This is a genomic window from Paucibacter sediminis (genome assembly GCF_030254645.1).
GTDB classification, from domain to species: domain Bacteria; phylum Pseudomonadota; class Gammaproteobacteria; order Burkholderiales; family Burkholderiaceae_C; genus Paucibacter_B; species Paucibacter_B sediminis.
Genome location: NZ_CP116346.1, coordinates 2909986 through 2966013 on the forward strand (window position 1 = coordinate 2909986; position 56028 = coordinate 2966013).

56 protein-coding genes (2 of these 56 cut by a window edge) are annotated in these 56028 nt (G+C 67.6%); 48 read left to right on the forward strand and 8 right to left on the reverse strand.

What is annotated here, in order from left to right; all coding sequences use genetic code 11:
- From PFX98_RS13490 to PFX98_RS13505, 4 genes are all read left to right on the forward strand, one after another.
- Positions 1-564: the 3' portion of an enoyl-CoA hydratase gene (locus tag PFX98_RS13490; protein ID WP_285231019.1), read on the forward strand. It extends 225 nt beyond the left edge of the window; only the last 564 of its 789 coding nucleotides appear in the window; its start codon lies beyond the left edge, outside the window; its stop codon occupies positions 562-564.
- Positions 565-730: 166 nt separating this feature from the next.
- Positions 731-1138, forward strand: coding sequence for a DUF4148 domain-containing protein (locus PFX98_RS13495; RefSeq protein WP_285231020.1), 408 nt, complete (start codon positions 731-733; stop codon positions 1136-1138).
- Between the two features lie 130 nt (positions 1139-1268).
- On the forward strand, positions 1269-1769 hold the full coding sequence (locus tag PFX98_RS13500; RefSeq protein ID WP_285231021.1) for a response regulator: 501 nt from the start codon (positions 1269-1271) through the stop codon (positions 1767-1769).
- Positions 1770-1791: 22 nt separating this feature from the next.
- Positions 1792-3144 carry a sensor histidine kinase gene (locus PFX98_RS13505; RefSeq protein ID WP_285231022.1) on the forward strand — a complete coding sequence of 451 codons (1353 nt, stop codon included), beginning with the start codon at positions 1792-1794 and terminating at the stop codon, positions 3142-3144.
- Here PFX98_RS13505 and lysS read toward each other — a convergent pair.
- Positions 3139-4662, reverse strand: a complete 1524-nt coding sequence (gene lysS, locus PFX98_RS13510; RefSeq protein ID WP_285231023.1) for a lysine--tRNA ligase — start codon at positions 4660-4662, stop codon at positions 3139-3141. The two genes, PFX98_RS13505 and lysS, sit on opposite strands and share 6 nt — an antisense overlap.
- Before the next feature lie 100 nt (positions 4663-4762).
- On the opposite strand from lysS, the gene PFX98_RS13515 reads away from it, so the two are divergent.
- Genes PFX98_RS13515 through PFX98_RS13560 form a run of 10 tightly spaced genes read left to right on the forward strand, consistent with a single transcriptional unit; the run spans position 4763 to position 14150 of the window.
- Entirely contained in the window at positions 4763-5821 is a 1059-nt protein-coding gene (locus tag PFX98_RS13515) for a Gfo/Idh/MocA family protein (RefSeq protein WP_285231024.1), read from the forward strand.
- Positions 5822-5829: 8 nt separating this feature from the next.
- Positions 5830-6423: an acyltransferase gene (locus tag PFX98_RS13520; protein WP_285231025.1), complete on the forward strand. Its 594-nt coding sequence runs from the start codon at positions 5830-5832 to the stop codon at positions 6421-6423.
- 5 nt (positions 6424-6428) lie between these two features.
- On the forward strand, positions 6429-7553 hold the full coding sequence (locus PFX98_RS13525; RefSeq protein ID WP_285235591.1) for a DegT/DnrJ/EryC1/StrS family aminotransferase: 1125 nt from the start codon (positions 6429-6431) through the stop codon (positions 7551-7553).
- Positions 7554-7557: 4 nt separating this feature from the next.
- Positions 7558-8793, forward strand: coding sequence for a lipopolysaccharide biosynthesis protein (locus tag PFX98_RS13530; protein ID WP_285231026.1), 1236 nt, complete (start codon positions 7558-7560; stop codon positions 8791-8793).
- Positions 8777-9385: an acyltransferase gene (locus PFX98_RS13535; protein ID WP_285231027.1), complete on the forward strand. Its 609-nt coding sequence runs from the start codon at positions 8777-8779 to the stop codon at positions 9383-9385. The genes PFX98_RS13530 and PFX98_RS13535 overlap by 17 nt, the downstream gene beginning before the upstream one ends.
- Complete coding sequence (locus PFX98_RS13540) at positions 9382-10452, forward strand: glycosyltransferase (protein ID WP_285231028.1); 1071 nt, start codon at positions 9382-9384, stop codon at positions 10450-10452. Before PFX98_RS13535 ends, PFX98_RS13540 begins: the two co-directional genes overlap by 4 nt.
- Positions 10449-11675, forward strand: coding sequence for a glycosyltransferase family 4 protein (locus tag PFX98_RS13545; protein WP_285231029.1), 1227 nt, complete (start codon positions 10449-10451; stop codon positions 11673-11675). Before PFX98_RS13540 ends, PFX98_RS13545 begins: the two co-directional genes overlap by 4 nt.
- Entirely contained in the window at positions 11672-12367 is a 696-nt protein-coding gene (locus tag PFX98_RS13550) for a class I SAM-dependent methyltransferase (protein WP_285231030.1), read from the forward strand. Before PFX98_RS13545 ends, PFX98_RS13550 begins: the two co-directional genes overlap by 4 nt.
- An 8-nt stretch (positions 12368-12375) precedes the next feature.
- Positions 12376-13551, forward strand: coding sequence for a DegT/DnrJ/EryC1/StrS family aminotransferase (locus tag PFX98_RS13555; RefSeq protein WP_285231031.1), 1176 nt, complete (start codon positions 12376-12378; stop codon positions 13549-13551).
- Positions 13551-14150, forward strand: coding sequence for a sugar transferase (locus PFX98_RS13560; protein WP_285231032.1), 600 nt, complete (start codon positions 13551-13553; stop codon positions 14148-14150). Before PFX98_RS13555 ends, PFX98_RS13560 begins: the two co-directional genes overlap by 1 nt.
- A 32-nt stretch (positions 14151-14182) precedes the next feature.
- Here the strand turns inward: PFX98_RS13560 and PFX98_RS13565 are convergent, their stop codons facing one another.
- Both PFX98_RS13565 and PFX98_RS13570 read right to left on the reverse strand, forming a co-directional pair.
- Positions 14183-14761 carry a GNAT family N-acetyltransferase gene (locus PFX98_RS13565; RefSeq protein ID WP_285231033.1) on the reverse strand — a complete coding sequence of 193 codons (579 nt, stop codon included), beginning with the start codon at positions 14759-14761 and terminating at the stop codon, positions 14183-14185.
- A gap of 139 nt (positions 14762-14900) precedes the next feature.
- Positions 14901-15563, reverse strand: coding sequence for a substrate-binding periplasmic protein (locus PFX98_RS13570; protein ID WP_285231034.1), 663 nt, complete (start codon positions 15561-15563; stop codon positions 14901-14903).
- A gap of 346 nt (positions 15564-15909) precedes the next feature.
- On the opposite strand from PFX98_RS13570, the gene PFX98_RS13575 reads away from it, so the two are divergent.
- The 13 genes from PFX98_RS13575 (at position 15910) to PFX98_RS13635 (ending at position 30035) form a co-directional block, all read left to right on the forward strand.
- Positions 15910-17742 carry a polysaccharide biosynthesis protein gene (locus tag PFX98_RS13575; RefSeq protein WP_285231035.1) on the forward strand — a complete coding sequence of 611 codons (1833 nt, stop codon included), beginning with the start codon at positions 15910-15912 and terminating at the stop codon, positions 17740-17742.
- A gap of 383 nt (positions 17743-18125) precedes the next feature.
- Positions 18126-19541, forward strand: coding sequence for a hypothetical protein (locus PFX98_RS13580; RefSeq protein WP_285231036.1), 1416 nt, complete (start codon positions 18126-18128; stop codon positions 19539-19541).
- A 198-nt stretch (positions 19542-19739) separates the two neighbouring features.
- On the forward strand, positions 19740-20165 hold the full coding sequence (gene gspG / locus PFX98_RS13585; RefSeq protein WP_285231037.1) for a type II secretion system major pseudopilin GspG: 426 nt from the start codon (positions 19740-19742) through the stop codon (positions 20163-20165).
- Positions 20125-20553, forward strand: a complete 429-nt coding sequence (locus tag PFX98_RS13590) for a pilus assembly FimT family protein (protein WP_285231038.1) — start codon at positions 20125-20127, stop codon at positions 20551-20553. Before gspG ends, PFX98_RS13590 begins: the two co-directional genes overlap by 41 nt.
- A gap of 59 nt (positions 20554-20612) precedes the next feature.
- Positions 20613-21020 (forward strand): hypothetical protein, encoded by a 408-nt coding sequence (locus tag PFX98_RS13595; RefSeq protein WP_285231039.1) that lies wholly within the window; start codon positions 20613-20615, stop codon positions 21018-21020.
- Complete coding sequence (locus PFX98_RS13600; RefSeq protein ID WP_285231040.1) at positions 21017-21658, forward strand: type II secretion system protein; 642 nt, start codon at positions 21017-21019, stop codon at positions 21656-21658. Before PFX98_RS13595 ends, PFX98_RS13600 begins: the two co-directional genes overlap by 4 nt.
- Positions 21655-22680 (forward strand): type II secretion system minor pseudopilin, encoded by a 1026-nt coding sequence (locus PFX98_RS13605; protein ID WP_285231041.1) that lies wholly within the window; start codon positions 21655-21657, stop codon positions 22678-22680. The genes PFX98_RS13600 and PFX98_RS13605 overlap by 4 nt, the downstream gene beginning before the upstream one ends.
- Entirely contained in the window at positions 22613-23812 is a 1200-nt protein-coding gene (locus tag PFX98_RS13610; RefSeq protein ID WP_285231042.1) for a hypothetical protein, read from the forward strand. The genes PFX98_RS13605 and PFX98_RS13610 overlap by 68 nt, the downstream gene beginning before the upstream one ends.
- A complete protein-coding gene (locus PFX98_RS13615; RefSeq protein WP_285231043.1) occupies positions 23809-24438 on the forward strand; it encodes a GspMb/PilO family protein in 630 nt (209 codons plus the stop codon). Before PFX98_RS13610 ends, PFX98_RS13615 begins: the two co-directional genes overlap by 4 nt.
- Positions 24435-24890, forward strand: a complete 456-nt coding sequence (locus PFX98_RS13620) for a type II secretion system protein N (RefSeq protein WP_285231044.1) — start codon at positions 24435-24437, stop codon at positions 24888-24890. The genes PFX98_RS13615 and PFX98_RS13620 overlap by 4 nt, the downstream gene beginning before the upstream one ends.
- Before the next feature lie 13 nt (positions 24891-24903).
- The gene (locus tag PFX98_RS13625; RefSeq protein ID WP_285231045.1) at positions 24904-27120 is read left to right on the forward strand and encodes a secretin N-terminal domain-containing protein; all 2217 of its coding nucleotides are present in this window, start codon (positions 24904-24906) and stop codon (positions 27118-27120) included.
- A gap of 19 nt (positions 27121-27139) precedes the next feature.
- Positions 27140-28813, forward strand: a complete 1674-nt coding sequence (locus PFX98_RS13630; RefSeq protein WP_285231046.1) for a GspE/PulE family protein — start codon at positions 27140-27142, stop codon at positions 28811-28813.
- 10 nt (positions 28814-28823) lie between these two features.
- Complete coding sequence (locus PFX98_RS13635; RefSeq protein ID WP_285231047.1) at positions 28824-30035, forward strand: type II secretion system F family protein; 1212 nt, start codon at positions 28824-28826, stop codon at positions 30033-30035.
- Here PFX98_RS13635 and PFX98_RS13640 read toward each other — a convergent pair.
- From PFX98_RS13640 to PFX98_RS13650, 3 genes are read right to left on the reverse strand one after another with little or no spacing between them, the layout of a single operon-like run.
- Positions 29991-31562, reverse strand: coding sequence for a sulfatase-like hydrolase/transferase (locus tag PFX98_RS13640; RefSeq protein WP_285231048.1), 1572 nt, complete (start codon positions 31560-31562; stop codon positions 29991-29993). The two genes, PFX98_RS13635 and PFX98_RS13640, sit on opposite strands and share 45 nt — an antisense overlap.
- A complete protein-coding gene (locus PFX98_RS13645; RefSeq protein WP_285231049.1) occupies positions 31559-32932 on the reverse strand; it encodes a class I SAM-dependent methyltransferase in 1374 nt (457 codons plus the stop codon). The genes PFX98_RS13640 and PFX98_RS13645 overlap by 4 nt, the downstream gene beginning before the upstream one ends.
- Complete coding sequence (locus tag PFX98_RS13650; RefSeq protein ID WP_285231050.1) at positions 32932-33135, reverse strand: hypothetical protein; 204 nt, start codon at positions 33133-33135, stop codon at positions 32932-32934. The genes PFX98_RS13645 and PFX98_RS13650 overlap by 1 nt, the downstream gene beginning before the upstream one ends.
- A 192-nt stretch (positions 33136-33327) precedes the next feature.
- Here PFX98_RS13650 and PFX98_RS13655 point away from each other — a divergent pair, with 192 nt between their 5' ends.
- From PFX98_RS13655 to PFX98_RS13715, 13 genes are all read left to right on the forward strand, one after another.
- Positions 33328-34767, forward strand: coding sequence for a flippase (locus tag PFX98_RS13655; RefSeq protein WP_285231051.1), 1440 nt, complete (start codon positions 33328-33330; stop codon positions 34765-34767).
- A gap of 11 nt (positions 34768-34778) precedes the next feature.
- Positions 34779-35699, forward strand: coding sequence for a glycosyltransferase family 2 protein (locus tag PFX98_RS13660; protein WP_285231052.1), 921 nt, complete (start codon positions 34779-34781; stop codon positions 35697-35699).
- 69 nt (positions 35700-35768) lie between these two features.
- The gene (locus PFX98_RS13665; RefSeq protein ID WP_285231053.1) at positions 35769-36866 is read left to right on the forward strand and encodes an EpsG family protein; all 1098 of its coding nucleotides are present in this window, start codon (positions 35769-35771) and stop codon (positions 36864-36866) included.
- Positions 36867-36905: 39 nt separating this feature from the next.
- Positions 36906-37724: a 2OG-Fe(II) oxygenase gene (locus tag PFX98_RS13670; protein WP_285231054.1), complete on the forward strand. Its 819-nt coding sequence runs from the start codon at positions 36906-36908 to the stop codon at positions 37722-37724.
- Complete coding sequence (locus PFX98_RS13675; protein WP_285231055.1) at positions 37721-38782, forward strand: glycosyltransferase; 1062 nt, start codon at positions 37721-37723, stop codon at positions 38780-38782. Before PFX98_RS13670 ends, PFX98_RS13675 begins: the two co-directional genes overlap by 4 nt.
- Positions 38779-40005: a glycosyltransferase family 4 protein gene (locus tag PFX98_RS13680; RefSeq protein WP_285231056.1), complete on the forward strand. Its 1227-nt coding sequence runs from the start codon at positions 38779-38781 to the stop codon at positions 40003-40005. The genes PFX98_RS13675 and PFX98_RS13680 overlap by 4 nt, the downstream gene beginning before the upstream one ends.
- Positions 40002-40895, forward strand: a complete 894-nt coding sequence (locus PFX98_RS13685; protein ID WP_285231057.1) for a dTDP-4-dehydrorhamnose reductase family protein — start codon at positions 40002-40004, stop codon at positions 40893-40895. Before PFX98_RS13680 ends, PFX98_RS13685 begins: the two co-directional genes overlap by 4 nt.
- A gap of 30 nt (positions 40896-40925) precedes the next feature.
- Positions 40926-41936 (forward strand): SDR family NAD(P)-dependent oxidoreductase, encoded by a 1011-nt coding sequence (locus PFX98_RS13690; RefSeq protein WP_285231058.1) that lies wholly within the window; start codon positions 40926-40928, stop codon positions 41934-41936.
- Positions 41929-43065, forward strand: a complete 1137-nt coding sequence (gene wecB, locus PFX98_RS13695; RefSeq protein ID WP_285231059.1) for a non-hydrolyzing UDP-N-acetylglucosamine 2-epimerase — start codon at positions 41929-41931, stop codon at positions 43063-43065. Before PFX98_RS13690 ends, wecB begins: the two co-directional genes overlap by 8 nt.
- 110 nt (positions 43066-43175) lie before the next feature.
- Positions 43176-45125 (forward strand): SLBB domain-containing protein, encoded by a 1950-nt coding sequence (locus tag PFX98_RS13700; RefSeq protein WP_285231060.1) that lies wholly within the window; start codon positions 43176-43178, stop codon positions 45123-45125.
- A gap of 41 nt (positions 45126-45166) precedes the next feature.
- Positions 45167-46315 (forward strand): GNVR domain-containing protein, encoded by a 1149-nt coding sequence (locus PFX98_RS13705; protein ID WP_285231061.1) that lies wholly within the window; start codon positions 45167-45169, stop codon positions 46313-46315.
- 38 nt (positions 46316-46353) lie between these two features.
- On the forward strand, positions 46354-47448 hold the full coding sequence (locus PFX98_RS13710; RefSeq protein ID WP_285231062.1) for an MraY family glycosyltransferase: 1095 nt from the start codon (positions 46354-46356) through the stop codon (positions 47446-47448).
- 48 nt (positions 47449-47496) lie between these two features.
- Entirely contained in the window at positions 47497-48978 is a 1482-nt protein-coding gene (locus PFX98_RS13715) for a DEAD/DEAH box helicase (protein WP_285231063.1), read from the forward strand.
- Here PFX98_RS13715 and PFX98_RS13720 read toward each other — a convergent pair whose 3' ends face one another.
- Positions 48979-49767, reverse strand: a complete 789-nt coding sequence (locus PFX98_RS13720; RefSeq protein ID WP_285231064.1) for an SAM-dependent methyltransferase — start codon at positions 49765-49767, stop codon at positions 48979-48981. It abuts the gene before it with no gap.
- Entirely contained in the window at positions 49764-50375 is a 612-nt protein-coding gene (locus PFX98_RS13725) for a Maf family nucleotide pyrophosphatase (RefSeq protein WP_285231065.1), read from the reverse strand. Before PFX98_RS13725 ends, PFX98_RS13720 begins: the two co-directional genes overlap by 4 nt.
- Before the next feature lie 38 nt (positions 50376-50413).
- Between PFX98_RS13725 and PFX98_RS13730 the strand changes: the two genes are divergently transcribed.
- The 8 genes from PFX98_RS13730 to fabF all read left to right on the forward strand — a co-directional run.
- Positions 50414-50977 carry a YceD family protein gene (locus PFX98_RS13730; RefSeq protein ID WP_285231066.1) on the forward strand — a complete coding sequence of 188 codons (564 nt, stop codon included), beginning with the start codon at positions 50414-50416 and terminating at the stop codon, positions 50975-50977.
- A gap of 201 nt (positions 50978-51178) precedes the next feature.
- A complete protein-coding gene (gene rpmF / locus PFX98_RS13735) occupies positions 51179-51364 on the forward strand; it encodes a 50S ribosomal protein L32 (protein WP_285231067.1) in 186 nt (61 codons plus the stop codon).
- Between the two features lie 225 nt (positions 51365-51589).
- Entirely contained in the window at positions 51590-52714 is a 1125-nt protein-coding gene (gene plsX, locus PFX98_RS13740) for a phosphate acyltransferase PlsX (RefSeq protein WP_285231068.1), read from the forward strand.
- Positions 52711-53724 (forward strand): beta-ketoacyl-ACP synthase III, encoded by a 1014-nt coding sequence (locus tag PFX98_RS13745; RefSeq protein ID WP_285231069.1) that lies wholly within the window; start codon positions 52711-52713, stop codon positions 53722-53724. Before plsX ends, PFX98_RS13745 begins: the two co-directional genes overlap by 4 nt.
- 25 nt (positions 53725-53749) lie before the next feature.
- On the forward strand, positions 53750-54691 hold the full coding sequence (fabD, locus tag PFX98_RS13750) for an ACP S-malonyltransferase (protein ID WP_285231070.1): 942 nt from the start codon (positions 53750-53752) through the stop codon (positions 54689-54691).
- A 7-nt stretch (positions 54692-54698) separates the two neighbouring features.
- Positions 54699-55439, forward strand: coding sequence for a 3-oxoacyl-ACP reductase FabG (gene fabG / locus PFX98_RS13755; protein ID WP_285231071.1), 741 nt, complete (start codon positions 54699-54701; stop codon positions 55437-55439).
- Positions 55440-55616: 177 nt separating this feature from the next.
- Positions 55617-55856 carry an acyl carrier protein gene (gene acpP / locus PFX98_RS13760; protein WP_058936430.1) on the forward strand — a complete coding sequence of 80 codons (240 nt, stop codon included), beginning with the start codon at positions 55617-55619 and terminating at the stop codon, positions 55854-55856.
- A 47-nt stretch (positions 55857-55903) separates the two neighbouring features.
- Positions 55904-56028, forward strand: partial view of a beta-ketoacyl-ACP synthase II gene (gene fabF / locus PFX98_RS13765; RefSeq protein WP_285231072.1) — the start only. It continues 1120 nt past the right edge of the window; 125 of the gene's 1245 nt are visible here — the first part of the coding sequence; its start codon is at positions 55904-55906; its stop codon lies beyond the right edge, outside the window.

Here is a 56028-nt window from a genome sequence, read left to right on the forward strand (position 1 = left end):
CCGCACACCTTCATCAGCGCCTTCAAGAGCGGCCTGATCTCGAAGAACTGGGAAACCATTCTGCAGGTGCGCAAGCCGGTGATCGCCGCGGTGGCCGGCTTCGCGCTGGGCGGCGGCTGCGAGCTGGCGATGATGTGCGACTTCATCATCGCCGCCGATAGCGCCAAGTTCGGCCAGCCCGAGATCAAGCTGGGCATCATCCCGGGCGCCGGTGGCACCCAGCGCCTGCCGCGCGCGATCGGCAAGAGCAAGGCCATGGACATGCTGCTCACCGCGCGCATGATGGATGCGGCCGAGGCCGAGCGCGGCGGCCTGGTGTCGCGCGTGGTGCCGGCGGATCAGCTGCTGACCGACGCCCTGGCCGCGGCCGAGACCATCAATGGCTTCAGCGGCCCCTCGGTGATGCTGATCAAGGAGCTGGTGAACCTGGCCTACCAGGGCCCGCTGAAGGATGGCGTGGCGGTGGAGCGGCGCTATTTCCACGCCCTGTTCGGCACCGAGGACCAGCGCGAAGGCATGGAGGCCTTCCTCGCCAAGCGCCAGCCGGGTTTCCAGCATCGTTGACGCAGCTTGGGTGTCATTCGTCATATTCCAAAAGATTCTTGGTTAAACAGGAATAGTCTTTTGCGATTTGACTAGTGTTTTCCCTAGGGCGGAGTCCCTACAGTTCGTTCCATGGACCCGGCGATAGGCGCCACGGTTCAAGTCAACGAACCCCAAGGACCCCGTCATGAACAAGCTCTCTACGATCTCCGTCGCTCTCGTGCTGGCCGGTCTGGCCGTCGCCTCCGGTGCCAATGCCCAAAGCAAGACGCGCGAACAAGTGCTGGCCGAACTGCAGCAGGCCCGCGCCAGCGGCGAGCTGGCCCAGCGTGCCGCCGAGATGGAAGGCGTTGGCGCCCTGGCCGCACCGGTGAATGCGCCGAAGGCCCACACCCTGAGCGCCAGCGAAGCCGTCAAGCCGGCCACGCTGCCCGCCGCTGCCCCCGTCAAGGGCAAGACCCGCGCCGAGGTGGTGGCCGAGCTGCAACGTGCCCGCGAAACCGGTGAACTGGAAGAGCAGTTCTCCGAAGGCGGCCCCGGCTACTTCGCGGTGACGCGTGGCATCAGCGGCACCCCGGTGCTGGCCGGCAAGTAAACCGGCGCCACCCCGCCTTGATCACGCCCCGCTGTTCGCGGGGCGTGTCTCATTGGGGCCGGCATATGCTTCAATGCGGGTCGGCCTGGCCGCTTTGGCGGCATGGTTGGCCGCATCGTGCGAGGGAACCGTGGCAGACGACGATCTCCTGTATTTTTCCGACGAAGACACGCCGGCTCGGGACGAGCGCCTGACGCCCTGGGTGGTGTTGGTGGTGGACGACGAGCCCGGCGTGCACGAGGTCAGCGCCCTGGTGCTGGCCGAGCTGGCGCTCGACGGCCGCGGCGTCAGTCTGCTGCATGCCCAGAGTGCGCGTCAGGCCGAGGCCATGCTGCGACAGCGCGACGACATCGCGGTGGTGCTGCTGGACGTGGTGATGGAGACCGAGACCGCGGGCCTGGACCTGGTGGCCCGCATACGCCGCGAGTCGCGCAGCCCGCGCGCGCGCATCGTCATCCGCACCGGCCAGGCCGGCAGGCTGTCCGAGTACGAGGTGCTGCGCCAGCACGATGTCAACGAGTACTGCCAGAAGACCGATCTGACCGACCGCCTGCTGAACCGCGTCTGCCTGCTGGCCTTGCGCAACTACCGCGATATCCTGTCCGCCGGCGGCTGCTTGTCGCCGGCCTGACGAATGATGCAAGGAGCGCCGCATGAACAACACCCTGGCTGCCAGCGCCGGACCCGAGCGGCTGTTCTCGGTCGATGAGGGGCGCGCGCTGGCCGAGGCGGCGCTGCGCTCCATCACCCTCAGCACCTCGCGCGTCAGCGGCGACGAATTCTTCCGCGTGCTGGTGCGCGACCTGGCCAAGGCGCTGGACGTGCATTACGTGATCGCCGGCGAGCTGTGCAGCGTGCAGGGCAGCGAGGCCGCCCGCACGCTGGCGGTGTGGGCGGGCAGCGACTTCATTCCCAACATCACCTATGGCCTGGACGGCACGCCCTGCCAGAACGTCAGCTGCCAGGACATGTGCTTCCACCCCAGCGGCGTGCAAGCCGAGTATCCGCAGGACCAGCTGCTGGTGGACATGGGGGCGCAAAGCTATATCGGCATGCCCATGGTCAGCACCGAGGGCAAGACCCTGGGCATCCTGACGGCGATGGACGTGCGGCCGATGGACGAAGGCAAGCGCCTGCTGGCGCTGTCGCTGCTGTCCATTTTTGCGGCGCGCTGTGCGGCCGAGCTGCAGCACCGTGCGCGCGAGGCCGAACTGGAGGCCCTGGTGGCGCGGCGCACGCGCGCGCTGGAGGAGGCGCGCGCGCACCTGGTCGAGCATGAGAAGCTGGCGGCCCTGGGCGGGCTGGTGGCGGGCGTGGCGCATGAGGTGAACACGCCGATCGGTGTCGCCATCACCTCCTCATCCGGCCTGCGGCGCTTTGCCGGCGAGATCACCGAGATGCTGGCCAGCGAGAAGGTATCGCGCAGCCGGCTGGCCACGCTGTCCTCGCAGATTGCCCAGTCCGCCGAACTGGTGGAGCGCAATCTGCAGCGCGCGGCCGAGCTGATCGGCAATTTCAAGAACCTGGCGGTGGACCAGAGTTCGGAGGAGGTGCGCGAGTTTGTGCTGGCCGACTACCTGGAGGCGCTGGTGACGGCCCACCATGCCGAGATCAGCAAGCATGAGGCCCGCATGCAGCTGCAGGTGCCGCCCGGGCTGCGCGTGCGCATGGCCGCCGGCATGCTGGCGCAGATCACCTCCAACCTGCTGATGAACGCCCTGATCCATGGCGGCCGCCCGGACCTGCTGCTGAGCCTCGCGGTGCAGCAGCAGGGCGATGGCCTGCGCTATGTGTTCGAGGACAACGGCGTGGGCGTCACGGCCGAGCTGCGTTCGCGCATGTTGGAGCCCTTCTTCACCACCCGCCGCGGCGAGGGCGGCAGCGGGCTGGGCTTGCACATCGTCTACACCCTGGTGCAGCGCCTCGGCGGCAGCCTGACGCTGGAAAGCGAGCCGGGGCAGGGGCTGCGCGTCAGCCTGCTGCTGCCCGGCGTGGTGGCCTCATGATTCCCGGCGCAGCGCCGGGAACAGGATCACGTCGCGGATGCTCGGCGAGTCGGTGATCAGCATCATCAGCCGGTCGATGCCGATGCCGCAGCCGCCGGTGGGGGGCATGCCGTATTCCAGCGCGCGGATGAAGTCGGCGTCGTAGAACATCGCCTCCTCGTCGCCGGCATCCTTGTTGGCCACCTGGGCCTGGAAGCGCGCGGCCTGGTCTTCGGCGTCGTTCAGCTCCGAGAAGCCGTTGGCGTACTCGCGGCCGGTGATGAAGAGCTCGAAGCGCTCGGTGATCTTGGGGTTGGTGTCGGAGGCGCGCGCCAGCGGCGAGACCTCCACCGGGTAGTCGATGATGAAGGTGGGCTGCCAGAGCTTTTCTTCCACCACCGCCTCGAACATGCCGAACTGCAGCTCGGCCAGGGTCCAGTGCTTGGGCGGCTCCTCGCCCAGCGCCTTCAGCTTGGCATGCAGCGCGCTAGCGTCATCGGCCTCGGCGGCCGAGAGGCCGGCATGGGCGATGAGCGAGTCGCGCACCGACAGGCGGGCGAAGGGCTGGTCCAGGTGCACTTCCTTGCCCGCATAGCTGACGCGCGCATTGCCGGTGGCGGCGCGCGCGGCGTGGCGCAGCACCTCCTCGGTGAAGTCCATCAGATCATGGTGCGTCCAGTAGGCCGCATAGAACTCCATCATCGTGAACTCGGGGTTGTGCCGGACCGAGATGCCTTCGTTGCGGAAATTGCGGTTGATCTCGAACACGCGCTCGAAGCCGCCCACGATCAGGCGCTTGAGGTAGAGCTCGGGCGCGATGCGCAGGTACATCTCCTGGTCCAGCGCGTTGTGGTGGGTGATGAAGGGCTTGGCGTTCGCGCCGCCCGGGATCGGGTGCAGCATCGGCGTTTCCACTTCCAGGAAACCATGCTCCACCATATGGCTGCGGATCGAGGACACCGCCTTGGAGCGCGCCACGAAGCGGGCGCGCGCCTGCTCGTCGGTGATCAGGTCCACATAGCGCTGGCGGTACTTCTGCTCCTGGTCGCTCATGCCGTGGAACTTGTCCGGCAGCGGGCGCAGGCTCTTGGTGAGCAGGCGCAGATTGCTGACGCGCACCGACAGCTCGCCCGTCTTGGTGCGGAACAGCGTGCCCTCGGCACCGACGATGTCGCCCAGATCCAGGTGCTTGAAGGCCTCGTAGCTTTCCTCGCCCACGCCGTCCTTGGTGACGAAGAGCTGGATGCGGCCGGTGGCGTCCTGCAGGGTGCCGAAGCTGGCCTTGCCCATCACGCGCTTGAGCATCAGGCGGCCCGCCACGCTCACCGCCACCGCCTGCGGCTCGAGTTCCTCGTTGGCCAGCGCGCCATAGCGCTGCGCCAGCGGCAGGGCGCGGTGCTGGGGCTTGAAATCGTTGGGGAAGGGGACGGCGGTCTTGGCGCGCAGGGCGGCCAGTTTCTCGCGGCGTTCGGTGATCAGCTGGTTTTCATCCTGCGCGGCAGGGCTGTGGTGGGGGGCGGCGGGGCTGTGCTGGGTCATCGCGTCAACTCATTGAATTGGCGGCGATTTTAGGCGGTGCGCGGGGTTTGCACGGGAGCCCCCCCGTAGAATCTGCTGCTTCGCCTGAATTTGGCCCCCCATGACGCTCGCGCTGCCCATCCTCGATCGACCGATACGCTTCGCCCTGGTGGGCTGCGGCCGCATCGCCAAGAACCATATCGAGGCGCTCGCCAAGCATGCCGGCCGCGCCGAACTGGTGGCGGTTTGCGATCATCAACCGTCCGCCTTGCAAGCCGCGGTGGCCGCCACCGGCGCAGCAGGCTTTGCCTCGTTGGAGGCCTTGCTGGCAGCAAGCGATGCCGACGTGGTGGTGCTCGCCACGCCCAGCGGCCTGCATTCGCAGCAGGCCATGGCCGTGGCCCGCAGCGGCCGCCATGTGCTGAGCGAGAAGCCCATGGCCACCAAGTTCGAGGAAGGCATGGCGATGGTGCGCGCCTGCCGCGATGCCGGCGTCAAGCTCTTCGTGGTGAAGCAGAACCGCCTCAACAGCACCGTGCAGCTGGTCAAGCGCGCCATCGATCAGGGCCGCTTCGGCCGCATCTATATGAGCACCGTGAACGTGTTCTGGACGCGCCCGCAAAGCTATTACGATGCCGCCCCCTGGCGCGGCCGCTGGGATCTGGACGGCGGCGCCTTCATGAACCAGGCCAGCCATTACGTCGACCTGCTGGACTGGCTGGTCGGCCCGGTGGACAGCGTGCATGCCTACACCGCCACGCTGGCGCGCGACATCGAGGCCGAGGACACCGGCGTGCTGAGCGCGCGCCTGCGCCATGGCGGCCTGGCGTCCATCAACGTCACCATGCTCACCTACCCGCAGAACCTGGAAGGCTCGATCACCATCCTGGGCGAGAAGGGCACGGTCAAGATCGGCGGCACCGCGGTCAACAAGATCGAGCATTGGCAGTTCGCCGAGCCGCATGCGGACGACGAAGCGGTGCGCAATGCGAGTTATGAGACCGGCAGCGTCTATGGCCATGGCCATCCGCTTTACTACGACAACGTTATCCAGACCCTGCGCGGCGAGGCCAGCGCCGAGGTCGATGGCTACGAGGGCCTGCGCTCGCTGGAGATCCTGATCGCGGCCTACCGCAGCGCGCGCGACGGCCAGCGCGTCGGTCTGCCGCTCGTCTTCTGAATCGCGCCATGAGCTACTGGAAACACGACAGCGCCATCGTCGATGAGGGTGCGCAGCTCGGCGAGGGCACCAAGGTCTGGCACTTCGCCCATGTGAGCCCGGGCGCGCGCATCGGCGCGGGCTGCTCGCTGGGGCAGGGCGTCTACGTGGGCAACGATGTGGCCATTGGCAACAACGTGCGCATCCAGAACAACGTCTCGGTCTACGACGCGGTGACGCTGGAGGACGATGTGTTCTGCGGCCCTTCGATGGTGTTCACCAATGTCTACAACCCGCGCGCCGCGGTGGCCCGCAAGGCCGAGTACCGCCGCACCCTGGTGAAGCGTGGCGCCACCCTGGGCGCCAACTGCACCATCGTCTGCGGCAGCACCATCGGCAGCCATGCCTTCATCGGCGCCGGTGCGGTGGTGCAAAAGGATGTGGCCGATTTCGCGCTGATGGTGGGCGTGCCGGCGCGCCGCATCGGCTGGATGAGTCGCTACGGCGAGCGCCTGGTCTTCGACGCCCAGGGCCGCGCGCAATGCCCGCACACCGGCGATGTCTACGAACTCCAGGACGACGAGCGCTGCTGCGTGCTCGTGACACAAGGAAACCTCGCGTGAGCCTGCTGCCCTTCATCGACCTCAAGGCGCAATACGCCGCCCTCAAGACCAGCATCGATGCGCGCATCCAGCGCGTGCTGGACCATGGCCAGTACATCATGGGCCCCGAGGTCAAGGAGCTGGAGGAGAAGCTCGCCGCCCATGTGGGCGTGAAGCACTGCATCAGCGTGGCCAGTGGCACCGAGGCCTTGCTGATCGCGCTGATGGCGCTGGACCTGCAGCCCGGCGACGAGGTCATCACCACACCCTTCACCTTTGCGGCCACCGCCGAGACCATCGTGCTGCTGGGCGGCGTGCCGGTGTTCGTGGACATCGAGCCCGACACCTGCAATATCGACCCCAAGCTGATCGAAGCGGCCATCACGCCGCGCACCCGCGCCATCATGCCGGTGAGCCTGTACGGCCAGGTCTGCGATATGGACGAGATCAACGCCATCGCCGCCCGGCATGGCGGGCTGCCGGTGATCGAGGACGCCGCGCAGAGCTTTGGCGCCAGCTACCGTGGCCGCAAGAGCTGCGGCCTCTCCACCTGGGGCGCCACCAGCTTCTTCCCCAGCAAGCCGCTGGGCTGCTATGGCGATGGCGGCGCGCTCTTCACCGACGACGACGCGCTGGCGCAGGCCGCGCGCGAGATCCGCGTGCATGGCCAGAGCCAGCGCTACACCCACACCCGGCTGGGCGTGGGCGGCCGCATGGACACCATTCAATGCGCGGTGGTGCTGGCCAAGCTGGAGCGCTTCGACTGGGAGATCGCGCGGCGTCTGGCGATCGGCGAGCGCTACCAGGAGCTGCTGGCCGGCCTGCCCGAGGCACTGGGCGTTCAGCGCCTGGCCGTGCGCGGCAACCGCGATTGCGTCTGGGCCCAGTTCACGCTGCAGATCGAGGCGCGCGAGGCGGTCTTCAAATCGCTCAACGGCGCCGGCATCCCCACCGCCATCCACTATCCGCGCCCCCTGCATCAACAGCCGGCCTATGAGCGCTTCGGCCGGGGCCAGGTCTTGCCGCATGCCGAGGCGGCGGCGCGGCGCGTCATGAGCCTGCCGATGAGCGCCGACCTCAGCGAGGCGCAGCAGGACGTGGTGGTGGCGGCGCTGCGCCAGGCCTTGCAGCAACACGTGGCCAGGGTGTGAGCCGGTGAGGCATGGGCTGTTCAGGGCCACCCTGACCCTGCTGGCCGGCGGGGCCTTGGCCCAGCTGTTGCCGCTGCTGCTGGGGCCCTGGATCACGCGCCTGTTCTCGCCCAATGAATTTGGCCATTTCAGCCTGGTCTGGTCGGTCGCCACCAATCTGGCGGTGGTGGGCTGCGCGCGCTACGAGTTTGCCCTGCCGCTTGAAAAGGACGAGTCCGACGCGGCCCTGCTGATGGGGCTGTGCCTGCGCCTGCTGCTGGTGGTGACGGCGGTGGCCGTGGTGGTGGGTGGCCTGCTGGCCTGGCGCCAGCAGCTTGAGCTGGCCTGGTGGTTGCCGCTGGCGGTGCTGGCCGGCGCGGCCACGCAATGGCTCACGCTCTGGGCCAGCCGGGCGCAGCGCTTCCAGCTGCTGGCGGTGGCACGCGTGCTGCAATATGGCGGCGGCGCGCTGGCCCAGGTGGCGCTGGGCCTGCTGCAGCTGGGGGCCTGGGGCCTGCTGATGGGGCCGGTGCTGGCGGGCCTGGCCACGGCCGTGCTGCTGGCGCGGCCCGCCCCCGTGGGTGGCTGGCGTGGCCTGCTGCGCCAGCCCCGCGAGGGCCTGCAGCGCCTGGCTCGCCGCCACCGCGATTTCCCCCTGCTCAACACCCCGCATGCCTTCGCCACCGCCCTGCAGGACAGCCTGGCCATGTTGCTGATCGCCGCCTGGGCGGGCGACGCCGCCGCCGGCTACTGGGCGCTGGCCTTGCGCTATCTGAAGGCGCCCGCCGGCCTGGTGGGCGGGGCACTGTCGCAGACCCTGTATCCGCGCCTGGTGGCGGCCGCCAGTGCCGCCGAGGCCCTGGCCCTGGTGCGCAAGTCCATGGCCCTGCTGGTGGCCCTGGCCCTTCCTTTGATGGCGGTGCTGATGCTGTGGGGCCCCTGGCTGTTCGCGCGCGTGTTCGGCGAGCGCTGGCATGATGCCGGTGAACTGGCGCGCGCGCTGGCACCCTACATCGCCCTGCACTTCGTGGCCTCGCCGCTGTCGGTGGCCACCATGGCCTGGGGCGCGCAGGCCTGGGCGCTGCGCCTGGCCCTCGTGGGGCAGGCGGCCTTTGTGCTGGGGCTGGTGCTGGGCCTGCGCTGGAGCGGCCTGATCGGCGCGGCCTGGGGCGTGTCGGCCGCGATGCTGCTGTACTTCGGCTATTTCTTCTGGGCCCTGGCCAACTGGAAAGGCTTTGCTGAGCATGAGCGCCTGGCTTAGAAGCGTCTTCAACCGCTGCCGCCGCGCGCTGTGGCGGGCGCTGTTCTTCCGCATCGTGTTCGGCGAGCGCTCGGCCCAGGGCCAGGTCTTGCCGCACACGCGCATCGCGCCCAGCACCTGCATCGAGGGCGAGCGCCAGCTGCAGCTGGCCGATCATGTCTTCATCGGCCAGTTCAATTTTCTCGACGCCCATGGCGGGCTGACGATAGGCGAGGGCGTGCAGATCACCAACTTCGTCAGCATCGTCACGCACAGCTCGCACCGCAGCCTGCGCCTGCTGGGGCGCGGCTATGCGGCGCAGCAGGGGCCGGCGCCCGGCTATGTGAAGGGGCCCGTGGAGATCGGCCCCTACTGCTTCATCGGCCCGCACAGCCTGATCGAGGCGAACACCCGCATCGGCCGCGGCGTGGTGGTGTGCGCCTACGCGCAGGTGCGCGGCGAGGTGCCGGACTTCGCCATCGTGGCCGGCCAGCCCGCCCGGGTGATCGGCGACGTGCGCCATGGCGATGCCAAGCTGCTGGCCCAATACCCCTGGCTGGCCGCGCATTACCAGGCCTGGGCCAAAGAACTGCCCGAGGCCGCCAGGCCATGAGGCTGGTGCTGATCGGCGATGGCGAGAGCCCGCATCTGCTCAAGTGGGCGCGCGCGCTGGCGCCCGAGCTGGAGCTCTGGGCCGCGTCGTCGCGCGGCTTCTCCGCGGCCTTCGAGGCCCTGATCCCGGCCGAGCGCCGCTACGCCATGCTGACCGACCCCGCGCATGGCGGCGGCAATTTTGCGGTGCTGAAGAGGCTGCCGGCGCTGGCGCAATGGCTCAGGCGCGTGGATGCCGATTGGCTGCACGCCCATTACCTGACCTCGCATGGCACGCTGGCCTGGCTGGCCAGGCGCGGCTGGGGCTTGCGCGCGCACATTGCCGGCTCGGCCTGGGGCAGCGACATCCTGGTCACGCCCGAGCAGGGCTGGCCCTACCGCTGGCTGATGCGGCGCGTGCTGCAGGCCTGCGACATCACCACCTCCGACTCCGCACACATGGCCGCGCGCATGCGTGAACTGGGCGCCGCCGAGGTCATGACCTTTCCCTTCGGCCTGGAGGAACTGCCCAAGCAGGGCGCGCGCAAGCAGCCCTGGCTGTTCTTCGCGAATCGTGGGCTGGAGCCAATCTACCGGCCCGAGCGCGTGATCTCGGCCTTCGCCGCGGTGGCGGCGCAGCGGCCCGAGGCGCGCCTGGTGGTGGCCAACGATGGCTCTTTGCGTACCGCCCTGCAGGCTCAGGTGGCCGCGCTGGGCCTGGCCGAACGGGTCGAGTTCGTCGGCCGCCTTGACGCCAAGACTCAGGCCGGCCATTACGCCCGCGCGCGCTGGTATCTGAGCCTGCCGCAGAGCGATTCGGTGTCGGTCTCGGTGCTGGAGGCGATGGCGCATGAATGCTTACCTATCCTCTCCGACCTGCCAGCCAATCATGAGTTGCTGAAGCCGGATGGCGGCCTGATCCTGCGTGATGACGAAGATCTGGCCGGCTTGCCGCTTCGTCTGCAAGAGCTGAGCGCCAGCGCCGAGCGCGCCGGTGCCGCCAATCGCGCCTGGGTCGCCAGGCATGGCCTGTTCGCCCCGGCGGTGCAGCGTTTTCTGGCGCGCCTGCGCCAATTCCCCACGACATGAAGATCCTGCTCATCAACCATTACGCCGGCTCGCCCCAGCATGGCATGGAATACCGGCCCTATTACCTGGCGCGTGAGTGGGTGCGCGCGGGGCACCAGGTGCTGATACTGGCGGCCTCGCACTCGCATGTGCGCAGCAGCCAGCCGCAGCCCGGCGGCCAGACGATCGATGGCATTGCCTACTGCTGGTACGACACGCCGGCCTACGAGGGCAATGGCCTGGGCCGGGTGCGCAATATCTGGGCCTTCTGCCGCCAGGTCTGGAACGATGCCGAGATGCTGGCGCGCGAGTTCGCACCCGATGCGGTGATCGCCTCCAGCACCTATCCGATGGACATCTGGGTGGCGCGCCGCGTCGCCCGCATGGCCCGCGCCAAGCTGGTCTACGAGGTGCACGACCTCTGGCCGCTCTCGCCCATCGAGCTTTCGGGCATGTCGCCACGCCACCCCTTTGCGCTGCTGTGCCAGAAGGCCGAGAACGAGGCCTACCGCGATGCCGATGTGGTGGTCTCGATGTTGCCCAAGGTGCAGGATCACATGGCCGCGCATGGGCTGGATCTGCGCAAGCTCCACATCGTGCCCAATGGCATTGCGCTGGACGAATGGCAGGCTGACGAGGACAGGCAGGGCGTGCCGCTGAATGCCGAGCTGGCAGCACACCTTGAAGCCCAGAAGGCTGCCGGCCGCCTGGTGCTGGGCTATGCCGGCTCGCACGGCCTGCCGAATGCGCTGGACACGTTGCTGGATGCAGCCCGGCTCCTGAAGCACGACGCCATCAGCATCGTGCTGGTCGGTGGTGGCCACGAGAAGGCGCGCCTTGAAGCGCGTGTGCGCGCCGAGGGGCTGAGCCATGTAGCGATGTTCGCGCCCATTCCCAAGCGCCAGATCCCGGCCCTGCTGGCCGCCTTCGACATCGCCTACATCGGCTGGCAGCGCACCCCCATCTACCGCTTCGGCATCGCGCCCAACAAGCTGATGGACTACATGATGGCCGAGCGGCCGGTGCTGCATTCGGTGGAGGCGGGCAACGACCCGGTGGCCGAGGCCGGCGCCGGCCTGACCGTGCCGCCCGAGGATGCTAGCGCGGTGGCCGAGGGCGTGCGCCGTCTGGCGGCGCTGCCGGCCGCGGAGCGCGCCGCGATGGGCGCGCGCGGCCGCGCCTTTGTGCTGGCCCAGCACACCTATCCGGTGCTGGCGGCGCGCTTCATCCAGGCCCTGCAATGAGCGAAAAGGAGCGCAAGCAGGAGCTGGACGCGATCGCGGCGCGCTACGCCAGGCGTGCGCCCTCGGACCGCTACAGCCTGCTGCGCCCCGAGGTCTGGCAGATGCTGCAGGAGCGCCAGCGCGCGCTGTGGCGCCAGCTGGCCGCGCGGCCCGGCGCGCCACAGGACTGGTGCCTCACCGAGGTGGGCTGCGGCGCGGGCGGCAATCTGCTGGAGATGCTGCGCCTGGGGCTGGCGCCCGAGCACCTGAGCGGCATCGAGCTGCTGCCGGAGCGCTACCAGGCCGCGCGCCAGGTCTTGCCCGCCGCCGTGCACCTGCACCTGGGCGATGCCTCGCAAGCGCCGCTGCAGGACGCCAGCCAGGATCTGGTGCTGCAATCCACCGTGTTCTCCTCCATCCTCAGCGATGCCGTGCAGCGGCAGCTGGCCGAGGCCATGTGGCGCTGGCTGAAACCGGGCGGGGCGGTGCTCTGGTACGACTTCATCGTCGACAATCCGCGCAACCCGGATGTGCGCGGCGTGCCGCTGCGGCGCCTGCGCGCGCTGTTCCCCGCGGGGCGGCTGCGGGTGCAGCGCGTCACGCTGGCACCGCCGCTGGCGCGCGCCGTCTGCCGCCTGCATCCCGCCGCCTATACGCTGTTCAATGTCATTCCCTGGCTGCGCACCCATGTGCTGGCCGTGATAGAAAAGTAAGCCCTGCCATGAGCGATCTGCCCTTCCTTCCGTTTGCCTTGCCCGAAATCGGCGAGGATGAAATCGCCGAGGTGGTGGACACCCTGCGCTCCGGCTGGGTCACCACCGGGCCCAAGGCCAGGCGCTTCGAGCAGGCTTTTGCCGAGTACCTGGGCAAAAACGGGGACGATGGGCAGACCGAGTGCATCGCCGTCAACTCCGCCACCGCCGGCCTGCATCTGGCGCTGGAGGCGCTGGGCATCGGCCCGGGCGACGAGGTCATCACCACCACCCATACCTTCACCGCCACCGCCGAGGTGGTGCGCTACCTGGGCGCCGACGTGGTGCTGGTGGACATCGACCCGCTCACGCTCAACATCGACCCCAAGCTGGTGGAGGCCGCGATCACGCCGCGCACGCGCGCCATCGTGCCGGTGCATTACGCCGGCCTGGCGGTGGACATGCTGGCCATCCTCGACATGGCCCGAAAGCATGGCCTGCGCGTGGTGGAGGACGCGGCGCACGCCCTGCCCACCACGCTGGAGCGCGAGCTGATCGGCACCATGGGCAGCGATGCCACGGTGTTCAGCTTCTACGCCAACAAGACCATGACCACCGGCGAGGGCGGCATGCTGGTGACGCGCAACGCCGAGCTGGCCAAGCGCGCCAAGGTAATGCGCCTGCATGGCATGAACCGCGATGCCTTCGACCGCTTCACCGCCAAGGTGCCCAGCTGGTACTACGAGATCGTCGCGCCCGGCTTCAAGTACAACCTCACCGATATCGCCGCCGCCCTGGGCCTGCATCAGCTCAAGCGCATCGATGCCTTCCAGGCGCGCCGCGAGCAGATCGCCCAGGCCTACTTTGATGCCTTTGCCGACCTGCCGCTGATCCTGCCGCCGCAGCCGCCCGAGGGCGACAAGCATTCCTGGCACCTCTATGTGCTGCGCCTGGCCGACGAGCTGGAGATGGAGCGCGACGTCTTCATCGAGCGCATGTTCGCCAAGGGCATCGGCTGCAGCGTGCACTACATCCCGCTGCACCTGCACCCCTACTGGCGCGACCGCTACGACCTGCGCCCCGAGCAGTTCCCGCATTCGCAAAAGGCCTACGAGCGCATGCTGAGCATCCCGCTCTACACCGCGATGAGCGATGCCGATGTGCAGCGGGTCATAGATGCGGTACGAGAAATTGCCCTCGGTTGATGGCCAAGCGAGTTTTTGACTTTCTGTGCGCCGCGCTGGGCCTGGCGCTGCTGGCGCCGCTGCTGCTGCTGCTGGCGCTGTGGGTGAAGCTGGACACGCCCGGCCCGGTGTTCTATCGCCAGGAGCGGGTGGGGCGGCATGGCAAGCCCTTTCTGATCCACAAGTTCCGCAGCATGCACGTGAGTCGTAGCAGCGACGCACCGGGCCTGCAGATCACCGTGGGGGCCGACCCGCGCATTACGCGCAGCGGCCGCTTCCTGCGCGCCAGCAAGCTCGACGAACTGCCCCAGCTCTGGGACGTGCTGCGCGGCGCGATGAGTCTGGTGGGCCCGCGGCCCGAGGTGCCGCGCTATGTGGCGCTGTACCCGGAGGCGCAGCGCCGCATCGTGCTCTCGGTGCGCCCCGGCATCACCGACCCGGCCTCGCTGCAGTTCCGCCACGAGAGCGAGCTGCTGGCCCGCGCCGCTGACCCGGAGCGCGAGTATGTGGAGGTGCTGATGCCGCAGAAGCTCGAGCTGGCTTGTCAGTACGTGATGCAGCGCTCGCTGGGCCTGGACTTGCGCATTATTTGGCGCACCCTGCGTGCACTCAGCCGTTGAGAAGGCGTCGAGCGGCTGAGGCTGCGTTGGCCTCAGCGCATGACAGCGGCCAAATGCCTGGCATGCGCGTGATCAGCGCTGATTTCGCAGCGGCCGCCCTTGCAGACCGGCTTGGCTTTCAGGGCACGCACCATCACATTGCCGCTGCTGAGGAAACCGGGTTCACGGCATTCTGATGCGGTGGTCACGAAGCCGCAGTGTTGCCAGAAGCGGATGGCGGTCGTGTTGCTGGTGAGTACGCCCAACTGCATATGCGTCACGCCCTTCCAGGTACGGAGCTTGTGAGCCAGATGTTCGACGGCCTGGCAGCCGATATGCCGGCGTCGCTGTTGCGGCCTGAGCAACAGCAGCCCGATGTGCGCGATGTCTGGGGCAGGGTAGCCGCGTGCCACCTGCAGCAGGCCGACCGAAGTCTTGTGGTCGACGACGGCAAACAGGAAGCGGTCATCGTCAGCACACTCCGCCGGGAAGCAGGAAAACAGCGATGCACCATCAGCGGCGCCGGGGAACTGCCCATAGGTCTGCAGCCGATAGTCCGCAGCTTCGAGCACGATGCTTTCAGCGAGGGCAAGGTCTTCTTCGTTGCTACGGATCAGGTGTCTAAGGTTCATGACTTCACCCCGCAGACATGCTGGTTGGCTTGCGCCGGCATAACAGGCCGAACGTCTTCCCCGCGCATTCTTGATCCAACTAGCGCGGCGGGTACAGTCTTTTTGTAATCAGAAGCAGCTGGGGCAGCCGGCTGGCTGGCTAGCGGGTGTAGCGCCGCACGATCTCGTCGATGCTGCCAGCCTTGCGCAGCTGCTCCAGCGCGGCGCTCAGCTTGTCGGCCAGGGCCGGATCCGATTTGGGGTTGAGCGCAAAGTAGTAGGCGCCCTCGTCGCTGAGCTTGGCGAGTCGGGTCAGCTCGAGGCCGCCGGCATTGCGCTGGCTCCAGGCCATGCCGATCTCGGTGTCCACCATGGCATCGACCCAGCCGCCTTGCAGCAGCTTCAGCACCGCGGCATTGGAGCTGTCGCTCAAGATGGCGGTGGCGGGCACGCCGGCGGCGGCCAGGTCTTGCGCCGCCGCCTCGCCGCGCACCACGCCATAGCGGTAGGCCTTGAGATCGCGGCTGTCGCCATGCTGCTTCAATGCGTCGGCGCGCACGAATACCCAGGTGCTGCGCGGCAGCAGCGGGCCTATCCAGATGAACTGCTGCTCACGCTCGGGCTTGCGCGCGGTGGTGTAGACCAGCGTGTTGGGCTTGCTCTGCGCCCAGGCATAGGCGCGCGCCCAGGGCACGCTCTCGATCTTGCAATGCAGGCCGGCCTCGTGGCAGGCGGCGCGCAGTGCCTCGGTGGCAATGCCCTTGAGTTCGCCATTGCGCTCGCTGTAGTTGTAGGGCGGCCATTCCTCCGTGTAGGCATGCAAATCGGGCAGCGGCTGGGCATGCAGGCCCTTAGCGAGCAGCAGGGCGGCCAGCTGCAGGGCGGCTGGCCACAGTAAACGGAGCGAACGATGGCAGAGGGCGGTCGGCACGTTGGAAGAAAGCTGATGGCAGCGGGCACAATTGCAGGCTGGCACTATCGGGCCGGCCCGAGGCATGCGGATGACACCTGCGCGACACGGTAGCACCCGCTTGTGCGCCTTCCCGGGCCGGATTTACCCTGAAGATCAACATCAACGCTTTCTTACCGATCGACCGACACCCGTGCTGTGGCAATCGCTTGACACCTTTCTGACGGGTTTGCGCCGGCACCGCGAACCCGTTTCCCTGTTGCTCGACGCACTGGTGGTGGTGCTGGCCTGGCAGGCCACCTATCTGTTCCGCCTGGGTTTCGAGCGCTGGATGTCGGCGCGCCCGAGCTACGACGCGGCCGTCATTGCCGGCCTGACCCTGCTCTATGTGCTGGTGCTGTGGGGCCTCAAGGTGCCCAAGGGCATGTGGCGCTTCAGCGGTTTCGGCGAGGCCAAGCGCCTCGCGGCGGCCTGCCTGATCGCCGGGGCACTGGGCGCCAGCATCGTGCTGATGGCCGAGCTCAAGGCCGTGCCGCGCGCGGTGCTGGCCCTGCACCCGATGTTCAGCCTGATCGGCCTGGCGATGATGCGCCTGGGCTACCGCATGCTCTACGAGCATATGCGCGGCCGCCTCAGTGGCAGCGCCAAGGAAACTCACCGCGCGCTGGTGCTGGGCGCCGGCGATGCCGCGCGTCTGCTGCTGGCCGGCATCCAGCACCAAGGCTGGGTGGTGGTGGGCCTGCTGGACGACGACCCCGCCAAGCGCGGGCTGCGCGTGGGCGGCGTGCCGGTGCTGGGCACGCTGGACGATGCCCTGCAGCTTTCCGAGCTGCACGGCATCACCGACCTGATCGTGGCCATGCCCTCGGCCGAGACCTCGCGGCGCCGGCGCGCCCTCGACCTGGCCGGCCGCACCGGCCGCCATGTGCTGACCGTGCCCACCATCGCCGAGCTGCATTCGGGCAGCAAGCTCGACCAGCTGCGCGACATCGAACCCGAGGATCTGCTGGGGCGCGAGCCGGTGCAGCTCGACGAGGCAGGCATCAGCGAAGCCTTGAGCGGCAAAGTGGTGCTGATCACCGGCGCCGGCGGTAGCATCGGCAGCGAGCTGTGCCGCCAGGTGGCGCGCTTCGGCCCGCAGCGCCTGGTGCTCTACGAGCTGAGCGAGTACGCGCTCTATGCCATCGAGCAGGAGCTCACTGAGCGCTTCCCTCACCTGCCCCTGGTGCGGCTGGTGGGCGATGTGAAGGACGCCGCGCATCTGCGCCAGACCTTTGCCCGCTTCAAGCCGCAGATCGTCTTCCACGCCGCCGCCTACAAGCATGTGCCGCTGATGGAGGTGGACAACGCCTGGGCCGCGCTGCGCAACAACACCCTGGGCACCTGGCATACCGCCCAGGCTGCCGCCGAGGCGGGGGCCGAACGCTTTGTGCTCATCAGCACCGACAAGGCGGTGAACCCCACCAATGTGATGGGCGCCACCAAGCGTGCGGCCGAACTGGTCATCAGCCATATGGCGTCAATCGCGGCGAGCCAGGGCCATGCCACCCGCTTCATGGCGGTGCGCTTCGGCAACGTCTTGGGCTCCAGCGGCAGCGTGATTCCGAAGTTCAAGGAACAGATCGCCAGGGGCGGGCCGGTCACCGTCACCCACCCTGACATCACGCGCTACTTCATGACCATTCCCGAGGCCGCCCGCCTGGTGGTGCAGGCCGCCGCCATCGGCGAGACCGGCCAGGTCTATGTGCTGGACATGGGCGAGCCGGTGCGCATCGTCGATCTGGCCAAGGACATGATCCGGCTCTCGGGGCGCAGCCTGGATGAGGTGCGCATCGAGTTCTCGGGCCTGCGGCCGGGCGAGAAGCTGTATGAAGAGCTGCTGGCCGATCGCGACAGCGTGCTGCCCACGCCCATCGCCAGGTTGGCGGTGGCGCGGCTGCAGCAGGCGCCGCAGCAGGTGGAAGAAGGCGTGCGCGTGGATGAGTGGCTGCAGGCCTTGATCGCCAATGAGCCCTTGGCGGACGATGCCAAGTCGCGCGCGCTGTTGCGGCAGCTGGTGCCCGAGTACCAGGCGCCAGGCATCGTGTCTTGAACCGCGGCAGCGCCGGCGCTCTAGTCTAGATAAGGCAGCAATGCGGAACATGCATGCGAGCGAGCAGCTTGGCTCAGCGCCTGAGCTAGCCGCTTTCGCGATTGCTTCAGCCCAATGAATCACGCTTTCTTGATCTGCCTTGTCGCTCATGCACAACAAAGCCGCTTCTTGCCTCAAGACGAGGCTTGCGCTGCCGTTAATATGCCGTCACACAGTGTTGTGGGCCTGAACTCAGAAGCCAAAGTGTTTACCCGCAATATGCGTTGATTCGTTGACAGTGCTGTGATGGCGTGCTCTAGAATGCGCGAGCGTGCAATTAGGTACGTGTGATTCGCGAATCATTTTTGAGTCTTTTAATCCATAACCTTTGTGGAGTTCACCGAATGAAAAAATATGTGTTGAAGGCGACCGCTCTGGCGATCGGTGCGCTGGTTGGAGGCGTTGCGTTCGCCGCTGCACCTACCCACATCACGCTGTCTGATGACGTGGCTGATGCTCGCACGTACGGCACCGAGCTGGTGGCCGACGGCACCACGCTGACGGACGTCTACCTGGCGACCAGCACGAAGATGGGCTTCGGCGTGTCGAAGAATGCCGTGCGTTTCGTGCGCTTTGACATCACGAACGCCAAGTGGGCCAATGCTGTCGATGCTACGAATCTGACGGCTGAAACTGCTGCCGCAGTTGCTCTGGCTCCGCAGGTTGCCGTTGTGCAAGGTGGCGCAACGACCGACAGCTATGTGATCTTCCAGATCACGGCTGCCGACACGAACTACGACCAAGCTGACGTGTTCAAGCTTGCTCTGGACACCATCGGTGTGAAGGTGACCAGCGTTGGTACCTCTGTCGATCTGACCTATGCGCTGTACGAAACCGCTGAGAAGGCCGTGGCAAATGCTGCTGCTACCAAGCTGGCCGGTTACAACGAGACGGTTGCTAAGTTCGGCAAGGCGCTGAACCTGGCGATCACCGCTGGCGCGAACACCGCCGGCGTCGAGAAGGCGTTCAAGCAGTTCACCACCGCAACGGCTGGTACCTTCACCAAGACCATCGCGCTGGGTAAGTTGAACAACGCTGTCAACACCCGATACACGAAGACTGGCGGCGCGATTGGTCTGGGCGATCTGATCGACACGGATTCGGCTCTGGTCGTGAAGGGTGATTTCTCGGCAATGGGCTCGACCGGCAAGGTGTTCCTGGACAACGCCGACTCGTGCGGTAGCTCCACTGGTGATGCGGACTTTGCAACCGGCAACACCAGCAAGGGCACGATCGTGGTGGATGCTAATGCCGTCACGAACAAGAACGTGTGCTACACGGTTTCTGGCAGCACCGCTGTGCCTGCTCAGACCGTAACCGTGGCTTACGACATCGTGGCCAAGGGCACCGCGACGACGGCTGACGTCGGTGACACCACGCTGGGCACCATCGCTCACGACGGCACGACGCTGCAGGCTCCGTTTGCCACCATCCATCCGGACTACCTGTCGCGCGTCGTTCTGACGAGCACCTATGGTACGGACGCTGCTGTGGCGGCTTCGGTGATCACCGAAGACGGCAAGACCTGCGCCTCCGGCACTGCTGACTACAACCTGAAGGCTGGCAAGCTGCTGGTGATCAACACGAAGGACATCTGCCCGTCGATGGCTGATGGCTCGACCCGCCTGGCTGTGAAGCTGGACGTGGTTGCACCGTCGAGCACGATCTCTGGCGTGTACAACGTGATGAACTACGACCAAGTGACTGGCAAGACCAACTCGCTGATCTCGTACCCCCTGCTCCGTCCGGGCACGAACTAAGCACTTAGGTGCTTGGCTGAAAGGGGCGCCGCAAGGCGCCCCTTTTCTTTTGTCTGTCAAGAGTGCGGCGAGGATGTGAGCGCAGTCGTGCCTACAATGCGGGCCGCGGCCAGCCTCAGCCGCTGATCAAGCAATATCCTCGAGACCATGCAAGCTCCCTCTGCCTCTACTCGAACCACTTCGTCCTTGCGTCGCCACATGGCTGGCTTTACCTTGCTGGAAATGCTGGTCGTGCTCGTCATCATCGGCATGCTGGCCGGCCTGGTAGGCCCCCGTCTGTTCTCCAAGGTCGAACAATCCAAGGTCACTACGGCGGCGACCCAGGCCAAGACCCTGCGCAGCGCGGTGGAGAGCCTGCATCTGGACATCGGCCGTTACCCCACGGCCGAAGAGGGCCTGGCCTTGCTGGCCAAGGCCCCGGCCGACCAGGCCCTGGCAGCACGCTGGCGCGGCCCTTACCTCGATGGCGCAGTGCCGGATGATCCGTGGGGCCATGCTTACCAATACGCGCTACCCGGCGCAGATGGTCAGCCCTTTGCACTCTATTCGCTGGGCGCCGACGGCAAGCGCGGTGGTCAGGGCGATGCGGCCGATGTCGGTGTGCTGCCGCCTGCCGCGCAATAGCAGCAGTCGCAACGGCGGCGGTTTCACGCTGCTGGAACTGCTGGTGGTGCTGAGCATCGTGGCGATGACGGCAGGCCTGATCCTGCCTTCGACCTCACGCTGGATCGCTGCGGCGCGCGAACGTGCCTGGCAGCAGGAGTTGCGAGCCCAATTGGCCGCGTTGCCGATGCGCGCCTTTCAGTCCGGCGAGCCGCTGGAACTGGATGCTTCAGCCTTGCGCAGCTTGTTGGAAGACGACCTGCCAGCCTCGGTGCAACTCGAGTTGTCCGCACCGCTGCGCTACAGCGCGGCAGGCGTTGCCGCCGCTGCCACGGTGCGCGCAAAGGACGATGAAGGGCGAGGACGGGTCTGGACCATCGCTCCGATGACGGGGCGGGTGACGCCTTGACGGCCGCCATCGGAACCGTGCCGCGCTGCCGCCGGGCGCCTTCGGCGGCAGGCTTTGGCTTGCTCGAGGCCATCGTGGCGCTGGCGATTCTGGCCGGCACGGGTGCGGCCCTGTTCGCCTGGATTTCGCAGAACCTGCAGGCGGCCGCTCGCATCGAGGCCGAGCAGTCGCGCGTGGCCCTGCAACTGGCCGCACAGGGGCTGCTGGCCAGCGTCAATCCTTATGCTGAGCCCGAAGGCATGCGGCGCTTCGGGGCTACCAGTGTGAGCTGGCGTGCCAAGCTGGTGGCGCCCTTGCGCGCCAGCGTGCCCACCCAGGCCATGGAGCAGACGCGCTGGCGTGTCGGCCTGTATGAGCTGACGGTCATCGCCAAGGATGAGAACACCGCTGCCAGCACCGAGTTCACGCTGATGCAGGCGGGCCTCGAGGCCCTGGGTGCGGCGACGTCCAGGGCGGATCCGCCATGAACCAGCCCATCATCAACAAGCAAGCCAGCCAGGCCGGCATGACCCTGCTTGAAACCCTGGTCACGCTCGTGATCGTGGCGATGGTGGCCGGCCTGCTGTCTGAAGGCTTGTTCCAGATTGGCCGCATCGAGCAGCGCCTGGGTGGCGCGCAATTGCAGGCCCAGGTGGAGCGCCTGCACGCGATCTGGGTACAGCAGGCGCTGGAGGGGCTGATGCCCGGCGCCAAAGACAGTCCGGAGCGCTTCCGCGGCGCGGCGCGCGAACTTGCGGGGCTCAGCACTCAGTTGCCGGTGGCGCAGGCCCTGGGCCCCCAGCCCATGCGTCTGAGCTTGCGCTTTTCGCCCGATGCCGGCATGACCGAATTGCTGCTGAGCTTTGGCCTGGACGGCCTGCCACCGCAGGAGGCGGTGCTGGCTCAATGGCCGGGGGACCGCGGCGCATTGCGCTATCAGGACCCTGCGGGCACCTGGCTGGCCCAATGGCCACCGGCATTGGACGGTGCCGCCCAGTCGCCCAGCGCGCTGCCGCAGGCCATTGCGCTGGACCGGGGCGAGGGCCATGGCCTGCTGCTGGTGGCGCGCCCGGCGGCGCGAGCTGAGCCTCTGGGGCAGCGCATCGATGTGGAGAAGTTGCCATGAGGCAGCGGCGCGGGGTGAGCCAAGCGGGCCGAGGGCAGGGCGGCTATGTGCTGCTGTTCGTGACCGTGGCACTCACCGTGATCGCCATCGTGGCGGCGCGCTTTGCGCTGCGCATCGACGGTCTGCGCGCCCAGGCGCTCACCATGCAGCACTATGCCGACGCCAGCCTGCAGGCCGAGAGCGCCAAGGCGCAGGCGCTGTACTGGCTCGGCACCCGGCAGATGGGCCTGGCCTCGGCCGGCTTCATGGACGAGCAGCCCTTGGCGCTGGACGGCAGGCTCTACCAGACCGCGCAGGGCGCGCTGCTGCGCGTGCAGGACGAACGTGGCCTGCTCTCGCTCAATGCACCCGACCGCGAGCTCTTCCCGCAGCTGCTCATCAGTGTCGGTGCCTCGTCCCAGGATGCCGCAAGCATGCTGGACGTGCTGGAAGACTATGCCGATGCCGACAGTCTGAAACGCCTGAACGGTGCCGAGGTGATCGACTATCGTGCCGCCGGCCTGCCCGGGCCGCGCAATGATTGGATCCTCTCGGTAGGCGAGTTGGGCCGCATGCCGGTGTGGCAGCGCTCGGCCGAGCTGCGTGCCCGCCTGGAGCCCTGGCTGGGCGTGCGCCGCGACAAGTTATTCAACCCCAATACTGCCCCGCTGGGTTTGCTGAAGAGTATCTGGCCCAAGGTTTCGGCGCAGCAATGGGATTTATTCGAAACTCTTCGAAAGCGCGCCCCATTTGCTGATGCTGCCGCGGCCACCGCCGCCACGGGTATTCCGTTCACGGCCGACAACCTGCTGTTCCATGCCAGCAACGCCCTGCGCCTGCAGGTCTGGGCCCCCGGGATGCCGCAGTCGCTTGAGTACAATCTTTTGATTCTTCCGACGGGGGCCACAGCGCCCTGGCTGATCCATGAGGTCCGCCAGTCCAACCGTCTTGCACCCACCGATGCCACGATTCCCGTTGCGAAATTTCCTGTCCCAAGCCAGGCCGTCGCCCAGCCCCGAGCGCTCGCCCAGCCTGCGCCGTGAGGGCCTGAACCGGCCTGCCGGGGCGAGGGCGCGTGCGCCGGTACTGCTGGCGCGCAGCCTGCTGCGGCACCGCGCCTTCAGCTTAGGCGGCCTGCCGGTGGCGGACCGCGTCGGTGCGCTGCAGGCGCAGTTGCTGGCCTGGCAGCCCTTTGTCGACAGCCTGGTTCTGGTGGACCTGCATGGCGAGCAGGCGCAGGCCTATGCGCTGCCGCGCGAGCTGGTGAGCAGCGCCGGCCTGCGGCCGGAGCTGCTGTGGCCCGAGAGCCTGTGTCACACGGCCCTGACCGATGGACTGCACCTGCTGCAATGCATGGAGGGTGTGGAGGGCCAGTACTGGCAGGGTGGTGTGCTGCTGGCCAGCCGTTGGTGGGCCGCCGCGCCCAGCCTGGAGGACTGGCAGGCCTTTGCGCGCCAGAGCCGTGCGCCGGCTTCGTCCCATGCCGCGGCGGCCCTTCCGGAGGTGCAGGCACTGCCCTGGCAGCGACCCTTGCGCCAGCCGCGCCCGGCCGAACAGCTGGGCCGTGCTGCCGCTGGCCAGGAGCGCCTGCTGGTGGGCGCTGGGGCGCTGTTGCTGCTGGTGTTCAGCAGCATGACGGCGCGCGCCGCTTGGGATGCCTATCAGGCGCGCGAGCAGGCACAGTCGACGGTGGCCCAGCTCAGGCAAGACGTGACCCCCTTGCTGGCCGCGCGCGACAAGGCCCTGGCCGCTGCCGACCAGAGCGCGGCGCTGCTGGCGCAGCTGCGCGCGCCGCAGCCGCTGGAGGTGCTGGAGGAATTGGGCCGCCTGCTGCCCAAGGGCAGCACGGTGAAGGAGTTCGATCTCAACCAGCTGACGGTGCGCGTGGCGCTGGAGCTGCCTGCCGAGGTCTCGCGTGCCCAGGTCATCACCGGGCTGGAGTCGGGGGCCTGGTTCACCCAGATCAGCGAGGTCAAGGACGGCGGTGGTGGTGGTGGCGCGCGCAGCGGCATCAGCCTGGAGATGAAGCTCGCCGCGGCCCAGCCACCGGCGCGCCAGCAACAACAGGGCGCCGACGCGGGGCTGAGCCGCGGCGCTGCCGACATGCCCGCGCCCCCGCCGGGCATCGATGTGCAAGTGCCCACGCCCAAGCAGCCCGGAGCGAAAAAAACATGAGCGTCGTGCTCGATCAAGCCGGCAATAGCAGCGGCTCGCCATCCTGGTTGCAGGCCCTGCAGCAGGCGCGCAGCGAATGGCGCGCCAACACGCGCCTGCGCTGGGGCGTATGGGCCATCCTGGCGATCTTCTGGCTCTGGCTGGCCCTGCTGGCGCAGGACCATGCCACGGCCTGGCGCGGCGAGGCCGACGAGGCGCGCGCCGAGCTGCAGCGGCTGCGCCCGTTGCAGAGTGGCGGTGCCATCTGGACCCAGCGCGCCGAGGACGCGCGCAAGCATCTGGAGGCCGCGCGCAGCATGCTCTGGAGCGGCTCCAGCCAGGGCCTGGTGGAGGCCGCATTGCAGGACACCTTGCGCGCCTGGGCCGAGAAATCGGGCCTGCCGGTGCGTGAGCTCGCCATCATGGGCGCGGGTGAGCAAAAAAAGGCCGGCAGTCAGCCGGCGGTGCGCGCGCGCCTGGTGGTGGACATAAACAACCGCCTGGCCCTGATGGGCCTGCTGGCCGAGCTGGGCCGCTCGCCCAAGCTGATGCTGGTGGACAGCTTGCGCCTGCGGCCGCTGGCCCAGCCGGCGCGCGCCGAACTGGAAGTGCGGGTGCTGTTCCAGGCCGAGGAGCGCAAACCATGACGCTCGATGATCTGGGGCCGCGCCAGGCGCTGATGCTGTTCGCCGCCGCCGCGCTGCTGGGCTGGTTTGCGGCACTGCCCGAGGCGCCACCGGCGGAGCTGGTGCAGGCGCGCCGCGATGCCTGGCAACTGGCCAGCCTGCCCGTGCCCGGCGATGCCACGGCGCGCGCGGTGCTGATGTCCAGTTCACCGATCTGGGGGCCCGAGGCCAAGCCCGATGCGGCGACGCAAAAGCCGCCCGAAAACCTGCGCTGGCGACTCGCCGGCGTGTTCGGCTCTGGCAAGGTGGGCGGCGCCCTGGTGCTGTTCGACGACCCGGCCAAGCAGCCGCAGCGTCTCAAGGTGGGCGAGAAGCTGCCCAGCGGCCACGTCATCGAAGCCGTGGACGGCAATCAGGTCTGCATACGTATTGGAAAAAAGCTGTACCGCTTTGGAGTCGAACAACGTGATTGAAGATCATCAACCGATGCTTTTTTCCAAGCAGCGTGTCGTCCTGCGCCTGCTGGCGCTCAGCGCCGCCTTGGTGGCGGCCGGCTGCGCCGAGCTCAAGGCCCTGGGCCCTTCGGGGCCGATGGCACCAGTGATGCCCGGCAGCCTGCCCATGCCCGCCTCGGCCGATAGCAATGCCATCCAGGCGGCTAGGCCCAGCGACAAGCGCGAGCTGAGCATCACGCCGCTGCCCGCACCGCCCGATCGCAAACCTTCCAAGTACTCGGCCTCGCTGGCAGGCCGCGATGCGCAGATCAAGCTTGACGGCAGCGCCAGTGGCGAGGAGGTCGCCGCCATCAATCTGCAGCAAGTGCCCCTGCCCACCTTTGTGCAGGTGATCTATGCCGAGATCCTGAAGCGCAACGTCAACATCGACCCTGCAGTGCAGGGCCGCAAGGATCTGGTGACCTTCCGCACCGGGGCCAGCCAGTCGGCTGCCCAGCTCGACAACGCCGTCAAGCTGCTGCTGAAGAGCTATGGCATCGCCGCCATCGACGTGGGCGGCCTGGTGCGCATACTCCCCGACAACGCCCAGCTCGGCAATCTGCCCGAGATCCGTCGCGGCGAGGCCCTGCCCGACACGCCGCTGCCGCTGCGCCCGGTGTTCCAACTGGTCGAAATGAACGTTGTGCGCCAGACCGATGTGGCGAACTGGCTCAAGACCCTGTTTGGCTCGCGCATCACGGTGCAGGAAGACATCGGCCGCAACGCCCTGCTGCTGAGTGGCACGCCGGACAATATGCAAGCCGCGCTGGAGGCCCTGCGCGTGCTGGACCAGCCCCTGATGGCTGGCCGCAAGAGCGTGGCGCTCTCGCCCGCCTACTGGTCGGCCGATGACCTGGCTAGGCGCCTCAATGAGGTGCTGACCACCCAGGGCTATGCGGTGGCACCGCTCGGCCAATTGGGCCAGCAAGGCACCGTGCGCTACCCGGTGGTGCTGTTGCCGGTGGCCGGCACGAATGCGATCTATGTGTTCGCCGCCAACGACGAGGTGCTCAACCACGTTACCAGCTGGGCTCGCACGCTGGACCGGCCCAACGAGCGCGGCATCGGCCGCAACTACTTCACCTATGCGGTCAAGCACAAGGACGCCAGCGTGCTGGCCAAGACGCTGGAGCAGTTGCTGACCGGCTCGCGCCTGCGCAGCAGTGCCACGGCCACGCCGGCAGGATCGGGTGCGGGCAACGCCCAGGCCGCCGCCAGCAGCAGCGGCTCCAGCTCGGTGGTGGTGGACCAATCCACCAACACGCTGATCTTTCAGGTCGATGCCGATTCCTACTCGCAGATCGCGGCGCTGCTGCAGACCCTGGATCGCCCTGCCAAGGGCGCGCTGATCGAGGTCACCGTGGCCGAGCTGACGGTGGACGAGAAGAACCAGATGGGCGTGGAGTGGCTGTTCAGCCGCGATGTGGGCAATGGCCGCTACGTCAACGGCAGCACCATCGGTGGCACCGGCATCGGCAACAGCGGCTTCAACCTGAAGGTGCTGGACGCAGCGGGCCTCGTGCATGCGGCCTTGAATGCGCTGGCCTCCAACAACCAGGCGACGATTCTCTCCAGCCCGCGCGTGCTGGCGCGCAATGGCGAACAGGCAACCATCCAGGTGGGCCAGGAAGTGCCCATCATCACCAGCCAGCAGACCACCACCGGCACCGTGGCCCTGCCGGGCCAGACCGGTGTGCTGCAGACCGTGCAGTACCGCAACACCGGCGTGATCCTCAAGGTCAAACCGGTGATCCACTCGGGCGACCAGATCGACCTCGAGGTGCAGCAGGAGGTGAGCGCCGCGCAGTCCACCAACACCGGCGTGAACGTTTCGCCCACCTTCAGCACCCGCAAGCTCGAAACCAAGCTGACCCTGCGCAATGGCGCCACCGTGATGATGGGCGGGCTGATCTCCAACAATGCGGGCAAGGGCAATGCCGGCGTGCCCTATCTGAAGGACCTGCCCCTGCTGGGCCAGTTGTTCGGCAGCCAGAACACCACCAACTCCAAGACCGAGCTGGTGGTGCTGATCACGCCCTACATCCTCAATGACAGCCACGACGCCGAGACCATGACCAACGCCTTCCGCAGCATGCTGGGGCCGTGGGCACAGCCTGCCGCCGGTGCCGCGTCCGCGGCGTCGGCACCGATGGCGACGCCGCCTGCGCTGCCCGCGCCCGCCGCCACGCGCACGCCTCCGGGCAATTGATCCGAAAGCGTCTTCTGCCATGCTGATCGGAGAACTGCTGCAGGCCCAGGGCCTGGTTAAGACCGCCGAGATCGAGAACGCCCTGCTGGTGCAGGCCAGCAAGGGGGGCAAGCTCGGCGAGGTGTTGGTGCGCCTGGGTGCGGTCTCGACCAGCAGCCTCTACGCCTGCCTGGCCGAGCAACTCGCCTGCCCCCTGCTGGCCCCGGCCGAGTTCGACGAGGCCGCCGCACGCGCCACCATGGAGCGCCTGCGCATGCCGGCCGGCTGGTGGCTGGACCGCCAGGTGCTGCTGGCCGAGACGGAGGCCGGTCTGCAGGTGGCCAGCACCGACCCGCTGGACATCGATGTGCGCGAGGCCCTGGCCGAGGAGCCGCTCGCCGCTGCCCACCATTGGCGCCTGCTGCTGCCCGCCGATGCCGAGGCGCTGGCCCAGCGCCTGCGCCAGCATGCCCAGGGTCAGAGCGGCAGCCTGGACGCGCGCACCCTGCGTGAGCTGGCCGAGGATGCCCCGGTGGTGGCCTTTGTCAACAACACGCTGGCGCAGGCCCTGGAGGCGCGTGCCTCGGACATCCATGTGGAGCCGGGCGAACGCGAATGCACGCTGCGCTTTCGCATCGACGGTGTGCTGCACACCCGCTCGACGATGCCCATGGACCGCTATCCGGCCATCGCCTCGCGTGTCAAGCTGATCGGCGGCCTGGACATCGCCGAGCGCCGCCTGCCGCAGGACGGCCGCATCGGCACGCGCGTGGCGGGGCGCGAGGTGGATATCCGCATCTCCTCCATCCCGGCCGTGCATGGCGAATCGTTGGTGCTGCGCCTGCTGCCCAAGGAACGGGGCGACATCGGCATGCACCGCATCGGCATGGAGCCGGACCATATGGCCCAGTTCCAGGACTGGCTGCAATGGCCCAACGGCCTGGTGCTGGTGACGGGCCCCACCGGCTCGGGCAAGAGCACCACGCTTTACAGCGCGCTCTCGCATATCAACGACGGCGTGCGCAAGCTCATCACGGTGGAAGATCCGGTGGAATTGCGCCTGCCCGGGGTGGTGCAGATTCAGACCCAGGCCGACATCGGCTACACCTTTGCGCGCGCGCTGCGCTCCATCCTGCGCCACGATCCGGACGTCATCATGGTGGGTGAGATCCGCGATCGCGAGACCGCCGAGATCGCCATCCAGGCGGCGCTCACCGGCCACCTGGTGCTCGCCACCCTGCATACCAACGATGCGTTGTCGGCGGTGAACCGCCTGGTCGACATGGGTATCGAGCCCTATCTGGTGGCGGCCGCACTGCGCGCCGTGATGGCGCAGCGTCTGGTGCGGCGCCTGTGCCCCAGCTGCGCCCAGCCGCACAATGATCCGGAACCGCTGGCACAGCGCTGGGCACGCCTGGCGCCGCGCACGCCGGCCGCCGCCAATTTGCCGGCGCAGCCGCAGTGGCTGATGGCCAAGGGTTGCGCGGCCTGCTCGGGCACCGGCTTCCGAGGCCGCGTCGGCATCTATGAGCTGGTGACGGTGACGGCACCGCTGCAGCACGAGATCGCGCAGAACGCGCCGATCGAACGCCTGCTGGAGCTGGCCAACCAGGATGGGCGCCGCTCGATGGTGGACGACGGCCTGATCAAGACCTCGCGCGGCCTCAGCACCCTCGACGAAGTGATGCGCGCGGCCAGCGCGCAGGACGAGTAGGCGGCGCCCCATGCAGAGCTTCAAGTACCGCGCCCAGGACGCCTCGGGCCGCGAGGTCAGCGGGCAGCTGGAGGCGGGCAGCGAGGCCGATGCCGCACGCGAACTGCTGCGCCAGGGCCTGCGCCCCTTGCAGCTGCAATCCAGCGCGCCGCCCGCGGCGGCCGTTGTGGCGCTGGGCCGCCAGCGTGCCATCACGGTGGCGGATCGCGTGGTCAGCCTGCGCGAGCTGGGCACGCTGCTGAAGGCCGGCGTGGCGCTGGACGAGGCCCTGGAATCGCTGGCCACCGGCCACGCCGCCAGCGGTGTGGGCGCCAGCATGGCGCGCGCCCTGGCCGATGTGCGTGCCGGGCAGAATCTGTTCGACGCGCTGACGGCCAGTGGGCTGGGCCTGCCGGAGCATTTGCTGACCCTGGTGAAGGTGGGCGAGGCGAGCGGCCAATTGGCCGCCGCACTGAGCGACGCGGCCGAACAGCTGGAGCTCTCGCGCCGTACCAGCGCCGAGGTGCGCAGCGCCCTGATCTATCCGACCGTGCTGGTCACCGCCGGCCTGGCCGCGGTGCTGATCATCTTCGTGGGCGTGATCCCGCGCTTTGCGCCACTGCTGAAGAGCGCGCGCGGCAACGTGCCCGAATTCTCGATGTGGGTGATCGAGACGGCCGTCTTCATGAAGGCCAATCTGCTCTGGCTGGGCCTGGGTGCTGCGGCGCTGCTGATGGGGTTGGTGGTGGCGTTCTCGCGTGCAGCCGTGCGTCAGGGCCTGATGGATCGCCTGGCCATGGCCCCGCTGGTGGGGCCATGGCTGCGCGATGCCGAAGTGGGCCGCTGGGCCACGCTGATGGGCACCATGCTGCGCAACCGCGTGCCCTTGCTGGAGGCGCTGCGCCTGTCCATGGGTGCCACCGGCCTGCGCGATTTCCGCCTGCTGGTGTCTTCGGCGGCGCGCGAGCTGGAGCATGGCCGCAGCCTGTACGAGTGCCTGCGTCACTCGCCCTGGATACCTCCGGCCCGGCTGAATCTGATCAAGGTGGGCGAGCGCTCCGGCACGTTGGACGCCATGCTCAGCTCGCTGGGCAGCATGCAGACCGATACCGCGCGTGAGCGTCAGAAGCAGGCGATGGCGCTGATCGAGCCGGTGGCGATTCTCGTGATCGGTGCGGTGATCGGCGTGCTGATGGTTTCAGTGATGATGGCCATCACCAGCATGAACAGCGGCGCCGTGTAAGTCGTCAAAGGGCTGGGTCTCGCTCGGACCCAGGCGTGCCGCACGCGCCTGCATGAAGGCGGCGATCTCGGCCGGCGAGTTCAAGCGACGCTGCGCCAGGGCCGGCACCAGCTCGCGCAGCGAGGTGGTGCTGACCGGGCCCTCGAACTGCAAGCCCTTGCCCGCGGCTTGGCTGAACCAGACCATGAAGGGCACATGCTGGTCCTTTTCACTTTTGCCGGCGCTGCCGCTGCCCGGGCCGCGCTGGCGTTCGTAGATGCCGGCCCAGAGCTCCTTCTCGCGCAGCCAATGGTCCGAGGTCAGCACCATGGCCACGTCGCCCTGGGCGGCCTGCAGCGCGTCGCGCAGCTCGCTGACCACGGTCTGCAGCAGATCCAGATTGGCCTGGTAGTCGAGCGCCAGGCTTTGCGCGCGGCCGCCCGCCAGCGCGATGGGCGGATGCGGCACGTTCAGATGCAGCCACACGACCTGGTTGTCCGGGTCGGCGAGGGTCTGGCGAGCCTGCGCGCGCAGCGCCGCCAGCGTCGCGCTCCACTGGCGCAGAAAGTCGGAATAGGGGTAGTCGAATTCCTGGCCGCGCTTGACGCTGCGCGTCAGGGCCGCCCACCAGCCGGGGAAGAACTGCACCGGCTCGGCATGGCAGCGCCGCGCGCCGCGCGCGATGGCGCAGTAGTCGTGATAGAAACCCACCACGCCATAGCCGATGCCGGCCTCGTCCAGGTCGTTGAACAGGCCGGCATGCGCCCGATCAAAGCGAGCGCCGCTGCGGTTTTCCAGATAGCCCGCGCCGCCGCTGTCCAGTGCGCCGAAGCGCCGGCCCTGCAGCATGCCGGGAATGGATACCAGGGTGTTGGGACCCGCCGGCATGGCCCGCGTGGCCACAAAGCCCTGTGCCTGCATCTCGCGTAGCGGGCTGCGATCGAACAGGCCCGCGCGTTGTGAAATCTCCAGATCCCATTCGTCCAGCACCAGTACCAGGGTGCGGCGCAGGGTGGGCTGCAGAGTGGCGGGGGCAGGTCTTGCCTCGACAGATTTCATCAGGCTCAGCAGGTAGCCGGGCATGCCGGGTTGCAGCGCAAACATCGAGAGCATCGCCACGGCGGCGGCCGATGCCAGGCGCCATTGCGCTTCCAGTTGCAGGCGCCAGACCGCCAGCGCGGCGCCCAGCACGCAGGCCGTCAGCAGGGCCAGCTTGAGCATGCCGCTGAGCGCCAGGCCGGCGGCGAGCGAGCGGCGAAAGATCTGGAACAGCGCCACGAAGAGCAGGGCCAGCAGGAGGCCTCGGGCCGCGCCGGCCAGCCAGCGCGGACGCCGCGGCTGGTCCAGCACTGCGCCCAGCAGGGCCAAGCCGGCCAGCAGCGCAGCCAGGGCCCAGGCCTCATCGAGGTAGACGCGCGGCGCGAAGGCGAGATAGAGCGAGGAGGTGCTTTGCAGAATGCTCTCGGAGAGCGCGATGGCCGCCAGCGCGGCCAAGCCCAGCAAGGCATAGCGAAGGCCTTGGCGCAGCGGCGAGGCCTCGCTCATCATCGGCGTGTCAGCAGCAGCAACTCGCGTTGCTCGGAGATGCGGATGCTTTGCGTCACGCTGAACCAGGGCGCTGCCGCGGCCACAAAGGCCTCGCGGCTCCAGCCCTCGTACAGCGCCAGATTCGCCGCGGCGATCTCGATGAAGCGCGGGTCATCGCGCGGCACGAATTCGATCAGCAACTGGCCCCGGCAGTAGCCCGCCATGGTCTCGAAGATCTGCACCAGCGGCAGTCGCTCGGTGACGGCCAGGTGATGCACCACCGCCAGCATCAGCACCAGATCGAACTGCTGGTGCAGGCGGACCGGCAGGTCCAGGGTCTCGGCCAGGCGCCAGCCGGTGGCTGGTGTGGGGCGCGCCATATTCGCGTGCAGGCACTGGATGGGCAGGCGCTCGGCGCGGGCCTGGCGGTGCAGGTCTTCCAGCGCGTTGAGGTCGTCGTCCAGGGCCAGCACCTGCGCCCCTTGGGCCACGGCCAGGCGCGAGAACTCGCCGCTGTTGGCGCCTACGTCCAGCACCTGTGCGTAGGGGCGCGCGGCCAGGATCTGCGCCACCGCGGCACGCTTGGCCTGCAACTCGGCGTCGCCATAGTGGTCGCGATTGACGGTGTATTCGCTCCAGGTGCTGGTGCCGCGGCAGGCGGCGGCGAGGCGCTCGACGAAGCCACGCAGGTTCTTCAGCAGCCAGGGAGTGCTGTCGGCGGCGGGCCTGCCGCTGCGGGCGGGGCCTGGCTTGTGCTCGGTGTGCGCAATGCGGCGGCGCTCCAGGCGCGCCGGCAGGCGCACGTGCAGCAGCATGGCCAGATTCCACTGTGCATGCCAGGGCACATAGCTGGCCACCTCAGCGGCCTTCAGGCCGTCGCGATGGGCCAGGAAGATGTCGCGCGGGCTGCGGCCCAGCTCGGCCACCGCCAGCAGCGGCAGCACGAAATGGCGCACGAACTGGCCGTAGGCCTCCCAGCCGGGGGCGTCGTCGTCGCAGCGCTGGCGCAGCGAGAGCAGGTCGCAAAAGCGCGGCTGCGGTCCATCGAACAGCACGTTGTTGGCGGCGGCGTCCTTGAGGGTCCAACCCTGCGCCCAGGCGCGCGCCTGGATGTCCAGGGTCAGCAGGGCGGCATCGGCCAGCATGCCCGGTGTCCACTCGAAGGGGTAGCTGGGCCAGCGCACGCGCGCATGTTCCAGCAGCAGACCGCCGCCTTCCAGGGCAGGGTGCTCGGTGGCAGGGATCAGCAGGCCGTCACGGCACAGCGAGGCGTAGAGCTCGCTGGCCAGCAGGCTGTGCGTTGCCTCGGCAGCCTCGGGGCGTACATGGCGCCATATCCTCGCCCCGTCGTCCTCCACATGGCCGGACGGGTCGCGAAAGCTCAGGCTCATCAGGAACGGTCCCGGCCGAAGCGCCGCTTGATGGCGCGCCAGATTTCCTTGGGGTTGCGCAGGTAGTAGAGCGCGCCCACCGCCGCGGCGATCAGGCCCTGGATGATCAGGTGCGCCGAGCCGCCGTCGATGTACGCATGGGCGAAGCCGGTGGTCGCCATCAGCATCAGCAGGACCAGCAGGGCGTAACGGAAAAAGGGCATGGGGCGCAACTCGAAGGCGGAACGGGTGACCGGACCGGCTTGGCAGGCAAGGCGATCCAGGGGCCGCATATTACCAGCCGGGCCTGCACCGACCCGGGGCAGGGCGGCCTCGTACAATCCGCGGCCTTTGCGCATCCAACCTCTTACTCCCCGCTGCACCGGCCCTGGCTGCCGGTGCCTGGCCCCATTGTCTTGAAGCTCGCCCGGCATACCTTTTTCAACCTGCTCGGCCTGGGTGCGCCCCTGCTGTTCGCGCTGGTGTCCATCCCGGTGCTGGTGCGGGTGCTGGGGCCCGAGCGCTTCGGCCTGCTGACGCTGATCTGGGCGGTGACCAGCTATTTCGGCCTGTTCGATCTGGGTCTGGGTCGGGCGCTGACCCAGCAATTGGCGATCACCCTGGACCGCAAGGAGGACGGGCAAGTGGGCCCGCTGAGCGCCACGGCGCTCGCCTTGATGGCCGCGCTGGGCCTGGTGGGTGGCGCGCTGATGATGGCCCTGGCACCCTGGGGTGTGGACCTGATCAAACAGTTACCCGATCGCCAGGAGGCCATCAACGCCACGCTGGTGATGGGTCTGGCGATGCCCTTCATCGTGCTCACTGCCGGGCTGCGCGGCATGCTGGAGGCTTGCCATGCCTTCGAGGTCTTGAATTACATCCGCCTGCCCATGGGCTTGTGGACCTTCGTCGGGCCCTGGCTGGTGGTGCTGTGGCGCGGCCCCGACCTGTTCACCATCACCGTGGCCCTGGCCGCTGGGCGGGTGTTGGCCTGCGCTGTGCATGGTTGGCTGGCCTGGCGCGCGCTGCCGCAGCTGCGTGGCCGCCTGCGCCTGGAGCGCGCCTGGTTGCGCCCCTTGCTGGTATCGGGCGGCTGGCTCACGCTCAGCAATCTGGTGAGCCCCTTCATGGGCTATGTGGACCGCTTCGTGATCGGTGCGAGCGTGTCCGCCGCCGCGGTGGCCTTCTATGCCACGCCGCAGGAAATCGTCACCAAGCTCTGGATCATCCCGGGCGCGCTGACGGCGGTGCTGTTCCCCGCCTTTGCCGCCCAGGTGGCCAAGCAGGATGGCTCGGCCTGGGGCCTGTTCGATCGCGCCGTGGCGACGCTGTTCGTGGTGCTCCTGCCCATCACCGCGGCGCTGGCCCTGTTCGCGCACGAGCTGCTGGGCTGGTGGATAGGGCCCGAGTTCGCGCGTCAGAGCGGCCCCATCCTGCAGGTGTTTGCGCTTGGCATCCTGATCAACTGCCTGGCCCATGTGCCGCTCACCTGGCTGCATGGCGCCGGCCACTTCCGTGCGCCGGCCCTGCTGCATTGCGCCGAGCTGCCGCTGTTCGTGCTGGCCCTGTGGCTGCTGAGCGCACGTTGGGGTCTGATGGGGGCAGCGCTGGCCTGGTTGCTGCGCATGCTGCTGGATTCTGCGGCCCTGTTTGCGCTGGTGTGGCGTGAGCGCGGCGGCGCCGCGGGTGCGGCCGCAAAGCATGGCATGCTCGTGCCGGCCGCGCTGGCGCTACTGGCTTTTGCCGGCCTGGGCCTGGGCAGCGCAGCCTGGCGTGCGGCCTGGCTGCTGATGGTGCTGGCCGCTGCCGCGACAATGGCGGCGTCGCTCTACCGCGCATCACGCCCTTCCCATTGAAGCTCCTGCCGATGAATCCCACGCCGCTCGTCAGCATCATCACCCCGGTCTACAACCAGGCCGAGTACCTGGCCGCGACCATGCAGAGCGTGCTGGCGCAGGACTATCCGGCGCTGGAATACATCGTCATCGACGATGGTTCCAGCGACGACTCGCTGGCGCTGGCGCAGCGCCTGGCCGACGCGCATCCCGGGCGGGTCACCGTGCTGACGCAGGCCAACGCCGGTCAGGCCGCCACCCTCAACCGCGGCTGGGGTCTGGCGCGCGGCGAGGTCCTGGCCTATCTCAGCTCGGACGACTGCCTCTGCCCGGGCGCCGTCACGGCCATGGTGCAGGCCCTGCAGGCGCGCCCCGCGGCGCCGGTGGTCTATTGCGATTTCTGGCTCATCGATGCGCAGGGCCGGCGCCTGCGCGAGGTGCAGACCGAGGACTTCAGTGCCGAGCGCCTGGCGGTGGACCTGGTCTGCCAGCCCGGCCCTGGCGCCTTCTTCCGCCGCAGCCTGTTCGATCGGACGGGCGGCTGGAACGCGGCGCTGCGCCAGGTGCCCGATTTCGAATTCTGGCTGCGCGCCGTCAACCAGGGCGACTTCGTGCGCGTACCGCAATGCCTGGCCGAATACCGCATCCACGAGGGCTCGGCCTCGTTCCGCGTCATGCCCGTGGCGCGGGCCGAGGAGATCATCGGCGTGGTGAGCGGCTTCTGGGACGCACGCGCCCAGCAGCAGGGCCGGGCGCGCTCGACGGCCAAGGCGCTCAGCATCGCTGCCAAGAACCATGCGCAGTCCGGCCGTGTGTTCCCGGCGCTGCGGCGTTTTGCGCAGGCACTGGGCCAGCGCCCGGCGCTGGCGCTTGAGCTCGCCATGTGGCGGCAGTTGCTGGTGGGTTTTTTGCGCCGGCTCTACTACCAATTCAAAACGCGGCTGGCTTCCTGATATGCCTGATCAACGCATGCGAGGGCAGCGCCCGTGAGCCAGAGCGAACTCTCCGCAACACCGCGGCCGATGCCCATGCCCCTGAGCGAGCGGCGCGATCCCCTCGTGCTGCCGCTGCTGATGCTGCTTGCCCTGGTGTTCGCCGTGCATGCCAGCCTGCGCGGCCTGCGGTCGGACTACGACGCCGCTGCCTACGCCAACTGGTTCGAGCTGATCTCCAAGTTCAGCCCGGCTGAATTTTGGCGTGCGCTGCAGGAGTCGAATGTCTATTTCCAGGGCGATCTGTTCTTCAGCTTCGAGATTGGCTTCGCCGTCCTGAGCTTCCTGATTACACGGGTGGTGGGCAGCGTCGAGGGCTTCTTCTTCGTGCTGACGCTGCTGGGCCTGGCGACCAAGCTGCTGGCGATACAGCGCAGTTGCCCGCGGCCCGGCTGGGCTCTGCTGTGGTACTTCAGCTGGTACTACCTGCTGCTGGAGATGACGACCCAGCGCGCGGGCTTGGCAGCGTCGCTGGTGCTGATGGGTTTTCCGGCGCTGTTTGCCGGGCGCTACTGGCGCTTCCTGCTGTTCACGCTGGCGGCGGGCCTGTTCCATGTCTCCGCGGTGATGGCGCTGATGCTGGTGCCGCTGCGCTGGCGCCCCTTCGGCCCCAAGGGCCTGCTGCTGCTGATGCTGCTTGGGTTCGCGCTCAGCGCAATGTCGCTGCTGCCGCTGGTGGAGTTGGTGGGTCAGTTCAACGACAAGATCGCCGAGTACTACAAGCTCTTCATGGAGGTCGGCTTCTACGAGTCGGTCAATAAGTTCAATGTGGTGGTGCTGCTGCGCCTGCTGCTGCTGGCCATCGGCATCTTCGGCGCGAGTGCCGAGTTCAAGACGCTGCCGGGCTACGCGCTGGCGGTGAACATCTTTGCGGCCTCCATCTTCTTCTACTACGCCTTCGCGTCGTTCCCGCTGGTCGGGGGGCGTGTGTACGAATTTCTGGGCGTGTTCCAGATCTATTTCATCGGCTACTACGCCCAGATCTTCCGGCGCAACCTGCTGGCAATGGGGCTGCTGATTCTGGTGCTGCTGATGCAGTTCTATGCCCTGGTGTTCCATGTGAAGTTCGTCGATTTCTTCTACTTCATCGGCAACTCGTACAACATCGAGACACAGCATCGCAAGTGAGGCCCCGAACAGCATGAACAGACAGATGGAGGAAGCCAAGTGAAGGAAGAGATCGTCCAACTGATCGTCGCGCGCCTGACGCGCGATGCCGAGCCACTGGCCGCGGCCTTCCAGGCCTCGCGCAGCGAGGTGGGCGTGCGCTACTGCTGCGTCGACGATCTGTTGCCCGAGGAGCTGGCCCGCCGCATTCACGAGCGCTTTCCCAAGCCCGAGGCGATGCGCCTGATGGACAGCTTCCGCGAGAAGAAATACACCAGCAAGAGCTTCGATAAGTTCGACCCGCTGCTGGCCGACATCACCTTTGCGGTGCAGGATCCGCGCGTGCTGGCGGTGGTGGAGCGCATCACCGGCATCCAGCAGCAGATCCCCGATGCCAGCCTCTACGCCGGCGGCCTGAGCGCGATGACGCAGGGCCACTTCCTCGGGCCCCATATCGACAACTCGCACGAAGCGTCGCGCCAGTACTACCGCACGCTCAATCTGCTGTACTACGTGTCGCCCGACTGGTCGCTGGAGAACGGCGGCAATCTGGAACTGTGGGACCGGCAGGTGCGCCAGCGCGCCACCATCGTCAGCAAGTTCAATCGCCTGGCGTTGATGGAGACCACGCCGACGTCCTGGCATTCGGTCAGCAAGGTGGCGGTGGACCGCACGCGTTGCTGCGTGTCCAACTACTACTTCTCGCCGCGTTCGCCCACCGGCAGCGACTATTTCAACGTCACCTCCTTCAGCGCCTGGCCGAACCAGCCGGTGCGCCGCGCGCTGGCACGCCTGGACAATGGCCTGCGCCAGGCGGTGCGTTGGCTGGCACCGCAGGGCCTGGGCAAGAAGGACGTCTACGAAGGACCCAAGCAGTGAATTTCGACAGCGCCCGCGGGCGCTTGCTGCTGTATGCGCCGAATGTGCATACCGGTGGCGGTTTCGTGCTTCTGAAGAGCCTGCTGCAGGCCTGGCCGGCCGAGCGTCGCCTGGTGGCCTGGCTGGACGAACGTGCCCGTGCGCAGCTGCCGCTGCCCGAGGGTGCGCAGGTTCACTGGGTGCGGGCCGCGCCGGCCTCGCGCCTGGGTGCCGAGTTTGCGCTCGCGCGCGCGGGCCAGCCGGGCGATCGCGTGCTGTGTTTCCACGGCCTGCCGCCGCTGTTGCGCAACCGCGCCTCGGTGCAGGTGTTCCAGCAGAACCGCAATTACCTCGGCCAGGTACCTCTTTCGGCCTTTGCCTGGCGCACCCGCCAGCGCCTGCGCTTCGAACAGGCCGTGAGCCGCTGGCGCCGCCACCTGGTGGATGCCTACTGGGTGCAGACCGAGTCGATGGCGCGGGCTTTGCAGGACTGGTGGGGCGAGGGCCAGGCGGCACCGGTGCGCGTGTTGCCCTTTGTGCCGACATTCGCACCCGCACTGCCTGAGCCAGCGCGGGGCGCGCTGCAGCCCTGGGACTTCGTCTATGTGGCCGATGGCGAGGCGCACAAGAACCACCGGCGCCTGGTGGAGGCCTGGGTGCTGCTGGCGCAGCAGGGTTTCAAGCCCAGCCTGGCGCTGACGCTGTCGGCGCGCGATGGCGCGCTGAATGCATGGCTGGACCAGCAGGTGGCCACGCATGGCCTGGCCATCCGCAATCTGGGCCAGATGGACCACCAGGCCGTGCTGACACTCTATGGCCAGGCGCGCGCGCTGGTGTTCCCCTCCCTGGGCGAGTCCTTCGGCCTGCCGTTGATCGAGGCCAAGGTCATGGGCCTGCCCATCCTGGCCGCCGAGCTTGATTTTGTGCGTGATGTCTGTGAGCCCGCCCAGACCTTCGACCCGCACTCGGCCGTGTCGATCGCGCGCGCGCTGCGACGCTTCCTGCAGCAGGCCGAAGCGCCGCGAACGCCGGCCACGGCCAGCGAGTTCCTTGCACGGCTGATGGACGGGGCCGCATGAAGGTGCTGCTGCTGAGCCAGCATTTCTGGCCCGAGTCCTTTCGCATTAACGAGGTGGCGCAGTCCCTGGTGGAGCAGGGTTGCGAGGTGACGGTGCTGACCGGCAAGCCCAACTATCCCGAGGGTCAGGTCTTTCCCGGCTACCGGGTGGGCGGCGTGCAGCGCGAGCGCCACGAGGGCTACGAGATCGTGCGTGTGCCCCTGCTGCCACGCGGCCAGGGTGGGGCGCGCAAGCTGGTGCTCAACTACCTGTCCTTTCTTTGCTGCGCCAGCGTGTTGGGGCCCTGGGCCCTGCGCGGTCAGCGCTTCGATGTGATCTTCGTCTACGGCACCTCGCCGATCCTGCAGGCGATTGCGGCCATCGTGCTGAAGTGGATCAAGCGGGCCGCGCTGGTGACCTGGGTGCAGGATCTGTGGCCCGACAGCCTGCAGATCACCGGCTTTGTGAAGAACCCGCGCCTGCTGGCCGCGGTGGCCGTGGTGGTGCGCTGGATCTACCGGCGCAACGATCTGCTGCTGGTGCAGTCCGAGGCGTTCGTGGCCCCGGTGCAGCGCATGGCCGGCGGCACGCCGGTGGCGGTGCACCACAACCCGGGCGACCGCGCGCTCAGCGCCAGCGGCAGCGCCGCGCTGAGTTTCAAGCCGGGCCTTTTTCACATCGTGTTCGCCGGCAATCTGGGCACGGTGCAGGCGCTGGAGACGGTGCTCGATGCGGCCGAGCTGCTGGGGCCGAACAGCGGCATCCACTGGCACATCATCGGCAGCGGTGCCCGTGGTGCCTGGCTGGCCGAGCAGGTCCGGGCCCGTGGCCTCGGCCAGGTGACGCTGCCGGGTCGCTTCGAGCCGGCGCAGATGCCTGCCATCTTTGCCCAGGCCGATGCCTTGCTGGTGAGCCTGATCGGGGGCGAAGCGATGAGCCAGACCATTCCGAGCAAAATACAGGCCTATTTGGCGGCCGGCCGGCCGCTGTTGGCCTCGATGGACGGGGAGGGCGCGCGGGTCGTGAACGAGGCGGGTGCGGGCCTCAGCAGTCCGGCGCAGGACGCAGCGGCACTGGCCGTGGCGGCGCGCCGCCTGCAGGCGATGAGCCCGGCCGAGCGCGCCGCCATGGGCCGGGCGGGCCAGCGCTACTTTGACGAATATTTTGAGCCGGCGAGGCTGGCGCGGGCCCTGCGTGCACAGTTCGAGCGCGCAAGAGCCGGGCATGAAAGAAGCAGTGAATGACAAGCAATGATGTGAACAAGCCCTCGGGCAAACGCCGCCTGCTGGTGCTGGGCGCCAGCGGCATGCTGGGCAATGCGGTGCTGCGCTGGTTCGAGCAGGACGGCGGCGTCGAGGTGTTCGGCTCGGTGCGCAGCCTGGGCAGCGTGAAGGGCCTGCAGGCCAAGGCGCCGGCCGCGCGGTTTGTGCCGGGTGTGGACGTCGAGAGCCTGGACAGCCTGACGCGGCTGTTCGCCCAGGTGCGGCCGGACCTGGTGGTGAACTGCATCGGCGTGGTCAAGCAACTGGCCGAGGCGGATGACCCGCTCACCGCCATTCCCATCAATGCGCTGCTGCCGCATCGGCTGGCGCGCTTGTGCCAGGTGGCCGGCGCACGCCTCATCCATGTGAGCACCGACTGCGTGTTCTCGGGTGCGCGCGGCGGCTATGTGGAGAGCGACGCCTCGGATGCCTACGACCTCTATGGCCGCAGCAAGCTGATGGGCGAGGTGGACTACGAGAACGCCATCACCCTGCGCACCTCCATCATCGGTCATGAGCTGGCCAGCGCCCATGGCCTGGTGGGCTGGTTCCTGGCGCAGCAGGGGCCGGTGCGCGGCTTCACCAAGGCGGTCTTCTCCGGCCTGCCCACGGTGGAGCTGGCACGCGTGATCCAGCAGCATGTGATCCCGCACCCCGAGCTGCACGGTACCTATCACGTCTCGGTGGCGCCCATCAACAAGTACGAGCTGCTCAAGCTGGTGGCCGCCGCCTATGGCCGCAGCAATGAGATCGCACCCGACGACAAGCTCGTGATCGACCGCTCGCTCAATTCCGAACGCTTCCGCGCCGCCACCGGCTATGTGCCGCCGAGCTGGCCGGAGCTGGTGCAGCGCATGCGCGACTTCGCTTAAGCCTTTCTAAGATTTCGAGAGTTCCATTCCATGTTCAAAGACAAAGTCCTGCTCATCACCGGTGGCACCGGCAGTTTCGGCAACGCGGTGCTGCAGCGCTTCCTGAAGTCCGACTTCGCCGAGATCCGCATCTTCAGCCGCGACGAGAAGAAGCAGGAGGACATGCGCATTGCGCTGAAGAGCGACAAGGTGAAGTTCTACATCGGCGATGTGCGCGACTACGACAGCGTGCACGACGCGCTCAATGGCGTGGACTATGTGTTCCATGCCGCCGCGCTCAAGCAGGTGCCGTCCTGCGAGTTCTACCCGATGGAAGCGGTGAAGACGAATGTGATCGGCGCCGAGAACGTCATGCGTGCGGCCATCGCGCAAGGCGTCAGCCGCGTGGTGGTGCTGTCCACCGACAAGGCGGTCTATCCCATCAACGCCATGGGCATGTCCAAGGCCATGATGGAAAAGGTGATGGTGGCCAAGTCGCGCCTTTGTGACCCCAGCAAGACCGTGCTCTCGGCCACGCGCTATGGCAATGTGATGGCCTCGCGCGGCTCGGTGATCCCGCTGTTCCTGCAGCAGCTGCAGGACGGCAAGGCACTCACCATCACCGACCCGGCGATGACGCGCTTCCTGATGTCGCTGGAGGAGTCGGTGGATCTGGTGCTGTACGCCTTCGAGCATGCGCGCCCGGGCGACATCTTTGTGCAGAAGGCGCCGGCCTCCACGGTGGGCGATCTGGCCGAGGCGATGCGCCAGCTGCTGAAGCTTGAGAACGAGATCAAGATCATCGGCACGCGGCATGGCGAGAAGCTGTACGAGTCGCTGGTCTCGCGCGAGGAGATGGCGCGTTCGGAGGACCTGGGGGGCTATTACCGCATCCCGGCCGACTCGCGCGACCTCAACTACGCCAAGTACTTTGTGGAGGGCGAGACGGCCATCTCCAGCATCGACGACTACACCTCGCACAACACCAAGCGCCTGACGGTGGACGAGGTCAAGCAGGTGCTGCTGCAGCTGGACCTCATCAAGGAGGCCCTGCATGCTTAAGGTCATGACCGTGGTCGGTACCCGGCCCGAGATCATCCGACTCTCGCGCGTGATGGCCCAGCTCGACAAGCACTGCGAGCATGTGCTGGTGCACACCGGCCAGAACTACGACTACGAGCTCAACGAGGTGTTCTTCAGCGATCTGGGCATCCGCAAGCCCGATCACTTCCTGGAGGCCGCCGGCGCCACCGCGGCCGAGACGATTGCCCAGGTGATCATGAATGTGGACAAGGTGCTGGAGCAGACTCAGCCGGATGCCTTGCTGATCCTGGGCGACACCAACAGCTGCCTGGCCGCGATTGCCGCCAAGCGCCGCAAGGTGCCGATCTTCCATATGGAGGCGGGCAACCGCTGCTTCGATTTCCGCGTGCCCGAGGAGATCAACCGCCGCATCGTTGATCACACCTCGGACATCAACCTCACCTACAGCCAGATCGCGCGCGACTACCTGCTGCGCGAGAACCTGCCGCCCGACCAGGTGATCTGCACCGGCAGCCCGATGCGCGAGGTGATCGAGCATTACCGCCCCGGCATCGAGGCTTCGGACGTGCTGGCGCGCCAGGGCTTGACGGCCGGCAAGTACTTCGTCGTCAGCTCGCACCGCGAGGAAAACGTCGACTCGCCCGAGAACCTGCAGCGCCTGCTGCAGATCATGAACACCCTGGCCGAGCGGTACCAGGAGCCGGTGATCGTCTCCACCCACCCGCGCACGCGCAAGCGCCTGGAGACACTGCTGGCCCAGCAGCCCATGCATGCGCTGGTGAACTTCATGAAGCCCTTCGGCTTCCTGGACTACATCAAGCTGCAGAGCGGCGCGCGCGCCGTGCTCTCGGACAGCGGCACCATCACCGAGGAATCATCCATCCTCAACTTCCCGGCCCTGAACCTGCGCGAGGTGCACGAGCGGCCGGAAGGGTTTGAAGAGGCGGCGGTGATGATGGTGGGCCTGGACGTGGCGCGCGTGCTCGATGGCCTGGCCATCCTGGCAACCCAGCCGCGCGGCGACGAACGCCTGCTGCGCCTGGTGAACGACTACGCGCCCGCCAATGTCTCCGACAAGGTGCTGCGCATCATCGTCAGCTACACCGGTTTCGTGAACCGCAAGGTCTGGCGCAAGCCCGGCGTCTGAGCTCAGGGTTATCGACCTTGCCGGCCGCTAGAATCGCGCCCAGTTTTCCGCCGAGCCTGGCTCGGCCCTGCCTATCCGCACCGGCGGCTGGCCTACGACGCTTTGTGCCCATGACCTCACCACTTCGCAGTGCCTTTGCCTTCACCGCCCGTCGCTGGACGGGTTTGCTGTCAATGCTCCTGCTGGCGGCCGTGCTGCAGGAACCCGCGCTGGCGCAGGCCATCCCGGGCATCTCCAACGACCAGCTGCCCACCTCGGGCGGGCCGGTGCGGCTGAGCCAGCCACTCTCGCAGAAGAAGAATGGCGAGAAGGATCGCAGCGGCAAGGACGGCAGCCGCAGCGATCGCCGTGATGCCGATCAGGACTGGGTCAAGCCCGTCTACAAGCCCAGCGAGTTCGAACTCTTTGTGCGCCAGCTGGCTGGCATCACCAAGGTGCAGGGCGAGCGTCTGGACGACGAAGGGCGCGATGCCTTGCGTCGTTTCGGTGCCGACCTGGTGACCGGCCGCAACTTTGACACCGAGGCCGCCACCGAAGGCGCCAGCCTGGTGCCCGACGACTATCTGCTCGGCCCGGGCGACGAGGTGATGATCAATCTCTGGGGCTCGGTGGAAGCCAATCTGCGCCTGGAAATCGATCGCAGCGGCCGCATCGCGATCCCGCGCGTTGGCATGGTCTCGCTCACAGGCGTGCGCTACGCCGACCTGCGCCAGGTGATCTCGCAACGCGTGGCGGCCCAGTTCCGCAATTTCGACCTGTCGGTGGCCCTGGGCCAGGTGCGCGCTGTGCGCATCTATGTGACCGGTTTCGTGCAAAAGCCCGGCGCGCTCTCGGTGAGCGGGCTTTCCACCGTGCTGCATGCCCTGATGGCCGCCGGTGGCCCCACCGGCGTGGGCAGCTACCGCAGCATCCAGCTGCGCCGCGGCGGCCAACTGGTGAGCAACTTCGACCTCTATGACCTGCTGCTGCGCGGCGACCGCAGCGGTGACCGCGTGCTGCGCAACGACGACGTGGTGCATGTGGCCGCGGTGGGCGCACAGATCGGCGTGATCGGCAGCGTCAACAAGCCGGCCGTGTTCGAGCTCAAGGGCAACGAGACGATTGCGGATGCGCTGGCGATGGCCGGCGGCCTGTCGGCCGTGGCGAACCGCAACACGGCGGTGGTGCACCGGCTTGATGAGCGCGTGGGCCAGGCCCTGCGCGACGTGGATCTGAAGAAGGACCTGAGCCAGCCCATCGGCAATGGCGATGTGCTGCGGGTGGCGAGCGTGGCCGACATGGCGCGCCCGGCGCTGCGCCAGAGCAAGCGCGTGCGCGTGGAAGGCGAGGTGCAGCGCCCCGGCGATTACCTGCTGCCCGCTGGCAGTTCGCTGCGCGACGCGCTCAACGCGGCGGGCGGCTTGACGCTGGAGGCCTTCCTGTACGGCGCCGAGTTCACGCGCGAAACGGTGCGCGTGTCGCAGATTGAAAACTACGACCGTGCCTTGCGTGATCTGGAAGCGGAGCTGACGCGCGCCTCCGTGACGCAGAAGGAAAAGGTCGTGGCGCCCAGCGACAGCACGGTGGCCCGCGGTACCGAGCAATCGCGCCTGCTGGATCGCCTGCGCTCGGTGCAGCCGACCGGCCGGGTGGTGTTGCAGTTCGGCCCCGCCGACGCGCAGTTGCCCGAACTTTCGATCGAGGATGGCGACCGCCTCTACGTGCCCGCCAAACCCTCGGCGGTCAACGTCTACGGCAGCGTGTTCAACAGCGGCAGCTATCTGTTTACCGCCGGCCGCTCGCTCGAGCAGTACCTGGGCATGGCCGGTGGTGCCACGCGCAGTGCCGACAAGGGCAGCGTCTTCGTGGTGCGCGCCAACGGCAGCGTGGTGAGCAATCTGGCGCGCGCCGGCTGGAACTTCGGTGGCGGCCGGGTCGAGGCCCTGCAGGCCTTGCCGGGCGACACCATCTTCGTGCCCGAGGACATGTTCCGCGTTGGTGACAGACAGGATCTGAAGGACTGGTCGCAGATCCTTTATCAATTCGGCTTGGGTGCGCTGGCACTCAAGAACCTGAAGTGAGCCCCGAACACGCGAGTGCAGCCTTGAATTCGACTAACCCCATGAGTTCGCAGGCAGGGCCTGCGGGTGCCGACGGCCTGGACCTGGTGCTGGAACTGGCGCGTCACACGCGCAAGATCGTCGGCGCCTCCTTCCTGATCGGCTGCCTGGCGCTGGGCGCGACCTATCTGGTCAAGCCCACCTTCACCGCTGCGGTGGTGCTCTTGCCGCCGCAGCAGCAGCAGTCGCTGGCGACCTCGGCGCTATCGTCGCTGGGCGCCTTGGCGGGCCTGGCCGGCGGCGCGGCTGGCATCAAGAGCCCGATGGATCAATACGTGGCCCTGCTGCAGAGCACCACCGTGGCCGACCGCCTGATCGAGCGTTTCAAGCTGGCCGAGGTCTATGACGAGGAACTGCGCTCGGATGTGCGGCGCCGTTTCTGGGCCAATCTGCGGGTTGCGGCCGGGCGGCGCGATGGCCTAATCACGATCGAGTTCGATGACAAGGACGCGCAGCGCGCCGCCGCGCTGGCCAATGCCAGTGTCGACGAGTTCCGGCGCATCACCTCCGAGCTGGCGATCACCGAAGCGCAGCAGCGCAAGGTCTTCTTCGAGAAGCATCTGAGCGAAACCAAGCAACGCCTCGCCGCTGCCCAGCAGGGCCTGGCGGACAGCGGCATCTCCACCGGCGCCTTGAAGGCAGAGCCCAAGGCGGCCGCCGAGGGCTATGCCAAGCTGAAGGCCGAGTACACCGCCGCGCAGGTGCGCCTGCAGGCCATGCTCAGCAACTTCACGGCCAATGCGCCCGAGGTGATGCAGCAGCAGTCCGGCATGGCGGCGTTGAAGGCGCAACTGGACAAGCTGGAGAGTGCCGGCAACGCCGCGCCCGACAATGGCGCCGGCTACATCAGCAAGTACCGCGAGTACAAGTACCAGGAAACGCTGTTCGAGCTGTTCTCGCGCCAGTACGAATTGGCGCGCGTGGACGAGAGCCGCGAGGGTGGTCTGGTGCAGGTGGTGGATGCCGCCCAGGTGCCGGACAAGAAGAGCAAGCCCAAGCGCGCGGTGATCGCGCTTTCGGCCACGCTGGTGAGCGGCGTGCTGATGGCCTTGTTCGTGTTGATGCGTGCGCGTTGGCGCATGGGCGACAGCACGCCCGAAGAGCGCGCCAAGCTGGGCAAGATCTGGCCGGCTCTGTGGGGGCGTGCGTAAGCGGGGGCCCAACCCCTTCGGAGCCGAACCAAGCCCCCATGTTCTCCACATTTGCCCTGAGCTTCGCGGTCGCGGTGGTGCTGACCCTGCTGATCGTACGCTCCTCGCGCCTGCATGCGCGGCTCTCGGCGGACCACGATTTTTCCGGTCCGCAGAAGTTCCATGCGCGGCCGGTGCCGCGTGTGGGCGGTATAGGCATCTTTGTCGGGTTCACGGCAGGCGCACTGCTCTGGGCCTACAAATCGGCCGAGGTGCGCGAGCCCACGCTGGCGCTGCTGGTCTGCGCCTTGCCTGCTTTCTGCGCGGGCTTGCTGGAGGACTTCACCAAGCGCATCAGCCCCGCCTGGCGCATGCTGGCGCTGGTGTTGGCGGCCTTCCTGGGGGCCTGGTTGCTGAATGCGCGCATCGGCTACACCTCCATCCCCGGCGTGGATGCCATCGCCGCGACCTCCATCGGCGCGGTCGTGCTGGCGGTGTTCGTGGTTTCGGGCGTGGCCAACTCGATCAACATCATCGACGGCTTCAATGGCCTGGCCTCGATGTGCAGCGTCATCATGCTGACCGGCGTGGCGGCTGTGGCCTTCACCGTCGGTGACCCATGGATTGCCATCAGCGCCCTGCTGGCGGTGGCCGCGACGCTGGGCTTCTTCGTCTGGAACTACCCGATGGGCCTGGTGTTCCTGGGCGACGGCGGGGCCTATTTCCTGGGCTTTGTATTGGCCGAGTTGAGCATCCTGCTGATCGCGCGCAATCCGGATGTCTCGCCACTCTTCCCCTTGCTGCTGTGTGCCTATCCGGTGGTGGAGACGGTGTTCTCGATGTATCGGCGCAAGGTCGTGCGCGGCCGGCCGATGGGCATGCCCGACGGCGTGCACCTGCACAGCCTGATCTATCGCCGCCTGATGCGCTGGGCCATCGGCAGCCGCGACGCCAAGGTGCTGACGCGTCGCAACTCGCTCACCGCGCCCTATCTATGGGTGGTGTGTTCCTTCTCCACCATCCCGGCGGTGATCTGGTGGGATGACACCGGCGCGCTGGCGATTGCGCTGCTGCTGTTCGCGCTGGCCTATGTGAGCACCTATTGGCGCATCGTGCGTTTCCGCACGCCGCGCTGGCTCGTCTTCAAGCGCTGAATTCAGTGAAAACCCGAGGTATCGCGCTCTCAGGCGATAATCGAGGTCATGACCGACATTAAAGAGAACGAAGTCGCTGCCGATCCGACGCCTGCGCGCTTCGATACGCTGCCCCTGGACGCCAAGCTCTTGCGAGCCGTGGATGACTCCGGCTACACCAGCATGACGCCCATCCAGGCCAAGGCCATCCCCATCGTGCTGGCGGGCCAGGATGTGATGGGCGCGGCCCAGACCGGCACCGGCAAGACGGCAGCGTTCTCCATCCCCCTGCTGCAGCGCATGCTCAAGCATGAGAACAGCAGTGCCTCGCCGGCCCGCCACCCGGTGCGCGCGCTGGTGCTGGCGCCCACGCGGGAGCTGGCCGATCAGGTGGCCAACAACGTCAAGGCCTATTCCAAGCACACCAATCTGCGCGTGGCCTGCGTGTTTGGCGGCATCGACATGAAGCCGCAGACGCTGCAACTGAAGGCCGGCGTCGAGGTGCTGATCGCCACGCCGGGCCGTCTGCTGGACCATATCGAGGCCAAGAATGCGGTGCTGAACCAGGTCGAGTACGTGGTGCTGGACGAGGCCGACCGCATGCTGGACATCGGTTTCCTGCCCGACCTGCAGCGCATCCTCAGCTACCTGCCCAAGACGCGCCAGACCCTGCTGTTCTCGGCCACCTTCTCGCCCGAGATCAAGCGCCTGGCCGAAAGCTATCTGCAGAACCCGCAGCTGGTGGAAGTGGCGCGCCCGAACGCCACCGCCACCAATGTGGAGCAACTGTTCTACAGCGTCACCGATGACGAGAAGCGCCCGGCGGTGCTGAAGGTGCTGCGCGAGCGCAGCATCAAGCAGGCCATCGTGTTCGTGAACTCCAAGCTGGGCTGTGCACGCCTGGCGCGTTCCTTCGAGCGCGACGGTCTGCGCACCAATGCCCTGCATGGCGACAAGTCGCAGGACGAGCGCCTGAAGGCGCTGGAAGCCTTCAAGCGCGGCGAGGTCGATGTGCTGGTGTGCACCGATGTGGCCGCACGTGGCCTCGACATCGCCGATCTGCCCGCCGTCTTCAACTTCGACGTGCCCTTCAATGCCGAAGACTATGTGCACCGCATCGGCCGTACCGGCCGCGCCGGCGCATCGGGTGTTGCGGTGACCCTGGTGGGCAAATCGGATGCGCGTCTGATCGCCGACATCGAGAAGCTGATCAAGAAGAAGATCGACCTGGATGCGATCGAGCTTGACGAGGAGCGGCCGCGCCGCCCGCGTCGCGAATACGAGGACCGTCCGGCCGAGCCGATGGCAGCCGCGCCGGCCGCCCCGCGCCCGAGCTACCGCGCGCCCGCGGCGCCGCGTGACCCGCTGTTCGACCAGCCCTATGAGGCACGCAACAACGGCGAGGCGGCGGCCTGGGAAAAGACCCCTGCCAATGCCGCATCGGTGGGCAAGGGCCTGTCGAGCTACATCAAGCCCAAGAAGAAGGTGGCGGCGCTGTTCGGTGCCAAGCGTGCGCCGGTGGCCGAAGCCACCGAGACCGCCGAGTCCTGATCAGGCCAAGAGGGCAAACACCGCCGGCACCTTGTCCGGCAAGCTGGTCGGCAGCTTGCGCCATTCCGCCACGCTGGCGCTGCGCGTCCAGCCCTGCGCCAGGCTGATGCCGCAGCTGATCGACAGGCGCGTGCTCGGCTTCAGCTGCGTCAGCAAGGCCTCCAGCAAGGCGCTGTTGCGGTAGGGCGTCTCTATCATCAGCTGGGTCTGCTGCTGGCGCAGCGATTGCGCCTCCAGCTCGCGGATGCGCGCGCCGCGCTGTGCCGCGTCCACCGGCAGATAGCCCACGAAGGCAAAGCTCTGGCCGTTCAGGCCGCTGGCGGCCAGGGCCAGCAGCAGCGAGCTGGGCCCGCTCATGGGCACCACCTCGATGCCGGCGGCATGCGCTGCCGCCACCAAGATCGCGCCCGGGTCCGCCACGGCCGGCAGGCCGGCCTCGGAGATCAGGCCCAGATCGTGGCCCGCCAGGGCAGGGGCCAGCAGCGCCTGCCAGGCCTTGTCGGTCTCGGGCGTCGGCTTGCGCTGGCCGTTGTTTTGACCTTTTGGTGGGCGTGGCAACTCCGAGATCTGCAGCTGCTGCAGCGGCTGCGCCAGCGGGCAGATGGCATCCACCCGTTTCAGAAAGGCGCGCGTGGTCTTGGCGTTCTCGGCTGCCCAGTAGGTGAGGCGCGCTGCGGTGCTGATGACCTGCTCGGGCAACACCTCGCGCAGGTCCACTGCGGCCCCCTCGACGCCGAAGTCCAGCGTGTTGGGCACGAGAAAGAGTCGCCCCGGCTTGGCGCCACTCATCGTGCGGCTCCGCTGTGCAGCAGCGGGTCGAGGCCGGCCTGGCGCAGCAGCTGCGCTGTGCGTATCAGCGGCAGGCCAATCAGCGCCGTCGGGTCGTCGGATTCAATCGCGCTCAGCAGACTGATGCCCAGGCCTTCGGACTTGGCGCTGCCGGCGCAGTCATAGGGTTGCTCGGCGTGCAGGTAGTTGTCGATCTCGGCATCGCTGAGTTCGCGGAAGCGCACCCGTACCGGGGCCAGGTCTTGCGCCGCAAAGCCGCTCACCCGGCAGACCACGGCCAGGGCGGTCTGGAACACCACGCTGCGGCCGCTCATGCTGCGCAGCTGCGCCTGCGCGCGCGCATGCGTGCCGGGCTTGCCTATGCTCTGGCCGTCCAGATCGGCCACCTGGTCCGACCCTATCACCACGGCGTCGGGGAAGCGTGTGGCCACGGCCTGCGCCTTGGCCAGGGCCAGTCTGTTGGCCAGGGCGGCAGGCGTTTCGCCGGGCAGGGGGCTTTCGTCCACCTCGGGCGAGCAGACGTCGAAGGGCAGGCGCAGGCGTTCCAGCAGTTCGCGGCGGTAGCGCGAGGTGGAGGCCAGGATCAGGGGGCGGGGCAGGATGCTCATGGGGCGGATTGTCCCATCGGCGCCCTTACACTTGCGGCATGAAAGAGCGAGTTGTTGACCCCCTCAAGCTGGATGTCGAGGCCTTTGCCCGCGATGGCGCCAGCCTGCAGGGAAGCTGGCCTGCCAGCACGTTGGAGCGCATCGCCGACAGCGCGGCGCCCGAGGCGCCCGTAGGCGATTGGCCGCCGGTGCAATGGACGGTGCGCGGCGAGCGCCGCACTCCGCGTGGCGGCGAGGCCGAGATCTGGCTGCATCTGGAGGCCGATGCCCGCGCGCAGCTGACCTGCCAGCGTTGCCTGAAGCCGGTGGAGGCGCATGTGGCGTTCGCGCGCTGGTTCCGCTTTGTGCGCGACGAGGCCGTGGCCGCCGAGCTGGATGCCGACAGCGAGGAGGACGTGCTGACCCTCACGCGCCATCTGGATCTGCGCGAGCTGGTGGAAGACGAGTTGCTGCTGGAGCTGCCCCTGGTGCCGCGCCACGACAGCTGCCCGGAGCCGCTGCCGCGCCCGCTGGAAGACGCGGACGATGCGGCCATCGAAGAGGAGCGGCCGAATCCCTTCGCCGCCCTGGCGGCGCTGAAGGGCAAGGGCCGCACGCAGTAAGCCGCTCGTCGGGCTTTCTTCCGGGCCGGAAGCCGTGCTAGAATCGCGGGCTTTCCCGGTTCATCAATCGAAAATTTGATTTACCGGGACGCCGAGGCGTCGGTGGCGGGCTGGTCTTAAGCAACACTCGAGCATCTCGGGTGCGCCAAGACACCGTGACCCGCCGAGCAAGCCTCAATCACCGAAGCCGAAGGAGAAATCATGGCCGTTCAGCAAAACAAGAAGTCGCCGTCCAAGCGCGGTATGCACCGTTCGCACAATGCCCTGGTCACTCCGGGCACCGCCGTCGAGCCCACCACGGGCGAAGTGCACCTGCGTCACCACATCAGCCCCAATGGCTTCTACCGTGGCCGCAAGGTCCTGAAGACCAAGGCTGACGCCTCCTAAGACATGGATGGCTGCGGCCGCCCCGGCGCGCCGCACGCACTTCGCATGTTTGTACAAAGCCCGGCTCATCGCTTGCGCGTTGCCGGGCTTTTGTGCTGTCTGGTCGCTGTGATCGGGGCGCCGCGCCCGTCACCTGGTCTGCGGGTGCGCCCGCTTGTTCCTGTCATGCGCCTCGCGTAAGGTCGCCGGCTTGACGCCAGGCTCCGCTGCACACCTCCCGTTCCCATGTCTTCTTCCGTCCCCATTCAGCCCGCCGATGGCGTGGTGCGCCTCTCCGTCGATTGCATGGGTGGCGACCACGGCCCGAGCGTGACCCTGCCGGCCTGTCGCGCCTTTCTTGCGGCGCATCCGCAGGCCGAGCTGCTGCTGGTCGGGCGTGGCGAGGCGCTGGCCGAAGCCAAGGCCTGGCCGCGCTGCACCGTCGTGCCCGCCACCGAGGTGGTGGAGATGGACGATCCGCTCGAAGTCGCCCTGCGTCGCAAGAAGGATTCGTCGATGCGCGTGGCCATCAACCAGCTGAAGGCGGTGGATGGCGTGGCGGCGGCGCATGCTTGCGTCTCGGCCGGCAATACCGGCGCCCTGATGGCGGTGGCGCGCTATGTGCTCAAGACCCTGGAAGGCATCGATCGCCCCGCGATTGCCAGCGTGATGCCCAACCAGCGCGGCGGCTTCACCACCATGCTGGACCTGGGTGCCAACGTCGACTGCAGTGCCGAGCATCTGCTGCAGTTTGCGGTGATGGGTTCGGCCCTGGTGTCGGCCGTCGATGGCAAGGCCGAGCCCAGCGTGGGCCTGCTCAATATCGGCGAAGAGGTCATCAAGGGCAATGAGACCATCAAGCGCGCCGGCGAGTTGCTGCGTCAGGCCGCGGCCGCGGGTCAGCTGAACTTCTACGGCAACGTGGAAGGCAACGATATTTTCAAGGGCACGACCGATCTGGTGGTCTGCGATGGTTTCGTCGGCAATGTGGCGCTCAAGACCGCCGAAGGCCTGGCCACCATGATGACCACCTTCATCAAGCTGGAGTTCGGCCGCAACCTGCTCACCAAGCTGATTGCGCTGCTGGCGTTGCCGGTGTTGCAACGCTTCAAGAACCGCGTCGACCATCGCCGCCTGAACGGCGCGGCCCTGCTCGGTCTGCGCGGCTTGGTGTTCAAGAGCCATGGCTCGGCCGACGCCCTGGCCTTCGAGACGGCCTTGAACAGGGCGTATGATGCCGCCCGCAACCGGTTGCTGGACCGGGTTCACGACCGCATCATCGCCACGCTGCAAGCCATGCCCGCACAGACGGGCGAGCCCGCGCCCGGCGATGCAGGAGACAAGGTGGCCAGCGCCGCCCAAGCTGCATGACGACTACTAGCGCCACCCCCATCGGAACATCGGCCCCCCGCTTCGCCCGCATCCTCGGTACGGGCAGTTACCTCCCTCCCAAGCGCCTGACGAATGCCGAGCTGGCTGCGCAGCTGGCCAAGGATGGCATCGAAACCTCGGATGAGTGGATCGTCGAGCGCACCGGCATCCGGGCGCGCCACTTTGCCGACGCGGGTGTTGCGGCCAGCGATCTGGCCTTGCCGGCGGCGCGCGCCGCGCTCGAGGCGGCCGGCATCGCCGCCAGCGAGATCGATCTCATCATCGTCGCCACCTCCACGCCGGACATGGTGTTCCCGTCCACCGCCTGCCTGCTGCAGCACAAGCTGGGCATCGCGGGCGGCGCGGCCTTCGACGTGCAGGCGGTCTGCTCGGGCTTTGTCTATGCCCTGACGGTGGCCGATTCGATGATCAAGACCGGTGCTGCCAACAAGGCCCTGGTGATCGGCGCCGAGGTGTTCTCGCGCATCCTGGATTTCAAGGACCGCACCACCTGCGTGCTGTTCGGCGACGGTGCCGGTGCCGTGGTGCTGGGCGCCAGCGCCACCCCCGGCATCCTCGCCAGCGAGCTGCATGCCGACGGCAGCCATGCCAACATCCTGTGCGTGCCGGGCACCGTCGCCGGTGGCCAGGTACTGGGCGATCCGCTGCTCAAGATGGACGGCCAGGCCGTGTTCAAGCTGGCCGTGGGCGTGCTCGAGAAGGTGGCACGCTCGGTGCTGGCCAAGGCCGGCCGCAGCGATGCCGACATCGACTGGCTGATCCCGCACCAGGCCAATATCCGCATCATGCAGGGCACGGCCAAGAAGCTGAAGATGCCCATGGACAAGCTCATCGTCACCGTGCACGAGCATGGCAATACCTCGGCGGCCTCGATTCCGCTGGCGTTGGACGTGGCGGTGCGCAGCGGCAAGATCAAATCGGGTGACACCGTGATGCTGGAAGGCGTGGGCGGTGGCTTCACCTGGGGCGCCGTGCTGCTCGACTTCTAAGAACTCAAGGAAACGAGACATCAAGATGAGTGCGAACTTTGCATTCGTGTTCCCCGGCCAGGGCTCGCAGGCCGTGGGCATGCTGGACGCCTGGGGTGATCACCCCGCGGTGAAGCAAACGCTGGACGAGGCCTCGGCCGCGCTGGGCGAAGACATCGCCGCGCTGATCAAGCAAGGCCCCAAGGAGCAGCTGGACCTCACCACCAACACCCAGCCGGTGATGCTCACCGCGGGCATTGCCTGCTACCGCGCCTGGATTGCCGAGACCGGCCTGACCCCGGCCGCCGCCGCCGGCCATTCGCTGGGCGAGTACACCGCGCTGGTGGCTGCCGGCGCCCTGAGCCTGGCGCAGGCCCTGCCGCTGGTGCGCTTCCGCGCCCAGGCCATGCAGCAAGCCGTGCCGGTGGGCGTGGGCGCGATGGCCGCGATCCTGGGCCTGGAGGCTCAGGCCGTGCGCGAAGGCTGTGCCCAGGCCGCCGCCGCGGCGGGCGAGGCCGTCGAGGCGGTGAATTTCAACGACCCCAAGCAGACCGTGATTGCCGGCACCAAGGCCGGCGTCGAGAAAGCCTGCGAGCTGCTCAAGGCGGCGGGCGCCAAGCGCGCGCTGTTGCTGCCGGTGTCGGCGCCCTTCCATAGCAGCCTGATGAAGCCGGCCGCCGAGGCCTTGAAGGCCAAGCTGGCGGCCACCGAGTTCGGGGCCCTGCAGTTCCCCGTCATCAACAACATCGACGTCGCCGCGGCCGGCGATGCCGAGGCGCTGCGCGACGCGCTCTACCGCCAGGCCTTCGGTCCGGTGCGCTGGGTGGAGGTGGTGCAGGCGCTGAAGGCACGCGGCCTCACGCACATCATCGAATGCGGCCCCGGCAAGGTGCTGGCCGGCATGTGCAAGCGCATCGATGCCGAGATCCTCAGCGCTACCGTGCTGGACCCGGCCTCGCTGGCGGAAGCCAAGACCCTGTTGGGCTGATCGAATCATGAGTGAACCAAGCAAGCAAGTTGCCCTCGTCACCGGCGCCAGCCGCGGCATCGGACGCGCCATCGCGCTGACCCTGGCCGAGCAGGGCTATACCGTCATTGGCACGGCCACCAGCGAGTCCGGCGCCGCCGCCATCACGGCCGCCCTGGCGCCCCTGGGCGGCCGCGGCATGAACCTGAATGTGAACGACGCGGCGGCGGTGGAAGCGGCCGTGGACGAGATCGTGAAGGCGGACGGCGGCCTGCAGGTGCTGGTCAACAACGCCGGCATCACGCGCGACACCTTGTCGATGCGCATGAAGGATGAGGACTGGGATGCGGTGCTGGACACCAATCTCAAGGCGGTGTTCCGCATGAGCCGCGCGGTGATGCGCACGATGATGAAGCAGCGCTACGGCCGCATCGTCAACATCACCTCGGTGGTGGGTGCCTCCGGCAATGCCGGTCAGGCCAACTATGCCGCCGCCAAGGCCGGCGTGGCGGGCATGACGCGTGCGCTGGCGCGCGAGCTCGGCAGCCGCGGCATCACGGTGAACTGCATCGCCCCAGGCTTCATCGCTACCGACATGACCGAGGTGCTGCCCGAGGCCCAGAAGGCCGCCCTGCTGGCCCAGATCCCGCTGGGCCGCCTGGGCGAGCCCAAGGAAATCGCCGATGCGGTGGCCTTTCTGGCCTCCAAGACGGCTGGCTACATCACCGGCACCGAGCTGCATGTCAACGGTGGCATGTACATGAGCTGAACTGTTTAGCGGCGCGACACCCTGTGTTGCGCCCACCGGATTCGCCCGGCCGGTGAGGGCCTGCTAGAGTGCGGGTCGCAGTGCTGTCAGCCTGCGTCCGCCACCCCGCGCTAGGGGTGGCACTCTAGAGGCCTTAGAATCCCGGGCTGTTCCTTGCAATCCACTCCTGGAGGAGTCATGAGCGATATCGAAGCACGTGTCAAGAAAATCATCGCCGAGCAGCTCGGCGTGCCTGAAGCCGATGTGACCAATGAGAAGGCCTTCGTGGCCGATCTGGGCGCCGATTCTCTGGACACCGTGGAACTGGTGATGGCACTCGAAGACGAGTTCGGCATCGAGATCCCCGACGAAGAAGCCGAGAAGATCACCACGGTGCAGCTGGCGATCGACTACGCCGTCAAGCACCAGAAGGCTTAAGGGCTCAGGCCCTTCAGCGTTTCTTCCTCAACCGATCCCCGTACCGCATGAGCCGTCGTCGCGTCGTCGTCACCGGTCTCGGTCTGATCAGCCCCGTGGGCAACACGGTGGCGACAGGCTGGGCCAACATCCTGGCCGGTCAGTCCGGCATCGACCGCATCACCCGCTTTGA

Bases quoted from the DNA above. Each gene is read 5' to 3' on its own strand.
- PFX98_RS13495 (WP_285231020.1), top strand. From the start codon at position 731: ATGAACAAGCTCTCTACGATCTCCGTCGCTCTCGTGCTGGCCGGTCTG.
- PFX98_RS13505 (WP_285231022.1), top strand. From the start codon at position 1,792: ATGAACAACACCCTGGCTGCCAGCGCCGGACCCGAGCGGCTGTTCTCG.
- lysS (WP_285231023.1), bottom strand. From the start codon at position 4,662: ATGACCCAGCACAGCCCCGCCGCCCCCCACCACAGCCCTGCCGCGCAG.
- PFX98_RS13515 (WP_285231024.1), top strand. From the start codon at position 4,763: ATGACGCTCGCGCTGCCCATCCTCGATCGACCGATACGCTTCGCCCTG.
- PFX98_RS13520 (WP_285231025.1), top strand. From the start codon at position 5,830: ATGAGCTACTGGAAACACGACAGCGCCATCGTCGATGAGGGTGCGCAG.
- PFX98_RS13535 (WP_285231027.1), top strand. From the start codon at position 8,777: ATGAGCGCCTGGCTTAGAAGCGTCTTCAACCGCTGCCGCCGCGCGCTG.
- PFX98_RS13540 (WP_285231028.1), top strand. From the start codon at position 9,382: ATGAGGCTGGTGCTGATCGGCGATGGCGAGAGCCCGCATCTGCTCAAG.
- PFX98_RS13545 (WP_285231029.1), top strand. From the start codon at position 10,449: ATGAAGATCCTGCTCATCAACCATTACGCCGGCTCGCCCCAGCATGGC.
- PFX98_RS13550 (WP_285231030.1), top strand. From the start codon at position 11,672: ATGAGCGAAAAGGAGCGCAAGCAGGAGCTGGACGCGATCGCGGCGCGC.
- PFX98_RS13555 (WP_285231031.1), top strand. From the start codon at position 12,376: ATGAGCGATCTGCCCTTCCTTCCGTTTGCCTTGCCCGAAATCGGCGAG.
- PFX98_RS13560 (WP_285231032.1), top strand. From the start codon at position 13,551: ATGGCCAAGCGAGTTTTTGACTTTCTGTGCGCCGCGCTGGGCCTGGCG.
- PFX98_RS13565 (WP_285231033.1), bottom strand. From the start codon at position 14,761: ATGAACCTTAGACACCTGATCCGTAGCAACGAAGAAGACCTTGCCCTC.
- PFX98_RS13580 (WP_285231036.1), top strand. From the start codon at position 18,126: ATGAAAAAATATGTGTTGAAGGCGACCGCTCTGGCGATCGGTGCGCTG.
- gspG (WP_285231037.1), top strand. From the start codon at position 19,740: ATGGCTGGCTTTACCTTGCTGGAAATGCTGGTCGTGCTCGTCATCATC.
- PFX98_RS13590 (WP_285231038.1), top strand. From the start codon at position 20,125: ATGCGGCCGATGTCGGTGTGCTGCCGCCTGCCGCGCAATAGCAGCAGT.
- PFX98_RS13600 (WP_285231040.1), top strand. From the start codon at position 21,017: ATGAACCAGCCCATCATCAACAAGCAAGCCAGCCAGGCCGGCATGACC.
- PFX98_RS13605 (WP_285231041.1), top strand. From the start codon at position 21,655: ATGAGGCAGCGGCGCGGGGTGAGCCAAGCGGGCCGAGGGCAGGGCGGC.
- PFX98_RS13615 (WP_285231043.1), top strand. From the start codon at position 23,809: ATGAGCGTCGTGCTCGATCAAGCCGGCAATAGCAGCGGCTCGCCATCC.
- PFX98_RS13620 (WP_285231044.1), top strand. From the start codon at position 24,435: ATGACGCTCGATGATCTGGGGCCGCGCCAGGCGCTGATGCTGTTCGCC.
- PFX98_RS13625 (WP_285231045.1), top strand. From the start codon at position 24,904: ATGCTTTTTTCCAAGCAGCGTGTCGTCCTGCGCCTGCTGGCGCTCAGC.
- PFX98_RS13630 (WP_285231046.1), top strand. From the start codon at position 27,140: ATGCTGATCGGAGAACTGCTGCAGGCCCAGGGCCTGGTTAAGACCGCC.
- PFX98_RS13635 (WP_285231047.1), top strand. From the start codon at position 28,824: ATGCAGAGCTTCAAGTACCGCGCCCAGGACGCCTCGGGCCGCGAGGTC.
- PFX98_RS13640 (WP_285231048.1), bottom strand. From the start codon at position 31,562: ATGATGAGCGAGGCCTCGCCGCTGCGCCAAGGCCTTCGCTATGCCTTG.
- PFX98_RS13645 (WP_285231049.1), bottom strand. From the start codon at position 32,932: ATGAGCCTGAGCTTTCGCGACCCGTCCGGCCATGTGGAGGACGACGGG.
- PFX98_RS13650 (WP_285231050.1), bottom strand. From the start codon at position 33,135: ATGCCCTTTTTCCGTTACGCCCTGCTGGTCCTGCTGATGCTGATGGCG.
- PFX98_RS13660 (WP_285231052.1), top strand. From the start codon at position 34,779: ATGAATCCCACGCCGCTCGTCAGCATCATCACCCCGGTCTACAACCAG.
- PFX98_RS13665 (WP_285231053.1), top strand. From the start codon at position 35,769: ATGCCCATGCCCCTGAGCGAGCGGCGCGATCCCCTCGTGCTGCCGCTG.
- PFX98_RS13680 (WP_285231056.1), top strand. From the start codon at position 38,779: ATGAAGGTGCTGCTGCTGAGCCAGCATTTCTGGCCCGAGTCCTTTCGC.
- PFX98_RS13685 (WP_285231057.1), top strand. From the start codon at position 40,002: ATGACAAGCAATGATGTGAACAAGCCCTCGGGCAAACGCCGCCTGCTG.
- PFX98_RS13690 (WP_285231058.1), top strand. From the start codon at position 40,926: ATGTTCAAAGACAAAGTCCTGCTCATCACCGGTGGCACCGGCAGTTTC.
- wecB (WP_285231059.1), top strand. From the start codon at position 41,929: ATGCTTAAGGTCATGACCGTGGTCGGTACCCGGCCCGAGATCATCCGA.
- PFX98_RS13700 (WP_285231060.1), top strand. From the start codon at position 43,176: ATGACCTCACCACTTCGCAGTGCCTTTGCCTTCACCGCCCGTCGCTGG.
- PFX98_RS13705 (WP_285231061.1), top strand. From the start codon at position 45,167: ATGAGTTCGCAGGCAGGGCCTGCGGGTGCCGACGGCCTGGACCTGGTG.
- PFX98_RS13710 (WP_285231062.1), top strand. From the start codon at position 46,354: ATGTTCTCCACATTTGCCCTGAGCTTCGCGGTCGCGGTGGTGCTGACC.
- PFX98_RS13715 (WP_285231063.1), top strand. From the start codon at position 47,497: ATGACCGACATTAAAGAGAACGAAGTCGCTGCCGATCCGACGCCTGCG.
- PFX98_RS13720 (WP_285231064.1), bottom strand. From the start codon at position 49,767: ATGAGTGGCGCCAAGCCGGGGCGACTCTTTCTCGTGCCCAACACGCTG.
- PFX98_RS13725 (WP_285231065.1), bottom strand. From the start codon at position 50,375: ATGAGCATCCTGCCCCGCCCCCTGATCCTGGCCTCCACCTCGCGCTAC.
- PFX98_RS13730 (WP_285231066.1), top strand. From the start codon at position 50,414: ATGAAAGAGCGAGTTGTTGACCCCCTCAAGCTGGATGTCGAGGCCTTT.
- rpmF (WP_285231067.1), top strand. From the start codon at position 51,179: ATGGCCGTTCAGCAAAACAAGAAGTCGCCGTCCAAGCGCGGTATGCAC.
- plsX (WP_285231068.1), top strand. From the start codon at position 51,590: ATGTCTTCTTCCGTCCCCATTCAGCCCGCCGATGGCGTGGTGCGCCTC.
- PFX98_RS13745 (WP_285231069.1), top strand. From the start codon at position 52,711: ATGACGACTACTAGCGCCACCCCCATCGGAACATCGGCCCCCCGCTTC.
- fabD (WP_285231070.1), top strand. From the start codon at position 53,750: ATGAGTGCGAACTTTGCATTCGTGTTCCCCGGCCAGGGCTCGCAGGCC.
- fabG (WP_285231071.1), top strand. From the start codon at position 54,699: ATGAGTGAACCAAGCAAGCAAGTTGCCCTCGTCACCGGCGCCAGCCGC.
- acpP (WP_058936430.1), top strand. From the start codon at position 55,617: ATGAGCGATATCGAAGCACGTGTCAAGAAAATCATCGCCGAGCAGCTC.